Consider the following 56,226-nt stretch of genomic DNA (forward strand, 5'->3'; position numbering starts at 1 on the left):
AGCGCATGGCCATCGCGGCGGCATCCATGTTGGCACCGTAGGAGAAATACAGGGGCATGGATCGGCTGGCCGGAAGGGGATGACGAGCGCCTGCCGGGCCCGATTCGACGGTCGGACCCGCCCAGGAGGGCCCATTGGCGGGGTCCCGGTGAATGAGGGGGCTGTCGATCCCCTCGCTTCGAGATTGCGTCTGGCGTTCAGCGAGGGTGCGGGGCGGCCGTGATCGGCTACCCCGCACCTTTAATCGCTATGCGATCAGGCGAATTCCATGATGACCGCGTCGACTGCGAGGCTGTCACCTTCCTTCGCTTCGATCTTGGAGATGGTGGCGTCGCGCTCGGCGCGGAGCACGTTCTCCATCTTCATCGCCTCGACGATGGCGAGGGGTTCACCGTTCTTCACTTCCTGGCCTTCCTTCACCAGGATCGCCTTCACCAGGCCGGGCATCGGGCAGAGCACCTGCTTGCCGGACCCGGCATTCTCCTTGATCGGCATCAGGGCGGCGAGTTCGGCTTCGCGCCGGGTGAAGACCCGCGCCTCGGCCGCCGCGCCCGCATGCTGGAGCGCGACGCCGTTGAGAAGGGCGCGCACCTGGATGGCCACGCGGGTGCCGTTGATCTCTCCCGACCAGACCGGCTCACCCGGACGCCAGTCGCTCTCCACCGTCCAGGTCCGGCCGTCTTCGGCGGTGACGACGAGATGCTCGCCGAGATCGTCCACCGTGACCGGGTAGGATTGGCCGGCCAGGATCACGATGCGGTCGCGCTCGAAATGGAGCAGGGCCGGGTCGCGCATCTGGCCCGAGATGCCGCGCTTGCGGGTGTTGAGCTTGTGGTCGATGGCGGCGGCAGCGGCCGCTATGCGTTGGGCGACCTCGCCCTCGGGCTCGGGGGCGACGAAGCCTTCGGGGAATTCCTCCGCGATGAAGCCGGTGGAGATGTTGCCCGAGCGCCAGCGCGGATGCGCCATGAGGGCCGACAGGAACGGGATGTTGTGGCGGATGCCGTCGATGGCGAAGGCGTCCAGCGCCTGTCCCTGCGATTCGATGGCCTCGGCGCGGGTGGGCGCCCAGGTCACCAGCTTGGCGATCATCGGATCGTAGTGGATCGCAATCTCGCCGCCCTCCTCCACGCCGGTATCGTTACGCACGATGGCATTGCCGAACGGGCCTTCCTCCGGCGGCTGGTAGGTGGTGAGGCGGCCAATGGAGGGCAGGAAGTTGCGTGTCGGGTCCTCGGCGTAGACGCGGCTCTCCACGGCCCAGCCGTTGAGCTTCACCTGGTCCTGGCTAAGCGGCAGCGCCTCGCCATAGGCCGAACGGATCATCAGCTCGACGAGGTCGAGGCCGGTAATCATCTCGGTAACGGGATGCTCCACCTGGAGACGGGTGTTCATCTCGAGGAAGTAGAACGACTTGTCCTGGCCGGCGACGAACTCGACGGTACCGGCCGAATCGTAGGAGACGGCCTTGGCCAAGGCCACGGCTTGCTCGCCCATCTTCTTCCGGGTCGCCTCGTCGAGAAGCGGCGACGGCGCCTCCTCGATGACCTTCTGGTTGCGGCGCTGGATCGAGCATTCACGCTCGCCGAGATAGATGACGTTGCCGTGCTTGTCGCCGATCACCTGGATCTCGATGTGGCGCGGATCGGTGATGAACTTCTCCACGAACACGCGGTCGTCGCCGAAGGACGAGGCGGCCTCGGACTTGGCGCGGGCGAAGCCCTCCGCGACCTCGTCCGACGAATGGGCGATGCGCATGCCCTTGCCGCCACCGCCGGCGGAAGCCTTGATCATCACCGGATAGCCGATCTCGTCCGCGATGGTGACGGCGTGTTCGGGGCTCTCGATGACGCCGAGGAAGCCCGGCACGGTGGAGACGTTGGCAGCCGAGGCCGCCTTCTTCGATTCGATCTTGTCGCCCATGGCGGCGATGGCGCCGGGATTGGGGCCGATGAAGACGATGCCGGCCTCGGCCAGCGCGCGCGGGAATGCCTCACGCTCGGACAGGAAGCCATAACCGGGGTGGACCGCCTGGGCGCCCGTCTGTTTGCAGGCCTCGATGATCTTGTCGATGATCAGGTAGGACTGCGCGGCCGGAGCGGGGCCGATATGCACCGCCTCGTCCGCCATCGCCACATGAACCGCGTCCCGGTCGGCATCGGAATAGACGGCGACCGTCTTGATACCCATCCTGCGAGCGGTCTTGATGATGCGGCACGCAATCTCGCCGCGGTTCGCAATCAGGATTTTCTCGAACATCTGTCCAGGCACTCGGGTGAAGCGGGAAAGGTCACGAGCGCCATCGCGCTCAAGCTCGTTCCCGTTAAAGCAGTTGTGCGGCTTCGCAAAGCTGGACCAATGAAGGATTGTTCATACGCTGCGCCAAACCGGCTGTGTATTCAAAATCATGGTCGCTGGTATCCACGGGGCGGTGTAGCGATTGCGCCCTTCTTCCTTGGCCCGGTAAAGCGCATCAGCGGCCTGCCGGACCAGGAAGAGGAAGCCCGCCTCGTCACAATTTCCGACGTCGAGGGACAGGCCGATGCTGACCGTGACGCATTGCCCGTCGCCGAGGCCCGGATGAGGAAGCGCGGGTTGCTCCCCTTTTCCGCATGCCCACCCCGATCCATCTGACAGAGGATCGGCCGACGTTGATGTCAGCTGTCGTATCGAGCCGATGACGTGGCAGGCAGTGAATCCGGTGTGACCGACACCAGGGTGTCTTCAGCCTTTTCGGTCAACGATTTATCGACGTTGTTCAATTACTGCAGAAAGTGTTCGGTGAACTACATCCGCATATAGTGAGTGGTGTAGTAAATAATTATTATAAAAATATATGTGATTACTTGTTATTTTATTGGCATAATGGCGTGATACCAATGGTATTGCGCCGTAATTTCAATTTATGTGTGTTGATTGTCGTAGATCCGAATTTTTGCGATTGTTGGAAAATCTGAAGTTTTGAACCAAGACCGGTCGTGGTTGAGTGTGTCTCCAGGCCCCGTCTATTCGCCATTGTTCGCTGGCCAGTCCGGCGAACGCGATCCGAACTCGCTCGGATTCAGGCCGCGTCCAGCAGCTCGACCGGCGATACCGAGGTCGCTTCCTCGACATGCAGACGACGGTGGGCGGAGCCGATGGCGAAGGCGACGAGGATCTCGTGGCTCGTCTCGGCCTCGCGAACGATCTCGAAAGCGATGCGGGCGGCAAGTGGTGTAGGGCCGGCATCGCTGCGCAGGGAGCCGACGAGCCAGCGGGCGATCTCGACATCGACGTAGCCGGTGGGACGCTCGCCCCAGACGGCGAAATTCACCACCGCGGCGCTCACGAGATCGGCATACGACACGTCGCTCTGCGGCACGGCCCGGTCGAGGGCGATGAGCATGTCGGCCTCATCCGCATGCGAGATGCCGTCCGGGAGGATATCGCGACCGAGGACCTGAACGTCGGCGGTGGTGATGCGGCCGGCGGCGACGACACGGTTACAGAAGAGCTGAAGCGAATGGTTGATCATTGGTTGGTGCCTCCCCGGCTTTATTTGCGCCGGTCTGTGTTTCTGCATGTCGATGACTATGCAGGAGGCGCCCGTTCAAGAAGTTAACGGCCAAATCTGAATCAACGTTCAGGTTAAAGGCTGCTCACGAATGAGCCTTTCCGAATCGTATCTTTGGAGCCCGGCTCCGCCGCCTCGGCGACGGAGCGGGTTCCCACCTTCGCCTCAGCGCACCACCACCTTCGCGCCGATCGGAACGCGCTCGTAGAGATCAACCACGTCCGCGTTGAGCATCCGGATGCAGCCGGACGACACGGCCTGGCCGATCTTCTCCGGCTCGTTGGTGCCGTGGATGCGGAACAGCGTGTCCTTCTTGCCCTCAGCGAGGTAGAGCGCGCGGGCCCCGATGGGGCTGGTGGGGCCGCCCTCGAGGCGCTTGGGCAGTTCCGGGCGGCGGGCGATCATCTCGGGCGGCGGGTTCCAATCCGGCCATTCGCCCTTGCGGTCGACATTGGCGGTCCCGGCCCAGGCCATGCCGGCATGGCCCACGGCCACGGGATAGCGCACGGCCTTGCCGTCCGGCAGCACGTAATAGAGGCGGCGCTCCTTCGTCACGACGATGACGGTGCCCGCGGGCTCGTTCGTCTTGTAGTCGACGGTGGTGCGGGCGATCTTGGGATCGACATTGCCCTGCGGCGCCTGTTTCAGCCATTCCTTGTCACGGGCCTCACCGGTCAGCGCCGGGGGCTGGGCCAGGGCCGTATGCGCGGTGGGCGGGCTGAGCGGGGCTGTCGCCGTCTGCGTGTTGCAGGCGCCGAGAGCGAGGGCGGACAGGATCGTCGCGGCGCCGAGCGAGCGATGCAGGACGCCGTGACGGGATGGGATGGGCGACCGGGTCGTGGGCGACATGTGAGAGTGAGCCTGTCTCGAAGCCGGGGGGCTTCGAAGAATGTGGTTGATGGATTATGTCGCCATCTAACTCGCAGACTGATCGGCGCGTAATCTCGCTACCCTGAACCGTGGCGCATTTGCATCGTATGTTGTGCGTAAAGCACAATCGGGTCGGGTGGAACGACGAGGATCGTTCGGAGGGATGAGCGTGACGACCCTGTACGTAAGCCACCCCTCCGCGCTGGATCACCAGATGCCAGAGGGGCACCCGGAACGATCGGACCGGATCCGCGCCGTGGAGGCGGCCCTGGAGAAGGAGCGGTTCTCCGGTCTGCTGCGCGAATCGGCGCCCCGCGCGGAGACGGAGACGGTCGCCCTCGCCCATCCCGTTCCCTATGTGGAGGCGATCATCGCGGCCTCCCCGCGATCCGGCTATGTCCAGATCGATTCGGATACGCTGATGTCGCCCGGCACCCTCGACGCGGCCCTTCGCGGTGTCGGCGGCGCCGTCCATGCGGTGGATGCGGTGATGAGCGGGGCCTGTTCGAACGCCTTCGTCGCCATGCGGCCGCCGGGCCACCATGCCGAGCGCATGCAGGCGATGGGCTTCTGCCTGTTCAACTCCGCTGCCATTGCCGTCCGTCACGCGCGGGAACGCCACGGGGCCAGCCGGGTCGCCCTGGTGGATTGGGATGTCCATCACGGCAACGGCTCGCAGGACATCTTCTGGGACGATGCGGCGGTGATGTACGCCTCGACCCATGAGATGCCGCTGTTTCCCGGCACGGGCGCGGTGGGTGAGCGTGGCACCCACGACACCATCGTCAACGTGCCGTTACGGGCCGGCGACGACAGCGGGATCTTCCGCGAGAAGTTCGAGAAGGGGATCCTCGCTCGCCTCTCTGCTTTTGCCCCCGACCTGATCGTGATCTCGGCAGGCTTCGACGCCCACCGCCTCGATCCGCTGGCCAGCGTCGAACTCGACGAGGCCGATTTCGGCTGGGCCACCCGGAAGCTCATGGAGATCGCCGACAAGCATGCCGGCGGCCGGATCGTCTCGGTCCTGGAGGGCGGCTACAGCCTGGACGGTCTCGCCCGTTCTGTCGCCGCCCATATGGATGCGCTGATGGGACGGTGAGGAGGACTCACCCTTCCAGCGGCACCTCGCCCAGCAGATCGATGCCGAAGCCCGACAGGCCGACATAGGAGCGCGACGAGGTCGAGAGGTTGCGGATCGAGACGATGCCGAGGTCACGCAGGATCTGGGCGCCCAGACCGACCTCGCGCCACTGCCGCACGCGCTGGGCTTCCGCTCCTTCTTCTGCATAGGAGGAAAGCGGCACGCCGGCGGTGCCGTCGCGCAGGTAGACGAGGACGCCGCGTCCCTCCTTGGCGAAACGGCGTAGGACGCAGTCGATCGACTTGCCGCCGCCGATCACGTCGGCCACCACGTTGGAGCGATGCAGGCGGACGAGCACGTCGCGCCCGTCGCCGATATCGCCCTGGACGAAGGCGAATTGCTGCACCGTCTCGAACGGGGTCGTGTAGGCGAAGCCGGTGAGCTCGCCGAATTCCGACTTCACCGGGAAGGTACCGACCCGCTCGACCAGCTTCTCGCGCGCCTGCCGGTAGGCGATGAGGTCGGCCACCGAGACGCGCTTGAGGTTGTGCAACTCCGAGAAGGCCGTGATCTGCGGCCCCTTCATCACCGTGCCGTCATCGTTTGCCAGTTCGCAGATGACGCCCACCGGCGGCAGTCCGGCGAGCTTGCACAGGTCAACCGCCGCCTCCGTGTGACCGGAGCGCATGAGAACGCCGCCATCCTTGGCGATGAGCGGGAAGACGTGGCCGGGGCGGACGAAATCGGATTCGCCCATATTGCCGTTGGCGAGCGCCCGCACCGTGTTGCAGCGCTGCTCGGCCGAGATGCCGGTTGTGAGCCCGTGCTTCACATCCACCGTGACGGTGAAGGCGGTGCCCAGGGGCGCATCGTTGGAGGCGACCATCGGGTCGAGCCGCAGGCGCCGCGCTTCGGCGCGGGTGAGAGGCGCGCAGACGATGCCGCAGGTGTTGCGGACGATGAAGGCCATCTTCTCCGGCGTGCAGAGCGAGGCCGCGACGACGAGGTCGCCCTCGTTCTCACGATCGTCGTCATCGGTGACGACGACGATCTCGCCGCGGGCATAGGCCTCGATGGCCTGCGTGACGTGGGTATGGGGCACGGGATATCTCTTGGAATTCGCTGGGCGGATGGGCTGCGGCGCGCCGGGTCACCCCCGCGTCCCGACCTGCCCCCGGTGACGCAGATAGTGATCGGCCAGCACGCACGCCATCATCGCCTCGGCGACGGGGACGGCGCGAATACCGACGCAGGGGTCGTGGCGCCCCTTGGTGACGAGATCGACGTCGCGGTTGTTGGTTGTCACGCTCATGCGCGGCGTCAGGATGGAGGAGGTCGGTTTGACCGCGAAGCGGCAGATCAGCGGCTGGCCGGTGGAGATGCCACCGAGCACGCCGCCGGCATGGTTGGCGAGGAAGGTCGGCGCGCCGGCATTGCCCGAGCGCATCTCGTCGGCATTCTCCTCGCCGCGCAAAGCCGCCGAGGCGAAGCCGTCGCCGATCTCGACGCCCTTCACCGCGTTGATCGACATCATGGCGGCGGCGAGATCCGCATCGAGCTTGCCGTATATCGGTGCTCCGAGGCCCGGCGGCACGCCCTCGGCGACCACTTCGATGACGGCGCCGATGGACGAGCCGTCCTTGCGGATGCCGTCGAGATACTCTTCGTAGAATTTGGCCGTCTCGGCATCGGGGCAGAAGAACGGGTTGCGCGCCACCTCGTCCCAATCCCACCGCGACCGGTCGACCGCATGCGGTCCCATCTGCACCAGGGCGGCCCGGATGACGATGTCGGCCGGCAGGACCCGCCGCGCGATGGCCCCGGCCGCCACGCGGGCGGCGGTCTCACGGGCCGAGGAGCGGCCGCCTCCCCGATAATCGCGGATGCCGTATTTGGCGTCGTAGGCGTAATCGGCGTGACCCGGCCGATAGCTGTCGCGGATCTCGGAGTAATCCTTCGAGCGCTGGTCGGTGTTCTCGATCTCCAGGGCGATCGGCGTGCCGGTGGTCAGCTGGACGCCGCCGGTGCGGTCGTCGGCGAAGACGCCCGACAGGATGCGGACTTGGTCGGGCTCGCGGCGCTGGGTCGTGAAGCGCGACTGGCCGGGCTTGCGCCGGTCGAGCTCCGCCTGGATGTCCGCCGCCTCGATGGGAATCCCCGGCGGGCACCCGTCCACCACGCAGCCGAGCGCCACCCCGTGGCTCTCGCCGAAGGTGGTCACGCGGAAGAGATGGCCGAAAGTGTTGTGCGACATGGTGGGAGACGCTCTAGCGCGGGATGTGGCCGAGAGCAAAGCGCCGGGCTCATGCCAGAACTCGCTGAGCCTGACTCATCGAGCTCTGCCCGCGCGACGGCGCGGCGGCGGTCATCCGTCGGACCTTGCTGAACCCGACCTATGGGTCGGGTTCAGCGAGACTTGGTATCATGCGTCCGGCCGCGCCAGCACCCCGCCGGTCATCGCCTCCCGCACGCCCGTCGTCGACGGGAAGGTGATCGGCAGGCCCTTCAGCGAGCGCACGGCGAGATGCGCGAAGGCCTGGGCTTCGAGATAGGCCGAAGACCAGCCGATGGCGTCCGCCGTCGTGATCTCGGCGCGCAGGTGGTAGTTCAGGAGCCGCACCAGTTCGCCGTTGCGGGCGCCGCCGCCGGCGACGATCCAGCGCGTGGGGATTTCCGGCGCGTGGTCGAGGGCACGGGCAACGGACCGCGCGGTGAAGGCTGTGAGCGTCGCCGCCCCGTCCTCGGTGGACAGCTGGCCGGCGAGCTTGTGCGAGAACCAGTTGCGGTCCAGTGATTTCGGAGGCCTGCGGAAGAAGAACGGGTGAGTCAGGAGCCAGGCGAGGAGCGGCTCGTCCGGCCGTCCCCGCGCCGCCGTGCGCCCGCCATCGTCCAGCGGCCGGCCGGTGCGCTCTCGCATCCAGTCGTCGATAAGCGCGTTGCCGGGCCCGGTATCGAAGGCGATGACGTCGCCGTTGGAGGCGATGAGCGTGGCATTGGCGACCCCGCCGATGTTGAGGATGCCGAGCGCGCCGTCATAGCCCGCCGCCTTGGCGAGCGCCTTGTGGAAGACCGGCACCAGCGGCGCCCCCTGCCCTCCCGCAGCGATATCGGCATGGCGCATGTCCGACACGACCGGGATGCCGAGACGGCGGCTGAGTGCGGCCCCGTCGCCGATCTGCACGCTCATGCGCTGGTCGGGGCGATGGACCACGGTCTGCCCATGGAAGCCGATGACGTCGATATCCGCAGCGCTGAGGCCGTTATCCGCAAGGAAGGCTTCCACCGCCTCCGCATGGGCCGCGGTGACGAACGTCTCCGCCTCCGCGAGGCAGCCGGGCCGGTCCTCGCGCGCGACCACGGCCTCGGAATCGGACAGCGCCCGGCGGAGCAGCTCACGATCCTCGTCGGTATAGCCGCGATAGCCGGTGGGGCCGAGCGGCTCGAGGTAACCGTTATGGCTGCGGACCACCTTCACGTCCTCGCCGTCGGTCTCGATCAGCGCCACGTCGACGCCGTCGAGGGAGGTGCCGCTCATCAGGCCGATCGCCCGCATCATGGTCATGCCGTTTACGCCCCGTGCCTTCCGCGGTGAGCCCTGCTAAGAGCCGCGCATCACTTGACCTGCTGCTATCACGCCGGCGTTTCTTCTGTCCCGCGCCGCGACCCGTTGAATCCGGAACCCCGCATGTCCACCGCTACGCCGAACCAGCCTGAGACCTTCGCGCCGAAATCCGACTTCCTGCGGGTTCTGTCCGAGCGCGGCTACATCCACCAGGGATCGGACCTCGCCGGGATCGACGCGGCGGCCCTGGAAGGCCGCCTGACGACCTATGTCGGCTACGATTGCACGGCCGCCTCGCTGCATGTGGGGCATTTGCTGTCGATCATGATGCTGCACTGGCTGCAGAAGACCGGAGGCACGCCGATCACCCTGATGGGCGGCGGCACGACCCGCGTCGGCGACCCGTCCGGGCGGGACGAGTCGCGGAAAATCCTCACGCTGGAGCAGATCGAGGAGAACAAGGCCGGGATCCAGAAGACCTTTTCGCGGTTCCTGACCTTCGGGGGCGGCGGCAACGGCGCGACCATGGTCGACAACGCCGAGTGGCTGACCAAGCTCAACTACATCGAGATGCTGCGCGATATCGGACGCCACTTCTCGGTCAATCGCATGATGTCGATGGACAGCGTGCGGATGCGCCTAGAGCGCGACCAGGAGCTCTCGTTCCTCGAATTCAACTACATGATCTTGCAATCCTACGATTTCGTGGAGCTGAACCGCCGCTACGGCTGCATCCTGCAGATGGGCGGATCGGACCAGTGGGGGAACATCGTCAACGGCATCGATCTCGGCCGCCGCATGGGCACGCCGCAGCTCTACGGCCTGACCTGTCCGCTGCTTACCACGGCGTCCGGCGCGAAGATGGGTAAGACGGCGGCCGGAGCGGTCTGGCTCGATGCCGGGATGTTGAGCCCCTACGATTACTGGCAGTTCTGGCGCAACACCGAGGATGCCGACGTGGCTCGGTTCCTTAAGCTGTTCACCCTGCTGCCGATGGACGAGATCGCCCGGCTTCAGGCGCTTCAGGGCGCCGAGATCAACGAGGCCAAGAAGGTACTGGCCACCGAGGCGACGGCCCTGATGCACGGGCGCGAGGCGGCTGACGCTGCGACCGAGACCGCCCGCAAGACCTTCGTGGAAGGCGCCGTGGCGCAGGACCTGCCGAGCGTCACCGTCGCCCGCTCCGTTTTGGAAGCTGGTCTCGGCGTGCTCTCGGCCTTCGGTCCCGACCACGCCAAGCTCGTCCCCTCCACCAGCGAGGCGCGGCGCCAGATCAAGAGCGGCGGGCTGCGTGTCAACGATATCCAGATTACCGACGAGAAGGCGGTGCTCACGCTGGCCGATCTCGGTCAGGATGGCGTGGTGAAGCTCTCCTTCGGCCGCAAGAAGCACGTGCTTCTCCGGGTCGAGTGAGGCGACGGGGGGTGGAACCTCGATCGGCGGCTCGATCATGGGTTTCGAAAGTATGGTGCATCACCTTCCCCCCGCTGTGGGGGAAGGTGGCCCGCGAAGCGGGTCGGATGGGGGGAGCGCGTTGTTCGGAGAGTCGCCCCCTCTCCCACCGGCTCGGCGGGCACCCTCCCAAGCCGGCGGCGCTACGGCATTCACAGATTTCGAGAGCAGCGTTCCCACGGTCCTGTCGGCCCTGCGCGAGCGGGCGGTGGCGGCATGCCGGGGACGGCGTGTGGTGGCGGTGCAGGACACGACGGCGGTGAGCTTTGGCGAGGCAGGCGGGCGGCACGGTCTGGGGCCGGGCGGCGATGGCCGGCATCCGGGCTTCTTCCTGCGCAGATTTGGACGCGCGGGGCGGCGCCGGTGGCGCTGCGCTGGAACCGGGGCGTGAGCGAGAAGGAGAGCCGGCGCTGGCTGGTCGGGACGCAGGCGGCGGACACGGCGCTGGCGGGGGTGGCCGAGCAGGTGGTCTCGGTGGCCGATCAGGAGGCGGATCTCTACGAGCACTTTGCCGATCACGCCGGGCGGGCGATGCCGGGCAGCGCCCTGCTGGTGCGGGCGCGCCACGACCGTGTGCTGGTCGAGGACGGACGGATGCTGGCGGTGTCGCAGGACTGGCCGGTGCTGGCGCGGGAGGCCGTGCCCATCCCGGCCACGCCCGGCCGGGCGGCGCGCACGGCACAGGTGAAGCTGCGCGCGGGCCGGGTGGGCCTGCCGCGCCCCCGCAGTGCCGGGCCCGGAGCGCCGGCCGCTCTGACGTTGGGGCTGGTGCGGGTGGACGAGGTCGGGGGGCCCGCCGCGGGCGGACTGTGTTGGCATCTGCTGACGACGCTGCCGGTGGAGACGGCGGCGCAGGCCGCGGAGGTGGTGCGCCTCTACCGTCTGCGCTGGCGCATCGAAGAGGTGTTCCGCGCCCTCAAGAACGACGGCCTGCAACTGGAGGCGACGCAGATGCGGGTGCCCTCGAAACTGTTCCGGCTCAGTGTGCTGGCGCTGGGGGCGGCGGTGCGGATCCTGCAGCTGGTGGACGCCCGCGATGGCGGAATGCGGCCGATGAGCGACGTGCTCGACGCGAGCACGCGCCCGGTAGTGGCGGCCCTGGGACAGAGCCGGGAGCGGGCGACGGCGCGCCAGCGCAACCCTCACCGGGCCGGGTCCCTGGCCTGGCTGAGTTGGATCGTGGCCCGCTTCGGAGGCTGGAACTGCTACGGCAAGCCGCCAGGACCCAAGATCATGGCACGCGGCTGGGCAAGCTTCACCGCAGCCCTCACCGGAGCCCTCATCGCTCAGACAGAGCAAAACCTGTGTAGCCCGTAGCCACAAGGGGGAGAGGGACGCGCTCTGCCTGCAAAAGCAGATGGGTGAATCCTGTAGCCAGCAGAGGGAGGACGTGGCCGGCTACCTCAGCGTTCGGTCTCTCCGGCGGAGGTCGCGCCGGGAAAGCCGTCATTCCCTCCGGCGCTGAACAGACGGCGCAGGATTCCGGGAGCCAGGGCGGAGAGCGGGTTCACACTCACATCCGGTTTGGACAGGCGGCCCGAGACCCGGAAATTCAGGGCGAACAGGCCCTCGTTGTTCCCGCCGCCGAGAAGCTGTCCGAACAGCGGCAGGCGCGAGACGACGTTGTTCAGCCCGTAGAGCGGGACGAAGGTGCCGTTGATGTCGGCGCGTTCCTTGGCGGTGTCGAGATAGCCGCTCATGGTGAAGCCCATGGCGGCGTTGGAGATGGCGGCGTCAGTAAAGTCGACGCGGCTGCCGGTGCGGGTGAAGTTCGCCCGCAGGCGGTCGAAATTCACGTCGTTGCCGGCATTCTGGATGATCTGCTTGCGGCCCTTGGCATCGACGACTTCGCTCGTCGCCGGACCCTGGGCCATGATGCTCGACAGGGCCGGCTCGTTGCGCAGCATGAAATCGCGGATTTGGACCACGCCGGTCTGCGGCCCGTCTCCGAGGGTGCTGCCGAGGACGAGGCGCCCGCCATACATGCGCTTGTAGATATCGACGAAACGCAGGGTCGCCCCGGCATCGGTGGTCTCGATGTTGATCGAGGGATCGCTGCGGCCCGAGCGGGACACCACCGCAGAGAAGCCGGCTCCGTTGAAGCGGCCCTGCAGGCGGCCCGAGCGGAAATCCTTGCCCTTCATCGAGAGCTTCGCGCTGGCGCCGGTCAGCGCCTCGCCGTTGAAACCGGTGATGATGCCTAAGCTGATATCGGCCTCGATCTCCTTGGACTGGTCCCGGCCGCTTTCCTTCGCGGCCTTGCCCTCCGGTCCTCCGAGCGACTTCATGAAGGGCCGCGCATCGGCCACGGCCCCTTTCACGCTCACCTTGTAGAGGTTGCCGCTGCGGTCGATCTGAATGCGCATGTCGTCGCCAGGCGAGAGCTTGAAGCTCGAAAGGTCGGCCCGGTCGAACTGTCCGTCGCCGTTGATCGCGGCCGTGCCGCGCGCGCTGGCGCTGCCGGCATCGAGGACGATGTCGCGCAGGTCCATGGCCCCGCCCGGGCTGACCTCTGTCATGACGAAGCTGACGCGCCCCGGCTTGCCGGCCGGTTTGACGAAGCCCGGAATCAGGCCATCGATGGAGGCGCGGGACAGATCCGCTTCCATGCGGATGGGTGAGCGCGCCGGGCTCCCCTTTCCGATCGCGAGATTGATCTTTAGCGGGATCGGCCCGGCGAGTTGCGGGGCGACCGGCAGGCCTCGCCTCGCCCGCAGGGCTTCGTCGAGGAGGAGCGTCGCGTTGACCTCGCCCGGTGCGCCCGCCTTCGGTTGGCGCAGGTCGAGGGTGAGCGGCGAGCCGAGGACCCGGCCGTCGCCCTTCAGGGTGAAACCGCCCCGTTCGTAGGTAACGGCGAAGCGGCCGTTCTCCAGCTTCTCCTTACCGAAGGCCTTCTCGACGGCGAGGTCGTTCAGGGTTCCGGTGAGGCTCACGGGAAGGTCCGGCAATTCGGGGATGCGCTTGAGGTTGAGCGGGAAGTCGATGCGCAGATCGGCATTGCCCTTGACCGAAGCCGGGTCGATCTCGACCCCGGTGAGGTTCTTGAACATCTTGGTTTGGAGCAGGGCGACGAGGGCGTCCGCGCCGCCGCCGAGCTTGAGGCCGATCTGGGCGGTGACCGTGTCCGGCGTGATCTTCGGGATCACGAACGAGCCGTCCGTGATGTAGAGCGTCCGGTCGTCCGGCATCTTGATGTCGGCGGTGACGCCGCGGATGTTCGTGGTCAGGCCGGTGATGGTCCCCGTCACACGGCCGCGGCTCAGGGGGGGAGCGCCCTCGCTCACCGCCAGCGTGGCGTTAGAGACGGCGAAATCGATATGGATGGCGCTGTCCGGCATCGGCTCGCCACGCGTCGCGGCGGCAAGCTCACTGCCGCTCATGTCCACGGTGATGTCGACCTTGTCCACGAGGCCGCCCTGGAGGTTGTCCACCAGATATTCGCGGGCGGGCGGAGCGATATGTTCCGGCCACAGGCGCAGGGCCATGCGCCCATCGGTGTGGGCCGCATTGATCTTCAGTGTGAGGCCGCCCTCGTCAGCGCTGGTGTCCACCGTACCGGTGACCCGGCCGGTGGCTCCACCAGCTCCCGCCACGGTGAACTCGTCGATGGACATGCCGCCATCCCGCCCCGTGACATGGGCCGAGAGGGCATCGAGCTTGACCGGCTTGTCGGTCCTGGCGGCGCCGCGCAGGATCGCATCCTTGCCCGCGAGGGCCAGGGTCCAGGCCGTGGGGCCCCCCACCGGGCTCGCGGTCCAGACGCCGGCGAGATGCACCGCGTTGCCGGCTCCGAGATAATCGATGCTGTCGAGGTTCAGGACCCGCTTGGCCTCGTCCCAACTGACCGAGGCGGTCAGGCTCTCGATGGTGACCGGGTTGAAGTCCTTTTCCTCGATGAGGAAATTGCCATCGCTGGTCTTCACCGTCGCTTTCAGGGTTTCGATCCGGCCCTGGTCGAGGCCTACTTCCGCTTTGGCCGAGACCTTCAGGTCGGTCTCGATCGGCAGTTTCGATTGCCCCGAGAGGAGGAGGAGATCGGTGACCGGCAGATCGTCCAGGGTGATGATGCCGTTGCGCTTTCCTTCGCCGCCCTCGTGCAGGTCACCGCCGAAGCGCCATTCCCCGTGAGGGCCGTCGATGCGCAGCTCGAACACGCGGGAGTCCCGCACCGCGTCGCGCCGGAACAGACCGTTCACATGCTCGAACACCCCGCGCTGACGGGCGTCGTCGTCGATCAGCGTCAGGCGACCGTTCGTGATCCGCGCCCGGTCGAGGGCTCCGACGACGCCGGCCGGATCGAGGACGATGCCGAAGATCGAAGCGATGGCGGCCGAGATCGGCGACGAGGTTCCCCGGGTACTATCCACGCTGGGTAGCGTATGAGGCTCCGCCGCGGCATGGGCCGGATCGGAACCGGCAAAGGCGATGGACCCGTCGCGGTGGACCAGGGCCGTCATCTGCAGATCGCGGAACTCGATGGCCCTCGGCTGGACGGCGAGGCGCAGCAGACCCCAGGTATCTAGGCTCACCACCGCCATGGGAGCGCGCAGCACAAGGGCGCCGTCCGGGTTGTGGATGTCGAGGCCGGCGACCTGAAGCGCCAGGGAATTCTCGGAATCGAGCTCGACGGTGCTGTCGCGCAGGTCCACCCGCCAGCCGGGGCCGATGCTGCCCGCGATGGCCGAGGCCACGCGTTCGGACATGCCATCGATGCGCAGGGGACCGTTGGTCAGACGCCAGAACGCGCCGGTAACGGCGAGCGTCAGGGCGACCACGAGCACGACCGAGCACCATAGCAGCGGGCGCCGCCGGCGGCGCGACCTGCCCCGTCGCAAACCTGTGGCCGTGTCCTGGTTCATCGATCCTTGAGCCGCTGGATCGGACGGGCCGCTCACGCTATCGAGCGGGTGTCCGGGATTCGGGGTTGCCTTGACCCGGCAATCTTTCGGTCCTCAGCCGAGGGGTTACGTGCACCCCCCGATCAACGCCTCTTGTGGCACACTATCAATCGGCCGAAAGGAAGGCATCATGCCTCTCGACACCGGAGATCACGCTCCCGCCTTCACGTTGCCCGGAGCGGGCGGCGCGGAGATCAGTCTCGATGCGCTCTTGGGTCGCAAGGTCGTACTCTATTTCTACCCCAAGGACGATACCAGCGGATGCACCCTAGAGGCGCAGGGGTTCAACGCTCTTGGCGACGCCTTTGCAGAAGCCGGTGCCGTCGTGGTGGGCGTTTCACCCGATTCGGTGAAGAGCCATGACAAGTTCCGGGCCAAATACGACCTGACCTTCCCGCTCGCCTCAGACGAGAGCAAGGCGATGCTCGAAGCCTACGGGGTGTGGGTCGAGAAGAGCATGTACGGCCGTAAATATATGGGCGTCGAGCGCACCACGGTGCTGATCGACGCGCAGGGCCGCATCGCCCGGATCTGGCCGAAGGTGAAGGTTCCCGGCCATGCCGAGGAGGTCCTGGCGGCCGCGCGCGCCCTCGCCTGAAAGCTGTCCCCCTCCGGCATCATGGCTAATCCCCTGACGCGCGATTTTGCGCTTCTTTAACCCTGATCCCCTCCAATGGCGCGAGTTGGATTGGGGTTGCCCGTATGCGCCTGTCGTCACCTATCGCCGGAGGGTTGCGCTTGCCGAAAGCCAGGCGGCGCCTCGTGCCGGCTTTGGCTTGTGGGCTGGCGATCGCCACGCTCTGGGCCGGGGGCGCCACGTGGTACTTGGTGTTCCACGACGAGGTGCTGGCCCGGTTCGTGTCCCAGCAGACCGCCCTCCAATACGGGTACGAGGAGCGGATCGGAGCCCTCAGGCTTCAGCTCGACCGGGCGACGATGGAGCATCTGGCGACGCGTGAGGGCATCGCCGCGCGCATCGCCGATCTCTCGCAACGTCAGGCCGTGCTGGAGAAGCGTCAGGCCCAGCTCGCACTTCTCGCCGGCGAGGCGCAACGCCCAATCATTGCCGCCGACCAGATCGGCGTCGACGATCCAGTCGAGACCGGGGCCCTCGGCTATGCCGGTCCGGTGGCCGATCCCGTTGCCAAGTCGTTTGCTGCGCCATTGCCCAAGTCGGTGCCGAAGCCGTTTCCCACTCCGGATGCACTCGAACTGCGCTCGCGCGACACTGACGGACAGCCCGGCCGCCAATCCCTGCGGAAGAGCGAGCAGGTTCTGGCGGCGCTCGACCAGCGCCTCGATCGACTGGGAGCGGACCAGATCCGAACCCTGGACGGGTTGGGCGTGCGCGCGATCCGTGGGTCCCAGCGCCTGCGCGACATCGTGTTCCGGGCCGGCCTCGACCCGCAGCGTTTCGAGCGCCAGCGCGAGGCGGGCATTGGCGGGCCGCTCGTGCCGCTCTCTGTCGATCCGTTCGGCATCGCGGTCGGACAGGTTCAGCGGGCTCTCGGCGAGGAAGACCGCCTGCGCCGCACCGCATCCGCCCTCCCCGTCCGGCAGCCCCTGACCGGCAAGTACAGCCTGTCGAGCGGTTTCGGACCGCGTCTCGATCCGTTCACGCGCGGGCTCGCCCTGCATACCGGCCTCGACATGAAGGCCGAGTTCGGGGAAAGCGCGCGCGCGACAGCGGCCGGCCGGGTGACGGTCGCAGATTACAGCGGCGGCTATGGCAACATGGTCGAACTCGACCACGGCAACGGGCTCGTCACCCGCTACGCCCATCTCTCGTCGGTCTCGGTCGGGCCCGGAGAATGGGTCGAGGCCGAAGCCGCCATCGGCCGTGTTGGCTCCACCGGACGCTCGACGGGGAGCCACCTGCATTACGAGACGAGAATCGACGGCGAGCCCGTGGACCCGCTGCGTTTCCTGCGCGTCCTCAGCGGATCGGACGCGCAGTTCCTCGCCGCCCGCTAGGAGCGCACATCTGAAGGCAAGCGAGGATCAGTCGATGTCCTCGACCTCGCCGGCTCCGCCATAGACGCGCTGGGCCAGCGACGCTTCCATGAAGGGATCGAGCGCACCGTCCAGCACTTCATCGGGATCGGTCGACTGGGTACCTGTGCGCAGGTCCTTCACCAGCTGATACGGCTGCAGCACGTAGGACCGGATCTGGTGGCCCCAGCCGATATCGGTCTTGGCCGCGTTCTCGGCATTGGCCTTCTCTTCGCGCTTCTTGAGCTCGGCCTCGTACATCCGGGCGCGCAGCATGTTCCAGGCGGTGGCCCGGTTCTTGTGCTGGGACCGCTCCTGCTGGCACGCCACCACGATCCCGGTCGGGTTGTGGGTGATGCGCACGGCCGAATCGGTGGTGTTCACGTGCTGACCACCGGCGCCCGACGAACGATAAGTGTCGATCCGGCAATCCGATTCCTTGATCTCGATGACGATGCGGTCATCGATCACCGGATAGACCCGGACGCTGGCGAAGCTGGTATGCCGGCGCGCGCTGGAATCGTAGGGCGAGATCCGAACGAGGCGGTGAACGCCGGATTCCGTCTTGAGCCAGCCATAGGCGTTGTGGCCTTTGACCATGAGCGTGGCGCCCTTGATCCCGGCCTCGTCGCCATCCGACCATTCGACGATGTCGACCTTGTACTTCCGGCGCTCGGCCCAGCGGCCGTACATGCGCTGGAGCATGTTCGCCCAGTCCTGGCTCTCGGTGCCACCGGCCCCGGCATGGACCTCGACATAGGTGTCGAGGCCATCGGCTTCGCCGGACAGGAGGGTCTCGATCTGGCGGCGCGCAGCCTCCTTCTCGACGGCGCGAACGCCATTCTCGCCCTCGAGAATGGTGTCCTGGTCGCCTTCCATCTCGCCGAGCTCGATCAGCGTGACGGCATCGTCCAGATCTTGGGCGAGTTTTCTGATCGCAGCCACGGCCTCTTCGAGGGCGCCGCGCTCACGCATGACCTTTTGCGCCGCCTCCGCATCGTTCCAGAGGTCGGGGTCTTCGGAAGCCGCATTCAGCTCCGCGAGTCGTTTCTCGACGGTATCCCAGTCAAAGATGCCTCCTCAGCAGTCCGATCGACTGCTTGGCGGCATCCGAGAGTTGTTCGATCTCGGCGCGCATCTGGTGTTTCGGCTCGTGGTGAAGGTATGGGGCTCGGCGTGTGAGCGCGGGTGATACCGAGACGCCTGCCCGGTGTAAACGGCGGCGCCCGTCTTCCTTATCCGTCACGATCCGAGACGCTGCAAACGCATGGCGCCACACATCGCTTCCAGACCCACCGCCCGCATGCGGACACGCGCGCTCTATCTCGCGGCTGGCCTGGCCATCATCGGCGCGGGATTGACCCTCCGCTTCGTCCCTGTCGGACTGCCCTTGGCAATCGTGAAATACGGCGGCTCGGCCCTATGGGGCGCTATGGTCTATTGCCTGGTCGCGGTGCTGCTGCCGGGCCGGCGCACGAGGGCCATTCTCATCGTTGCCGGGACGATCGCCCTCTTGGTCGAACTCTCCCGCCTCATCCATACGCCAGCGCTCGACGCTTTCAGGCTGACGCTCGTCGGTACTCTTTTGCTCGGACGGGTCTTCTCGCCCTGGAACCTCGTCGCCTATGCGGCGGGCCTCGCCGCGTCGGCCCTCGTGGATCGTCTGGTCAGATCGCGGGCGGATGGGGAATAGAGGTCAGCGCCCGTAGGCGGGGGGCGCGACGCGCGCCGGGGCCAGGACGAATTCGTGCGGCCGCTTGCGTCCGTTCAGCGGACCTTCCGTCGGTGAATCCTCGAAATAGCTGTTGCCGCTGAGGCCGAACCCGCCGCCATTCATGACGCTCGGCACGGGAATCGCGCGCGCATCGTCAGGGACGGGACGGCCCGTCGCCCGGTCCGTCGGCAGGATGTAGGGGCCATGCGAGGCCGTATAGGAGGTCTGGGCGACCGCGCCGGTGGCGATGGACAGGCCGAGGCCGATCAGGCCGGCGGCGGCGAATGTCGAGAGATGCTGCACGGGTCGCTCCGTCGCGGTGTTCACATGCGGCCGCGGCCGCTCTTGCTCCTACCATGACTCAGGAGAGGTTGCCTGTCCGTGTCATTGGCGCGCCAAGCCGCAACTTTTTCACGTCCGCCCTCCGGGCTCGGGATGGGCGTCCGATCCCTGGGGCAACCGAGCCGGACGCGCCGCGTTGACCTCCCAAGCGCGATCTTCAAGCGCATCCAACAAGGAGCCCAACGTGACCGCCATCAAGATTTCTGCCGCCGCTGCCGCAATGGTCGTTGCCCTGTCCGGTGCCGCCTTCGCACAGACCGGCATGCCCGAGAGCCACGGCACCAACGCCGCCGGTTCGAAGTCGGGTGTCGTGGGCAAGGGGGACAGCCTCGAGGCCGGCCCGGCGACCACCGGAACCGCGACCGCACCGGGTGCCCGCACGGCACCGGGCAATGCCATGCCGGCCACTCCCGGTATGACGACCAACGATCCGAGCGCGGCACCGCGCCCCGTGAGCCCAGCGCCGGCCGCCCGCTGAGGCAAGGTTCGACCGGTGTAGGAAAGGGCTGATCGCCCTTTGAAAAGAAAAGGCCGGAGCCTGCTCCGGCCTTTTTCATGAAAGGGTGCTCCGTCCGGGCGGATCAGCCCTTGGAACGAAGCACGACCTGCGGCTCGCGATGAACCGGTTCGCAATTGCTGACGACCGCATTCAGAACGAAGGGCCGGGAATCGCAGACATAGCTTAGGCCCGGCTCGGGCGCGGGAACGGGGTCACGCGCGACGATCGGGTTCGGCGCGCAAGCACCGGCCGATCCGGCCAGCAGCAGCGCGACGGTCAGGGTCAATCCGCGCATACGATCCTCGGTGGCAGGCGACATTCCGCGACCCTGCTCACCGGGACGGCATGTGACAAGCACATGAGAGGGGCACTGGCCGCTTTGGCGCGACCTGTCTCCTCCCCGCAACATCGTCTCCGATGCGTCAGCCCGCTTTGGTCAGCGGCACGACGTTGTGCAGCGTGCGGTCGGACGTCTCGAAGAAACGGCGAATATTGCGGGCCGCCTGACGGATGCGCTGCTCGTTCTCGACCAGCGCGATACGGACGTAATTGTCGCCGTGTTCGCCAAAACCGATACCCGGCGCCACCGCGACGTCCGACTTCTCGAGAAGCAGCTTGGAGAATTCCAGGCTGCCGAGGCTCTGATACTTTTCCGGAATCGGCACCCAGGCGAACATCGAGGCCGACGGGCTCGGGATCTTCCAGCCGGTCTTGTCGAACGACTCGATCAGCGCGTCCCGGCGCTTCTTGTAGATCCCGCGCATCTCGACGATGCAATCTTCCGGGCCGTTCAGGGCGGCCGTCGCCGCGACCTGGATCGGCGTGAAGGCGCCGTAATCGAGGTAGGATTTCACGCGTGTCAGCGCCGCGAGTAGGCGCTCGTTGCCGACAGCGAAGCCCATGCGCCAGCCGGCCATGGAGAAGGTTTTCGAGAGCGAGGTGAACTCCACCGTGCAGTCGATCGCGCCCGGCACTTCCAGAACGGAGGGCGGCGGCTCGCCGTCGAAATAGACCTCCGCATAGGCGAGGTCCGACAGGATGATGATTTCGTGGCGCTTGGCGAAGGCGACGAGGTCCCGGTAGAAATCGAGGCTCGCGACGTAGGCCGTGGGGTTCGAGGGGTAGCAGACCACGATCGCCACCGGCTTCGGGATCGAGTGCTGCATGGCCTTTTCCACGGCCGGGAAGAAGGCCGGGGTCGGCTCGGCCGGCACGGAGCGGATCACGCCGCCCGCCATCAGGAAGCCGAAGGCGTGGATCGGGTAGCTCGGATTCGGCACCAGCACGACGTCGCCCGGCGCGGTGATCGCCTGCGCCATGTTGGCGAAGCCCTCCTTCGAGCCGAGCGTCGCCACCACCTGCGTGTCGGGGTTCAGGCTCACGCCGAAGCGGCGCTTGTAATAATTCGCCTGGGCGCGGCGCAGACCGGCGATGCCCTTCGAGGACGAGTAGCGGTCCGTGCGCGGCCTGCCCGCCGTCTCCACCAGCTTGGCGATGACATGACGCGGGGCGTCGAGATCGGGATTGCCCATGCCGAGATCGATGATGTCGGCGCCATTGGCGCGCGCCTGGGCCTTGATCCGGTTGACCTGCTCGAACACGTAGGGGGGCAGGCGCTTGATGCGGTGAAAATCGGTCATGGGCTTCACGGGGTCCGATGCGCGAATCGCATGATTCGCGCGTTCAAAACTGTCATCACTCTGACGTGGTCGGCCTGTCTACCATTTCGGCGGCCCGGAGCCGACCGTTATTGTGCAGGCTGGATCTGGCCGGTGGCGCGGGCGGCGCTCTCGGCGGCGCGGCCCTTGGCCTCGTTACGCCCACGAGCGCCCATCAGATCGTTCTCCAGACTCTTGGTCCCCTCGGCGGTGCGGGCGCTGATGGGTCTGGCGGGTGCTGCGACGCCGACGGGCAGGTAATCGGCGTCGGTCTTGCGAGATTGCACCACGAAGTCGGGCGCCTTCACATCCTTCGGGCCCCCACCGGCGAGCGTATAGGCGCCGCGCATGGCGTTGAGGTCGCCGGAGCATCCTCCTGCGGCGAGAAGTCCGCCGAGGACGAGGGCGAAGCGCGGAGCAAAGCCGCACCGCCTGTGATTCCGTGATGAAGGCTCTGACATAATGACCTGAAACGTAAGCCGCGCCCTGGCGGAAAGTCGAGGTGCCGCGTTAATTTGTCGAGAACGAGGACGGTTCGGCCGGGCCGTCCCACGGAATAGAGGGGAAATCCACGCGTGACGACCGACAGGACGACACCGCTTCCCGATATCGACGCCTTGTCCCGCAACGCGACGTTGCTGATCGAGGAGTTCACCCGGACGGCCGGCGCCTACATGAAGCCGATCAGCCAGGCCGACCCGCTTGACCCCGAACTGGCCAAGCCCCCGGAAGAGGTCAACGACGTCGTCAAGACCCTCGGCACCGTCGCCGAGCGTTGGATGGTCGACCCGCAGAAGTCCCTCGAAGCGCAGAAGAAGCTCAGCGACGCGTTCATCACCCTGTGGGGCTCGACCTGGCATCGCCTCCAGGGCGAGGAAGCCCCGCCCGTGGCTTTGCCCGAGGCGAAGGACAACCGCTTCAAACATGCCGAATGGTCCACCAACCCGATCTTCGACTTCATCAAGCAGAGCTACCTCATCACCTCCCGCTGGGCCGAGGAGCTCGTCGACGAGGCCGATGGGATCGACGAGCATACGCGCCACAAGGCCCAGTTCTACCTCCGGCAGATCGTCGGCGCGCTCTCGCCGTCCAATTTCGTGATGACCAATCCCGAACTGATTCGGCATACGCTGCAGGAGAACGGCGCCAATCTCGTGCGCGGCATGAAGATGCTCGCGGAGGATATCGAAGCTGGCAAAGGTCAGCTGCGCGTCCGCCAGACCGATCCGTCCGGGTTCGAGGTCGGCGTCAACGTCGCCGTGTCCCCCGGCGAGGTGGTGTTCCGCAACGACCTGATGGAACTGATCCAGTATTCGCCGACCACCGAGACGGTGCTGAAGCGCCCGTTCCTGATCGTGCCGCCCTGGATCAACAAGTTCTACATCCTCGATCTCAACCCGTCGAAAAGCCTGATCGGCTGGATGGTGTCGCAGGGCCTCACGGTCTTCTGCATCTCGTGGGTGAACCCCGACGAGCGCCATGCCGACAAGGATTTCGAGAGCTACATGCGCGAGGGCATCGAGGCGGCCATCGACGCGATCGGTGTCGCCACCGGCGAGAGCGAGGTCGCGGCGGCAGGATATTGCGTCGGCGGCACTCTGCTGGCGGTGACCCTGGCCATGCAGGCGGCCACCGGCAACAAGCGGATCAAGAGCGCCACCTTCCTGACGACGCAGGTGGATTTCACACATGCCGGCGATCTGAAGGTCTTCGCCGACGAGGAGCAGATTCGCGGCATCGAAGCCCGCATGAAGAAACGCGGCTACCTCGAAGGCTCCGGCATGGCGGCCGCCTTCAACATGCTGCGCCCGAACGACCTGATCTGGTCCTACGTGGTCAACAACTACGTGAAGGGGCAGACGCCCTCGGCCTTCGACCTCCTCTACTGGAACGCGGACGCCACGCGGATGCCGGCGGCCAACCATTCGTTCTACCTGCGCAATTGCTACCTCGATAACACCCTCGCTCAAGGCCGCATGATCCTCGGGAACGTGCGTCTCGACCTGAAGAAGGTGAAGGTGCCGATCTTCAACCTCGCCACCCGCGAGGATCACATCGCCCCCGCCATCTCGGTGTTCGAAGGGTCGTCGAAGTTCGGCGGGCCGGTCGACTACGTGCTGGCTGGGTCGGGTCACATCGCCGGCGTGGTCAACCCGCCTTCCAAGCCGAAATACGGGTACTGGACCGGCGGGGCGGCCAAAGGACGCCTGGAGGATTGGATCTCGGCGGCGACCGAGCACAAGGGGTCGTGGTGGCCCTATTGGTTCGAATGGCTGGAAAAGCAGGCGCCCGCCCGCGTGCCTGCCCGGATTCCGGGAGAAGGAGGCCTCGCCTCCCTCGGGCCGGCGCCCGGGACCTATGTCCGCATGAAGGCGTGATCGGATCGAATGGCCGAGTCGAGAACGCGACCGTCGGTGGCTCGTGCGGCCGGCTGACAGGTGTTCGACTGCCTTTTTTCGAATTCCCGTCACCTCATTCTGAGGTGACGGAGCGTAGGCTTCGAGGGAGCCCTCCAGTTCGCGCAACGGTGTCTGGAGGGCTCCTTCGGGGCGGCTATCGCTGCACCTCAGGATGAGGTCGAGGGGGAAGATCTCCTCAAAGCCGCGGTGTTCCGGTCGAGGACCCTCAGAACTTCCGCACCAGCGGCGCAGGAGCGATCGGAGCGGCAGGCGTTCCGAAGACGTAGCGGAAGCCCACCGAAACGATGTCCGCGCTGCCGCTGGTATCGGCCGCGAAGGGGATGTCGCGGAAGTTGTAGTCGCGGCCCGGCCCGGCCAGGAGCTTCGAATCGCCCACGAGGAAGAGGTGGGAATAGGCGATGTTCAGGGTCAGCTTCTCGCTCCAGCGATAGCTGCCACCGAGTGAGACGTTGAAGCGGTCGCTGTCGGGCAGCCGCACCGAGCGGTTCGAGAAATCGATGGGCGATTGCTCATAGGCGAGACCGCCCCGGACGGTCAGGGCCGGCGACCAATCGTACTCGCCGCCGACGGAATAGGTGTAGCCGTCCTTGTAGTTCAGGGGCAGCGTGGTCGCGATGCCGCCGGTGGTGCGGCCGACGATGCCGACATCGCCGAGCCTCGACCAATTGTCCCACTCGAAACCGAGATTGACACGGGCGACCGGGCTGACGGCCTGGGTCAGGCCGACGCTCAGCTTTTCCGGGGTGTTGAGGTTGGCGGTCACCTGCTGGCTCAGGAAGGCCGCCGGCCCCGGCAATATGAAGGCGCCCTCGATGTCGTGATGCACGGAGGAGCGATAGCCGACGCCCAAAGCCGTCCCCGCCCAGGGGGTGATGAGTACGCCCGCCGTGAAGCCGACGCCCCAGGATTCTCCCTTGAGCGACGCGTTGGGGGCGATGAGCGGGCTGAACGAGAGCGGGAAGGCTTGGCGAAGGGTCAGGCGGAAATACTCGATGTTCGGCCCGGCGGCGATCGAGAGCCACTCGTTGACCTTGAAGCCGATGGTCGGGTTGAACGAGAGCGAGAAGATTCGGCTCGACCGTCCATAGACTTCACCGGCCCAGTCATCGCGGGGCTTGGTCACGAGGCCAAACGGAGCGCCGGTCTGGATGCCGATCCAGAGCCTGTCGGTGAGCTGATAGGAGGTGGCGCCGGCCGGGATCACGGCTCCCTGGCCGATATCGCCGCTGCCGCCCAGTGGCGCGAATAACGGCGAGGTGCCGTCGGTCGGGGTGATCTTGGAGGAGAGGTTGATGAAGCTGAGATTCTGCTCGCTGACCCAGCCGGGGTTCATAGTGATCGTGGCCGGGTTCCAGAACATCGACGAGACGCCGCCGGAGCCGGATGCCGCACCGGCGAAAGCCTGACCTTGGGCAAGGGTGCTCTGTTCGCGGATACCGAACGCGCCGGCCAGGGCTCCCCCCGCCGTCAGGGTCAGGAGCGCGGTAGAAATTCCCGCCAGAGCCGCGTTGCGAATCGTCATGGCCATGTCCTCTTCCCGACCCTTGCTTACGATGCTCGGATTTACCGTAGAGTGATCCCCGGCCCGCATCTTGAGCAGAAGAGTGCCGTTCTTGGTCGGTCTATGCAATCCATGTTAGTTGAGGTGTTAATCGTTTCCTAATCTGGAATTTACTTTGAGGATGCATCTGATGACATCATCGGCTTGTGTCACCGAAAAGCATCGCGGTAGATGGTTCACATCTAAACTGTCGGATTTACGTATCGGCGTTCATGCAAGAAAATGCGTATTCTGGCGGGTTTCCCGAGCAGTGTATGAATTATGCAACATGCGCCTGTCCGGCCTCGACACCTTGCCAGGGACGGTGGTGGGACCGATCTCAGTGCCAGTCCATCGATCGAAGGGGAGTGAGAGCCGATGAAACTGGTGCGTCATGGTGATGTGGGCGACGAGAAGCCGGGTCTGATCGATGCTCAGGGCGGATTGCGGGATCTGTCCGGTGTCCTGCGCGATATTTCCGGTTCCGCCCTCGCGACGACGTCGCTGGAGCGGCTGCGGTCCATCGATCCCGAAACCTTGCCGCTCTTGTCGCCGGAGACACGCCTCGGTCCCTGTGTCGGCGGAACGCGCAACTTCATCGCCATCGGGCTGAACTATACCGATCACGCGGCGGAGATCGGCGCGGATATCCCGGCCGAGCCGATCGTCTTCAACAAGGCGCCGTCCTGCATCTCCGGTCCCAACGACCGGGTCATTCTGCCGAAAGGGTCGGCCAAGACGGATTGGGAGGCGGAGCTCGCCATCGTCATCGGCGCACGTGCATCCTACGTCCATGCCAACGAGGCTTTGTCCTATGTGGCCGGCCTCTGCCTCTGCAACGACGTCTCCGAGCGGGAGTACCAGTTCGATCGCGGCGGGACATGGAGCAAGGGCAAGGGCTGCCCGACTTTCGGCCCCCTCGGGCCCTGGCTGGTGACGCTGGACGAGATCCCCGACCCGGCGGCCCTCGACATCTGGCTCGACGTGAACGGCGAGCGGATGCAGACCGGGTCGACATCGAGGATGATCTTCGACCTCGCCCAGATCGTCGCCTATCTCTCGCATTTCATGATGCTGGAGCCAGGCGACGTGATCACCACGGGAACGCCCCCTGGCGTCGGCATGGCGCGCAAGCCTCCGCGTTTCCTCAAGAGCGGGGACGTGATGACCCTCGGCATCACCGGCCTCGGTGAGCAGCGGCAGGAAATCGTCGCCTTCGACGATTGGACCGCGAAGGTCGCGGCCGGCGAACCGACTCATTGAAACGGGGCGGGGATCGAAATCCCCGCTCGCTCGTCTCCTCTGCTAGAGGCAGCTTGGCCGGTAACCTGCGTCGCGCGGCCCGGCCCATGGCAGTTGGAAGGACCTAACCTTGAGCATCGGACTGATCGCCCTCCTCGACGACATCGCGGGGCTCGCCAAGGTCGCGGCCGCTTCCCTCGACGACGTCGCCGGGCAAGCCGCCAAGGCCGGTGCGAAGGCGGCGGGGGTCGTCATCGACGACGCCGCCGTGACGCCGCGCTACGTCGTGGGCTTCGCGGCCGAGCGCGAATTGCCGATCGTGGGCAAGATCGCCATCGGTTCGCTGCGCAACAAAATGCTGTTCCTGCTGCCGGCGGCCCTGTTGCTGCAGGCCTTCGCCCCCTGGGCCATCACCCCGCTGCTCATGCTCGGCGGGGCCTACCTCTGCTACGAGGGCACCGAGAAGGTCTACGAGGCGCTGTTCCCGCACAAGGCCCATGCGCATGAGGCCAAGCTCGACGCCGATGCCGGGGACGGCCAGGCTCTGGAAGCGCGCAAGGTCTCCAGCGCGATCAAGACGGATTTCATCCTGTCGGCCGAGATCATGGCGATCTCCCTGGCCTCTCTTCCCGAAGGCAGCATCTGGACGAAGGCGATCGTGCTCGCGGTCGTCGCCATCGGCATCACGGTCTTCGTCTATGGCGGCGTGGCGCTCATCGTGAAGGCGGACGATGCCGGGGTCGCGATGGCGAAGAACAATTCGGCGTCCGTGTTCGGCAGCGCGATCCGCGGCTTCGGCCGTGCCCTGGTCAAGGGTATGCCGGTCTTCCTGCAGCTTCTGGCCATCATCGGTACAGCCGCGATGATCTGGGTCGGCGGCGGCATCCTCGTCCATGGTCTCGAAGGTTACGGCCTGCCCCAGGTCGCCCACGTGATCCACGAAGCCGCTGCCGGCAGCGCGAAGATGGTGCCGCCGGTCGGACCCGTCGTCGAATGGATCGTCACCGCCATCGGCTCCGGCATCGTGGGCCTCGTGGTCGGGGCTGCGCTGATTCCGATCACCAGTTACCTCATCGCCCCCCTCTGGTCGGGCCTGTCGGGATTGCGCGGCAAGACGGCGTGAGGGGGCTATCCTGGCCGGCCTGAAGCCAAATGCATCGGGGCATGCGGCCGGCCCGGCTTGATTTTCCGGCGAAGATTCGCCTCATGGGGCCATGACTGACACCGTGGCCCCCCTCGCCCCCTTCCCCGCCACCGAGATCCCTGCGATCCGGCACGATTGGACCGTGGCGGAGATCCAGACGATCCACGACCTGCCGCTCCTCGACCTCGTGTTCCGGGCGGCACAGGTCCACCGCGCGCATAACGACCCGGCCGATATCCAGCGCGCCGCCCTGCTGTCGATCAAGACCGGCGCCTGTCCGGAGGATTGCGCCTATTGTCCACAATCGGCGCATCACAAGGGCACCGGCCTGCCGCGTGAGCGCCTGATGGCGGTGGACAAGGTGCTGAAGGAGGCCGCCGCCGCGAAAGCCGCCGGGGCCCATCGTTTCTGCATGGGTGCCGCCTGGCGCCAGCCCAAGGACGGGCCGGAATTCGATGCGGTCCTCTCCATGGTGCGCGGTGTCCGCGGCCTCGGAATGGAAGCCTGCGTCACGCTCGGCATGCTCACCCCGTCCCAGGCCGGGCGCCTCGCCGAGGCCGGGCTGACCTCCTACAACCACAACCTCGATACCGGCCCGGATTTCTACGGCGACATCATCTCGACGCGGACCTACGAGGATCGCCTCAACACCCTTCAGAACGTGCGCGATGCCGGGATCGGCGTCTGCTGCGGCGGCATCGTCGGCATGGGCGAGGGCGTGAAGGACCGCGCGGCGATGCTCCAGGTGCTCGCCAACCACGCCCCCCATCCCGAGAGCGTTCCGATCAACGCCCTGGTGGCCGTCGAGGGGACACCTCTCGAGGACCGTCCGCCCGTGGACCCGCTCGATCTCGTCCGGATGTGCGCCACCGCCCGCATCGTCATGCCGAAGGCGCGTGTGCGTCTCAGCGCCGGCCGCAAGGGGCTCACCCGCGAAGCGCAGATCCTATGCTTCCTCGCCGGCGCGAACTCGATCTTCTACGGTGAGCGTCTTCTCACCACGGCCAATAACGAGACCGACGCCGATGCGGAACTGCTTCGCGACATCGGCATCACCGTGCCGGGCCTGACCCTGGCGGCGGCGGAATAAGCTCAGAGCGAAATTTGCGCGCGGTCCGGGATCACGATCCGGAAGCGCGCACCCACTCCCTCCTGCGTTTGATCCAGGGTGAGACGTCCGCCCTGAAGCTGGATCAACTCGGCGGCGATCGGCAGGCCGAGCCCCGTCCCCCCCGCGCGCATCGACCCCTCGAAGGGCGCGAACAGGTTCGCTCGCGCCCGTTCGGGAAGCCCGGGTCCGTTATCCGAGACGACAACGGTCAGGTTTCCCGAACCCGGCTTACCGTGGCGGCTGGCCTCGATCTCGATGACCGGATCGGGCGCTCCGGCTTTCTCGGCGCCCATGGCCTGCACGGCGTTGCGCACGATGTTGGTGAGCGCGCGCGAGAACTGATCCGGATCGATCTCCACCTCGATATCCGGCTCGCATACGACGCGGATCGTCACGCGTGACGCGTCGTCGAGCCTCGCCAGATCGGACAGTTCGGCCAGCAGCGGTGCGAGCTGGATTGTGCGCCGCTGCGGCATTGCCTCGGTCGCCCGACCATAGGCCAAGGTCTCCTCGCAGAAACGGATCGCCCGGCCGAGCGTGGCGAGGAGGCGGGGGGCGATACGCTCCACCGCCGGGTCGGACACCGTCTCAAGACGGTCTCCGAGCAGCTGGGCGGTGGTGAGGAGGTTGCGCAGCTCGTGGTTGATCTTGCTCACCGACAGGCCAAGCTCGGCGAGGCGGCGCTTCTGGCGTAGCTCGCCCGCGAGCGCCGTCTCCATGCGGGCCAGGGCCACCTCTGCATGGCCGATCTCGTCGGTCCTGCGCGAGGGCGTGATGATGCGGTCGCTCCCCTGGGGATCGTCCGCGAATTCCGTGATGTTGCGGGCGAGGCGCCGAACCGGCCGCACGATGATCCGCTGCAGCATCAGAAAGACGAGGCCGGCCACCGTGGCGGCGATCGCCAGCGACGAGAGCAGCAGACGATCGGCGAAGTCGATCAGCGCCTCGCGCAGGGGCGCCTCGTCGAGCAGGATCTCCACGAGGTCGAACCCGTCCCGCCCATGGCCAATGACCCGGATCGGACCCTGATTCTCGCAGAAGACGGTCCGCCATGCCCCCCCGATGGAGGTGATCCAGTCATGCGAGCGCAGGTCGACATGGCCGGTGACCTCCGACGGCACGGCGTCCACCGCAAGCAGGCGGCGTGTGCCGTCGCCGCGAACCGCGATGGCGCTGGCGCCGACACCCTTCAGAAGATGCCGGGCCAGTTCATCCGAGACATGCTGATCCGGCGAGGCATCGAGGACGAGGGCGGCGATCTGCGCGGCGGCGATCCGGTCCGACAGCCACATGCGCCGGTAATTCGCGACGGTGGGCACGTAGATCAGGATTTCGACGAGGGCGACGAAGGCGATGGTCACGAGGAACAGCCGGCCCGACAGGCCGAGATGTCGGCCGATCCCCGCCCGAGCCTCCGCTGCGACGGGGACAGGTGATTCCATGTCGGCGCGTGGCGTCGCGTCCATCACGGGGTCCCGATCATCCCTGCTCCCGGGTTTCTTTGCTCGTCCCGGTTGCTCTGGCGCGGCACCGGGCCAGCACCGGTATTCCGTTCCCTCGGCGTCGAACGACACATGTCGATCTTGTTGTTTGCATGACGGTTACGCTTCGCGCGCGGCCCCGTCGAGTACCCCCGCAATGGGGATCTGGCGTGAGGGGCTAGGACGGACCCGCGCGTCTGCGGGCGAAGCGGCGTCTCAACGCGATGGAGAGGAGCGCGAAGGCGGCGATCCCGCCGAGGCCCGCGGCTGTCTTGACGGTGACCAGCGACCGCAGGGACAGGGCCTCGTCGCACGCGACGGCGCCGCTCTCCAGGCAGGCCGCTTTGGCGGCTTCGTTGGCCGCGATGACGTCCTCGATCGCCGCTCCGGCCGCCGCATAGACGAAGGCGCCGGGGGCCAGGCCAAGAAACGTGGCGAGCACGAAGGTGCGCAGGGATACGCCGAAGGCCGCCGGGGCGAGGTTGGTCATCCAGAACGGAAAGATCGGCAGGAGCCGCAGGACGAGGATGTAGCCGAACGCGTCGTCGCGAAATCCGGCGGCCAGACGTCCGAGGCGCGGTCCGGCGCGGGTGACGAGAAACTCGGACATCGGACCACGGCCGATGGAGAAGACGATGGCCGCCCCGGTCGTCGCCGAGACGAGAGCGATCCCCGCCCCGGTAGTCGTCCCGAACAGAAAGCCCGACAGGATGGTCAGCACCAGCGAGGCGGGCACGGACACGATCACGCAGCCGATATAGACGAGGCAGGCGATCCCGATGGACCGCAACCGGTCCTCGGCCACCGCCTCCATGAGCGCTGCGCGATAGGACAGCAGGCGGTCCAGGCTGAAGAGATGCGGCGCTCCGGAGACGAGCACACCCAGCGACAGGGCCACCAGGGCGAGGACGGGCAGCCACCGCATGGCGCGTCGGAGCGCGCCGCTCGAGTTGCGTGTCATGTCCCCGCTTCGCCGCGCCGGATCAGCCGGCCTTCCGCATCCTCAGGATCTTGAAGAATCCACCGGGAAAGGTCGGTGAGACGCCGATGAACTCGACGCCGTTGCGCTGAGCCCAGGCCTCGATCCGGGTCGATTTGAACGCCGAGGACCAGCCGATCTTGGTGCAGAGCGGCGCCACGATTTCCTCGACCTTGGCCACGGCCCCCTTGGTCTGGCCGAAATGGTTGGCGAGCACGATCTCTCCGCCCGGCCGCACCACCCGGAGGAATTCCGACAAGGCGGCCTCCGGGTCGGGCACCAGGGTGATCAGGAACTGCGCGACCACGGCATCGAAGCTGGCATCGGCATAGCCGAGACGGCACACATCCATCACTTGAAGACCGCGGACATGGGTGAGCCGGCGGCGGAGTACCTTGGCGCGGGCGCGCTTCAGCATGTCTTCGGAGAGATCGACGCCACAGACGAAACTGCCCGGCGGATAATAGCCGAGCGACAAGCCGGTGCCGACGCCGGCCTCCAGGATGCGCGGCCCGCAGGCGGTGGCGGCCATCACCGCATCGCGCGCGGCAGGCTCGGTCAGCTTGTCGTAGACGACATCGTAGACCGGTGCCCAACGGGCATAGGCCTTGCGCATCAGGGCCGTGCTCGGACCGGCCTGCGGCTCGCTCAGCATATCGTCTCTAGATCCTGCGGATGGGAAGGTTTTGGCTCGGGTCTGCGGGTCGGCGTCAGGCGGCTTGCGCCGCTCCGGCTGCCAACGCGTCGATGCGACGAATGGTGCCGCCGCCGAGCACACGCGAGCGTGGGCCGTCATCGGCATAAATGACGCAGGCCTGGCCCGGAGAGACGCCGTCTTCCGGTGTGGCCAGAACGACCTCGGCGGCTGCCCCGTCCCGATCGACCGTCAGATGCGCGGCGCGTGGCTCCCGGGTCGAGCGGACCCGCACGGCCACAGGCATGTCGACGACCCCGCCAGGGGGCATGCCGCCGAGCCAGTTCAAGTCGTCGAGCCGGATGCGGCTGGTGGCCAGGGCGGAACGCGGACCCACCACCACGCGGGCGGAACCCGGCTCCAGGCGGATCACGTAGAGCGGCTCTCCGACGGCGAGGCGAAGGCCCTTCCGCTGCCCGATCGTGTAATGGATGATGCCCTCATGCTGGCCGAGCACGCGGCCTTCGAGATCGACGATGTCGCCGGCGCGCGCCGCATCCGGCCGCAGCTTGGCGATGACGTCGGCGTAGCGCCCCTGGGGCACGAAGCAGATGTCCTGGCTGTCGGCCTTCTCGGCAATGGCGAGGCCGAGTTCACGGGCGAGGCGACGGGTCTCGTCCTTCGGCATTTCGCCCAGGGGGAAACGTAGGAAATCGAGCTGCTCGGCTGTGGTGGCGTAAAGGAAGTAGCTCTGGTCGCGGGCCGGATCCAGGGCGCGGTAGAGGCCGCGCCCGCCGGCTTCGAGGGGGCGACTGGCCACGTAATGGCCGGTCGCCAGCACGTCGGCATCGAGGTCGCGGGCGGTGGCCAGAAGATCGCGGAACTTGATCGAGCGGTTGCACTCGACGCAGGGGATCGGCGTCTCGCCGGCCAGATAGCTCTCGGCGAAACGGTCGATCACCGATTCCCGGAAGCGGTCCTCGTAATCGAGGACGTAGTGCGGGATGCCGAGCGTCTCGGCGACCCGGCGCGCATCGTGGATGTCCTGGCCCGCGCAGCAGGCACCCTTGCGATGGACCGCCGCCCCATGGTCGTAGAGCTGCAGCGTGATCCCAACGACATCGTAGCCCTGTTGGCTGAGCAGGCCTGCCACCACGGAGGAATCCACGCCGCCGGACATGGCGACGACGACGCGTGTCTCGTGCGGGGCCTTGGGGAGGTCGAGGGAGTTCATCACGTCACGGGTTCGCCGGCAGGCCGCAGCGCCCGCATATGCGAAGTCTATAGCGATCCTGAGGTCGAACTTCCAGGCACGCGCGAGGCGGGGCTCGCATACCGGAGCACTGAACCCGGCAAATCCTGCCGGGACGGGGACGATTTCGCCGGGTCGCGTCGGTAAGATTCAAAAGCGGGAAAAAATTTGGTTGTTAGAACAACGGGTTGTGGTGTGTAAATCGTGGCTCGAAGTTTGCGCGGTGGGGGCGAGGAGATGACGCCCCATGGCCACCACGTCGATCAGCGGAGAAAAGGGCGTGCGGTTGGCGAGCGCGGTCGCCGCGCGTCCCGCCGCGCTTCATTCGACCGCTTCGGATGGCCTCGAACGCTTTAGCATTCCCGTGGAAGGGCCCGCCCCGTCCGCGATACCGGTCTTACGCGGAGCGGCAGAGCCGAAGGCGGCGACCCGCGACGGTGGAGCAGCCAAACCTGTCGCTACGGCGTCGCTGGGTTCGGCGATCGCGCAATCCGCCTTGCCGATCTCGGATCTGGTCCGGTTGGCAAAGGCTACGATCCCGTCGTCACAGCCTTCGACAGACAGTGCCGCAGGACAGATGGCGGATGCGGCCGAGACAGGACTGCCGCGAGCCCGAGAGGACGAGGATCCGGCGACGCCGCCGAGCGAGGCCGGCCTTGGCGGTTTCCCGTGGCTGAGCGAGCAGCAGACCAATGTTGTCGCCAAGCCAGCTCAAATGCCGCAGCAAGGTGGCAAGGCAGGCTTGCCGATCATCGACGGCGCCGAACCTTCGCCCGTGCAGGCTCGTCAGGGGCAGGTCCCGGACGCTCCGCCGGGTCAAGCCTTGCTGCCCATTGCGGGAAACGGTCGTCTGTCCGCCTCCCGGGTTCAGACCGGAAGTGCCTTACCTTCCTCGACCTTGCCTCCCTCGACAATGGTACAGGCGGCCGCGACCGCTCCGGTTCAGGCCATCGTCTCTGAGCCTGCGGAGGCCAACCCGATCACGACGGCGGATGAGCCGAGCGAGGACGTGGCGGTCCCAGCGGACGGTATGGTGCCCAATGCGACCGGCATGATGACTCTCGCCTTCGCTCCGCCCGAATCCGTCGCGCCTCCGCCCGCGGCGAACGCCCCCGCGATGGCGACACAGGCCGGTGCCGCGCCCCCTCCGAACACTGGCGAAATCGTTTCACACGGCATCGGTGCTGCGAGAGCCCCCGATGGTCGCCTTGCCGCCCTCCCCGCACTCGGAACCGACCGCTCGGCTTCTTCCGAGCGCGAGACCATATCGGTCAAGGCTTTCGATGAGTTCGCCTCCGGTTCGGCAATGGCCTCCGGCGATCTCGCTTCAGCCCCAGCCACGCCGTTCGGCCCTGCGCCGGCGGCCCCGCTTCCCGCGCCCGCGCTTGATCCCGCCGCCATCCTCCCCCAGGCCCAAGCTGTGCCGGTGCCCCTCGGCGCGGTGGCGATGACCATTGGGCTGCGGTCGTTGGCCGGGTCCAACCGTTTCGAGATCAGCCTCGATCCCAAGGATCTCGGACGGATCGACGTGAATCTCGACATCGACAAGGACAACGGCACGGTCACTGCGCATCTCACGGTCGATCGGCCGGAGACCCTGGCCCTGCTGCAACGCGATGTCGGCAACCTGCAACAGGCCCTGTCACAGGCGGGTTTCGACGCGGGTGAGGTCGGCATCAATCTGTCCCTGCGCAGCGACACCGGCTCCACCGGGGGCAACGGCGCCGAGCGGGATGGCGGGGGCAGCCGTGACGGCCGTTCCGGCAACGGCGGCTCCGACCTGAAAGAACAACGCCTTCCCAACGACGCCGTGCCGCTGCGAATGCTGCGCGGTCTCGGCGGTCTCGACATCCGAATCTGAGGACACTGCCATGACATCGGGCATCACCGGAGCTTCGAGCAGCTCCTCCATCACGAACCCGAATACCGCCACCGGCGCTTCGCAGGAGATCGCCGGTAATTTCCAGCAGTTCCTGACCCTGCTGACGACACAGCTGAAGAACCAGAATCCGATGGACCCGCTGGACACCAACCAGTTCACGCAGCAGCTCGTGCAATATGCCGGCGTCGAGCAACAGCTGAAGTCGAACGACCGGTTGGACTCGATCCTCAACAATGCGAAGGCGTCCAGCGCCGCCGCAGCGACCGGTTTCATCGGTCAGAGCGTGACGGCGGACGGGCGGGTCGCCAACCTGAAGGATGGTTCGGCGGTCTGGACGCTGACCCCGGCGCGGGCCGCCAAACAGGCGACGATGACGATCAGCGATGCCAAGGGCAACGTGGTGGCGACACAGTCGAAGGCGCTGACCGCGGGTGCGCAGACTTTCGCCTGGGACGGTCGATCCACCTCGGGTTTCACCTCCGCAAACGGCAGCTACTCGATCAAGATCGATGCCTTCGACGCCACTGGTGCACAGGTTAGCGTCGATACGCAGGTTGCCGGAAAAGTCGATGGCGTCGATCTCAGCGGTACAGAACCGGTGCTGCTGATTGGCAATTCGCGGCTGCCGATATCGAGCGTTCAGAACATCGGAGCCGGGTTGTCCACATGATCGTGGAAAAAACGAATCAGATGCAATCGATCCGCTTCAACATATCTTAAGCGGGCGCAAGTACCTTCCTGGCTCGACAGGTCAGTCGAGTTGTAGAGCGTATCATGACCGAACCAAGCCGCCCGAGAGTCAAATACGTCATCGGGCCAGATGGCAGTCCGTTGACCATTGCCGATCTTCCGCCGACCACGACCAGACGGTGGGTTATCCGCCGGAAGGCGGAAGTCGTCGCAGCCGTACGTGGCGGACTTCTCAGTCTCGAGGAAGCCTGCCAGCGCTATACCCTTACCACCGAGGAATTCCTGAGCTGGCAGTTCTCCATCGACCAGCACGGTCTCGCCGGATTGCGTACAACCCGCATCCAGCATTACCGCCACTGAGGTCAATGGAGTTCGGCGTCCGCTCCGGATGCCGAGACAATGCCTCGGACCACCGTCGATCCACGAAAGAACCGCGCCCCCTCAAGGGCGCGGTTCTTTCGTTACAGGGACCGCCGCGGCAGGACCGAGCCACACCCTTTTTTCATTCGTTAAGACAATCGTTAACCGAACGCTAACCACGGCCTGGGCAAATTTTGCCGAGTGAGCGCGGCCCTTCCGTCGCTCCGGTTCGGGTGGGTACGTCGCGTCGTGAAGTCGGTTCTCGAACTGGTGACGAAGTTGGGACCGGCACGGCTCGCGGCCATGGCGGCCGTGACGCTGACGTTGATCGGCTTCTTCGCCTTCGTCATCCTGCGCGTCTCGAAGCCCGATATGGGTGTCCTTTTCGCCGACCTGTCGATGCAGGATTCGGGCGCCGTGATCCGCGACCTCGATGCGCGCGGCATCAAATACGAAACACGGGGCGATGCCGGCCAGACCATCATGGCGCCTCGGGCCGACCTGCCGCGCCTGCGGATGGACCTTGCCGGCAAGGGTCTGCCCAGCGCCTCCGGCGTCGGCTACGAGATCTTCGACAAGGGCGATGCGTTCTCGTCGACCAATTTCGTTCAGAACGTCAATCATTTGCGCGCGCTCGAGGGCGAGCTCGCACGCTCGATCCGGGCCATCGGCCGGGTCCAGGCGGCGCGCGTGCACCTCGTCATACCGGAGCGCCGCCTGTTCGAGCGCGACCGCGAATTGCCGAGCGCCGCCATCGTGCTCAAGCTCGTCGGCGACATGGACCCGTCCCAGGTCCGCGCCATCCGTCACCTCGCCGCCTCGGCGGTGGAAGGCCTGAAGCCGGAGCGGATCTCCATCGTCGACGAGCGCGGCCGCCTGCTGGCGGACGGGGCACGGGGTGCTGAGGCCGAGACCGGCGCCGGTATGGAGGAGAAGCAGGTCGGCCTCGAGCGCCGTCTGCGGTCCCAGATCGAAGAGATCGTGGCCGGTATCGTCGGCACGGGTCGCTCGCGGGTGCAGGTCACCGCGGAGCTCGACCGGAACCGCATAGAGAGCCGTTCGGAGACCTTCGATCCAGAGAGCAAAGTCATCCGTTCGACCCAGACCCGCAGCGAAAGCGCGCTCACCGGGGGGACAGAGGGCGCCGTGACGGTCGGCAACGAATTGCCGGGCGCCAACCAGCCGACACCGAATCCCAACTCGAAGGATTCCACGAAGAAGGACGAGGAGACCACGAATTACGAGATCTCCCGCGTCACCAAGACGGTGGTCGAGGAAGGCGGACGTCTGAAGCGCCTGTCCGTGGCGGTCCTCGTCGACGGCGCCTACGTGCCGGGGGCCGATGGACGGCCCGTCTATCAGCCGCGCCCCGCCAACGACATCGAGCGGATTGCCACCCTGGTCCGCACCGCCATCGGATACGACAAGGACCGGGGTGACCAGGTCGAGGTGGTCAACCTGCGTTTTGCCGAAACGCCCGCTCCCGTCGAGTTCACCGAGCCGTCGCTGATCCAGTCGTTCCTGGCGCCGTCCAAGGAAGACGTCATGCGGATGGTCGAACTCTCCGTGCTTCTGATCCTGACCGTGATCGTCCTCATGGCCGTGGTCCGTCCCCTTCTACGCCGCGTCCTCGCCTCGGAGCCCGCCCAGGCCATCCTGATGGCGGGTCCGGCACTGGCCGGCGGCGAGCCGGGCCCCGACCAGGTCCTGGTGGCACGCGACAACCCCACCGCCCGCCTCGTCGACTTCGCGCAGCTGAACGGCAAGGTCCAGGCGGAGACCGTCCAACGGGTGGTGGACATGGTCCGCGGCAGTCCGAGCGAGACGGTAGAGGTCCTGCGCAACTGGATCCACGACAGTTGAGCGGGTGGGCGATGGTCTTCGAAACGGCAGCCACAACGGTGAAGAGGAGTGAGGCATGTCCTCGGGGTTGAGCGTCATCCCGGATCAGGAACTCGGCAAGGCGGGCTTGAACGCCATGACCGGCGCCCAGCGCGCGGCTGCGCTCCTCCTGCTCCTCGGCGAGACGGAGGGCGCGCCGATCTGGCAGATGCTCGACGAGGAAGAGGTCAAGATGGTCTCGCACGCCATGGTCCAGCTCGGATCATTAGAGGCGGAGACCGTCGAGAGGCTGATCGTGGATTTCGTCTCGCGGCTCTCCTCGGGCGGCGGCATCACCTCGAACTACGAGCGCACCGAATCGCTGCTTCTCAAGATCTTTCCCACCGAGCAGGTCTCGGCGATCATGGCGGAGATCAAAGGCGCTTCGGGCAAGCGGGTCTGGGCGAGCCTGACGCAGATCGACCCCGAGATCCTCGCCTCGTTCCTGCGCAACGAATACCCGCAGACGGTGTCCGTCGTGCTGTCGAAGGTGCGGCCGGATTACGCCGCCAAGGTCCTGACGATCCTGCCCGAGGATTTCGCCATCGACGTCCTCAACCGCATGCTGCGGATGGAGACCGTGCAGAAGGAAGCCCTGCGCCATATCGAGGAGACCTTGCGCGTCGAGTTCGTCTCGACCATCGCGCAGACCACGCGGCGCGACGCCCATGAACTGATGGCGGACGTGTTCAACGCCTTCGACCGCCAGACCGAGGGCCGGTTCCTCGCGGCCCTGGACCAGGCCAATCGCGGCTCGGCCAAGAAGATCCGCCAGCTCATGTTCACCTTCGAGGATCTGCTGAAGCTCGATGCGGGCAGCGTGCAGACGCTGTTGCGCAAGGTCGACACCGATACCCTGTGCCGCGCGCTCAAGGGCGCCGACGAGCGCGTGCGCAACTTCTTCCTCAAGAACATGTCCACCCGCGCGGCCAAGAACATCAACGACGAGATGGGCTCGCTGGGGCCGATTCGGCTCAAGGACGTCGATGAGGCGCAAGCCAAGATGACCGAGCTCGCCAAGGAACTGGCCGAGAAGGGTGAGATCATGATCGCCAAGTCCAGTGGCGAAGAGGAGCTGGTCTATTGAACGCCCGCCGGTTCCTGTTCGACACCGATTTCCGGCCGCGCGAGGGCGCGACCGTCTCGCCGAAGGAAGCGGCGGCCCTGGCCGAGGCCGTGGCACAGGCCCATGCGAGGGGTGTCCAGGAAGGGCGCGCCCAGGCCGAGGCCCAGGCCCAGGCTCGCATGGCGGATGCCCTCACCCGCGTCGGCCTCGCCGCCGCCGGCCTCATCGGCCAGGCGGATTCGCGGGACGCGGCGCGCGAGGAGGAGGCCATGGCCTTCGCCGTATCCCTGGCGCGTCGTATCGCCGGCGATGCCCTCGATGCCCATCCGCTGGCGGCGATCGGCGACGCGGCGCGGGCCGCCATGCAGCACCTGCGCGGCGTGCCGCATCTCGTCGTGCGCGTGAACGACAGGCTGGTGGACGAAGTCGAAGCGCTGGTGAAGAGCCTCGCCCGCGAGCGCGGCTTCGAAGGGCGTCTGATCGTCCTCGGGGAGCCCGATCTCGCCCCCGGCGATGCCCGCATGGAATGGGCCGATGGCGGGGTGGTGCGTGACCGTGCCCGTATCGAGGCCGCCGTGCTCGAAGCCATCGGCCATCCTCTCGAATCCTGATCCGTCGACGACCCCCCCTGTAACGCGCGACTTTGAAAGATCCTGATGGCCGACGATTTCAGCCTGCCGCTTCTCAATGGCGGCGACGCGTCCTTCGACGGGCTCGGCTCCGAATCGATTCGTGAGGCGCCCACCACCCCGAAAAGCGCCGCCGATCTCGAACAGGTCTTCGATGTCCCGGTCATGGTCTCGGCCGTGCTGGGGTCGTCCCGCATGCCCATCGGCGACCTGCTGCGGCTGCAGCCCGGCGCGGTGCTGGAACTCGACCGCAAGGTCGGCGAGGCCATCGACATCTTCGTCAACAACCGCCTCGTCGCGCGCGGGGAGGTCGTCCTCGTGGAGGAGCGCCTCGGCGTGACGATGACCGAGATCATCAAGAGCGACCACTGATCCCGCCCGCCGCGCTGCTGCGCGAGGCTCCACCGACACAGGATACTAGACCATGCGGCTCCTCATCATCGGACGCTTGAGCGGCGAACTCGTCACCGCCTCGAAGATCGCCATGAGTCGCGGCGCGGCCGTGACCCATGCGGACGGGGTGGCGCAGGGTCTCGCCGTGCTGCGCGCCAAGGGCGCCGACCTCGTCATGATCGATGTGGGCCAGCCGATCCGCGAACTCGTGACCGCGCTCGCCGACGAGCGCATCCGCACCCCGGTGGTCGCCTGCGGCGTCGCCACCGATGCCAAGGCGGCCGTGGCCGCGATCCAGGCGGGTGCCCGCGAATACATTCCCCTGCCGCCCGATCCGGAATTGATCGCCGCCGTGTTGCAGGCGGTCTCCGAGGACGGACGCGCTTTCGTCTGGCGTGACGCCTCCATGGAGCGGGTGGTGAAGCTCGCCGAGCAGGTCGCACGGTCGGAAGCCTCGGTGCTGATCACCGGCGAGAGCGGCACCGGTAAGGAGGTGCTCGCCCGGCACGTCCATATGAAGTCGACCCGTTCGAGCCGGCCCTTCGTCTCGGTCAACTGCGCCGCGATCCCGGAAGCTCTGCTCGAATCCGAACTGTTCGGCCACGAGAAGGGCGCCTTCACCGGCGCCGTCGCCCGCCGGATCGGCCGGTTCGAGGAAGCCAATGGCGGCACGCTGCTGCTCGACGAAATCTCCGAGATGGATGTCCGCCTGCAATCGAAACTGCTGCGCGCGCTGCAGGAGCGAGTGATCGATCGGGTCGGCGGCACGCCCCCCGTGAAGGTCGATATCCGGGTGCTCGCCACCTCCAACCGCAACCTCATCGACGAGGTCCGCAAGGGCACGTTCCGCGAGGATCTGTTCTACCGCCTCAACGTCGTGCACCTGCGCCTGCCGCCGCTGCGCGAGCGCCCGGCCGACATCCTCGAGCTGGCCTCCCACTTCGCCAAGAAATACGCCGAGGTGAACGGCGTGCCGGTCCGTGTCCTGAGCCGCGAGGCGCAGGCGATCATTCGTGAGAATCCGTGGCGCGGGAACGTGCGCGAACTCGAGAACACCCTCCACAGGGCGGTCCTGCTGGCGACGGGCCCAGAGATCGACGCCGACGCGATCTCCACCCCGGAGGGCGAATCCTTCGCCCGTTCTGCCGGGCCGGTGGAACGCGCCGCCCAGGTCGCCGAGGCCGCCACCCGTGGCCTCGTGGGGCGGACGGTGGCTCAGGTGGAATGCGAGCTGATCCTCGACACGCTCGACCATTGCCTCGGCAACCGTACCCATGCCGCCAAGATTCTCGGCATCTCGATCCGCACCCTGCGCAACAAACTCAATGAATATGTCGATGCCGGCATCAGCGTCGCCGAGCCCGGCAGTGTCCGGGCCGTGGCGGCCTACGGCTGAACGGCGCGGAGCCGGCGAGGCGACACGCCCCGTTGCCGCCCCTCCCCCCCATGGTTAGGTGTGGCGGCGGCGGCGCCCACTCCCCTCGGCGCGCCGGATGTGGAACGGGCACCCGGATTTGGCAAAGCACGACAAGGACACAACCGTGCGGACGGCGAAGTCGGGTTATTCCGACATTGTCCTGGTCTGCGCGAAATGCACCAAGCGCGTCGGCCTGAAGAAGGACGAGATCCGGGGGCGGCTCAAGCGGGAGGCGAAAAGGCGCGGCCTCGGCGGGATGACCCGCGTGGTGTCCACGGGCTGCCTCGGCCCCTGCCCGAAGCGGTTCGTGGCGGTGGCGACCTCCTTCAGCCTCTCGCGCAACCGCATCGTGCTGATTGATCCCGAGGGTAATGCCGAGCAGGCCCTCGATACGGTCTATCCGCCCGCCCGCCGGTCCGAATGAAGCGATCTCCGATTTCGGCCCCAATGCCGCTTTAGGGCGGATCCGGGATCAATTTGGGTGGCAGACTTTGCGCCGGATGCGGTGCCCGCCGAGCAGAAGAGGATCGTCGCCCTTGGCGCTCGTCCATTCCACAGAGTTGTACCGGTGACGCGCCGGGTCGTGGCGCCTCCTCCCGCCCGTACGGGCGCCGTGAGGCACGTCCTGCGATACCTGCCCGTCCTGGGGACGGTACTCGGCCTCGTCCTGGCGATCTGGCTGGTGGCGACCCACGATATCGCCTCGGTGACGGATGCCTTCGGGCGGATCGGGATCGTCGGGCTCGCCGGCATCGTGCTGATGCGCGTCGTCATCCTGTCGCTCTGCGGTCTTGCCTGGGAGCGGGTGCTGCACCGGCTCGCTGCCACCGCCGAGGCGGGAGCGTTCCTCATCCTCCGTTTCGTGCGGGACGGGATCAACGTGCTCCTTCCGGTGGCCTCCGTCGGCGGTGACGTCGTCGGCGGGCGCCTCCTCACCTTCTGGGGGGTCCCGGGCAAACTCGCCGCGGCCTCGATCCTGGTGGACATGCTGATCCAAGTCGGCACGCAGGCCCTCTTCGTGCTCATCGGCGTCGCGCTACTGATGCAGATGGAAGGCGAGTCCGCCGCGTCCCTCGCGGCTTGGGCCCTGCGGGCGCTCGGCGTCACCGCCATCGTGCTCACAGCCTTCTTCGTCTCTCAGCGCAGTCCGCTCATCCGGGGTGTCGAGCGCCGCATCGCCGAGCTCGCCCGTCGCTTCCTGCGCGACCAAGAGGAGGCCGTCCCCGGCTCGGCGCCTGCCGATGCGGGCGTGCATGGCGCTCTCGACACGGTCTGGGCCCCGAAGCGCTGGCCCCTGCTACTCCAAGGCGTCGTCCTGCACCTCCTCGCCTGGATGCTCGGTGCCACTGAGATCTGGATCGCGCTGACGTGTATGGGCGTGGGGGGCGTGGGGGGCGTGGGCCTCGCCGAAGTCATCATCATCGAGGCCTTGAGCCAGGCCATTAAATCGGCGGCCTTCCCGGTGCCCAGCGGATTAGGGGTTCAGGAAGGCGGGTTCGTTCTGGTTGGCGGCCTGTTCGGCATCGACCCCGGCACCGCCATCGCCCTGTCGCTTGCCAAGCGCGTGCCGGACGTGGTGCTCGGCCTGCCCTCCCTGATCCTGTGGCAGACCCTCGAGGCCCGCCGCGCCACGATCCTGCCGCCGCGCGGCTGAACCCTTTTCAGGTCGAGATCGTCGCGACCGATCCGCCATCGACGCGCAGATTGGCGCCGGTGACGAAGCTCGCCTGTTCGGAGCAAAGGAAGGCCACGGCCGCCGCCACCTCCTCCGCCCGTCCCCGGCGCTTGGCCACCATGCCGGGGCGCTCCTCGTGGAGGAAGCTCGCGATCGCCTCATCGAAGGAGGTCCCCTTCTCCTCGGCGCGCTTCTTCATCATAGCGTCGGTCATCGGTGTGGCGATGAAGGCAGGGGAGACGGTGTTCACCAGAACGCCTTCCGGCCCGTAGGCCTTAGAGAGACCCTTGGCGAGGCTGAGGATTCCGGCCTTCGCTGCGCAATAGGGCAGTTCCTCGACATAGGGCTGCACCGCGTCTTCGGAGGCGAACAGGACGATCCGCCCCCACCCGGCCTCGCGCATGCTGGGGATGAAAGCGCGTGTCACCCGCACCGCCGCCATCAGGTCGGTCTGGATCGTCTCCAGCCAATCCTCGTCGGTCAGGTCGAGGAAGTCGCCCGTAGCCCCGGTGATGCCGGCGGCATTCACCAGGATGGTCGGGGCCGCACCGAAGGCCTCGCGCGCCTTAATCGCCAGCGCTTCGACATCGGCCGGCTGTGTCAGATCGGCGACCACCGCCACAATGGTACCGAGGCCGGACAGTGCGGTGGCCGCTTTCTCCAAGGCCTCCGCGACCTTATCGCTGAGGATGACCTTTGCTCCCTCCTTCAGGAGCAGCTCGGCCGTGGCGTAGCCGATGCCGGAATCGCCCCCGGTGACGACGGCGACCCGTCCCTCGATCCCGAAATCCATTGCTCGCTCCGCTGGCCACGTGGGTCCGACCGGGGCGACACGTTTTCCGGCCGGTCATGTGCGGGCCAACCCTGACCGGGCCGGGGGTGTTCCGGGCTACGCGACTGTGACGGATCGGGCGAGCGTCCGGCGACCGCGGTGACCTACGGCTCCGCAGGATCTTCGCAGAAACGCAGGGTGTTGCCGAAAGGGTCGGTCACCGTCATCACCAGCCCCCAGGGCAGGTTCTCGACGCCCGGCTTGGCATGGACGTAGTTCCGAGCGCTGAGTTCCGCCTGGAAGGCGTGAATGCCCGCCATCCGCACGAAGGTCGTGGAGCCCGGCGTCGCATCGCCGTGATGGCCGCTGAGATGCAGGATGAGACCGGCGCGCGAGACCTGGGCGTAGAGCGGAAAGTCGTCGCTGAAGCGATGCTCCCAATCGAGGCCGAAGCCGAGGAAGTCGACATAGAACTCGCGCGCCTTCGCCTCGTCGAAGATGCGCAGGATCGGGCAGGTCTGGTCGAAGCGGATGGTCCGGTCGGGTGTCGACATCGGGCTCGGCTCCTCAGGCGATCCTGTCGGGCTCGGCCAGAAGCCCGTCGACGAAATCCGACAGGCCGGTGTTGCGGGCGCGCTTGAGGCGCTCGGCGGTAAGGATGCCTTTCAGCGAGTGGAAAGCATCGTCGAGGTCGTCGTTCACGAGGACGTAATCGTACTCGTTCCAGCGCTGGATCTCGACGCGGGAATTGGCGAGGCGCTTCTCGATGGTCTCCGGCGAATCCTCGGCCCGGCGCTCGAGGCGGTGTCGCAACTCTGCGAGGCTCGGCGGCAGGATGAACACCGTCACCACGTCGTCCGCGAGCTTCGCCCTCACCTGCCGCGTGCCTTGGTAGTCGATGTCGAAGATCATGTCTCGGCCGGCGCCGAGCACCTTCTCCACCGGGCGGCGCGGCGTGCCGTAGAAATTGCCGTGGACCTCGGCCCATTCGAGCAGGTTGTCGGCGCCGCGCAGGGCGTCGAAGGCCTCACGGTCGATGAAATTGTAGTGCTTGCCGTCGATCTCGGAGGGTCGGCGCTGTCGCGTCGTCACCGAAATCGAGAGATCGAGCCCCCATTTCGGGTCGCTGGCGACCGCGCGCGTCAGCGTGGTCTTCCCCGCTCCCGAGGGCGAGGACAGGATGAGGATGAACCCGCGCCGCCCGATCGTCGTGGCCTGCATGTCCGAAAAACCTACTCGACGTTCTGAACCTGTTCGCGGAATTGCTCCACCACGGCCTTCAAGTCGAGTCCGATCCGCGACAACGCGATGTCTCCGGCCTTCGCGCAGAGGGTATTCGCCTCGCGGCCGAGCTCCTGGGCCAGGAAATCGAGCTTGCGGCCGATGGCGCCGCCCTTAGCCAGCAACTCGCCGACACTGTCGAGATGGGCGCTCAGACGGTCGAGTTCTTCGCGTACGTCGGCTTTCGCGGCGATGAGGACGGCCTCCTGGTGCAGACGGCCGGGATCGAGCCCGCCGGCCTCCATCAAGGCGGCGATGCTCGCGGACAGCCGCGCCTTCACCGCCTCGGGCTGGCGCCCGGGGCAGGCCTCGGCGGCTTGGCGGAGGCGGGACATGGCGACGAGCTGCCCCTCGATGATGGCGCGCAGCTGGCGCCCCTCGGCGCGGCGCGCTTCCACGAGGTCGGCGACGAGCCGGACCACGCCCTCGGCGAGGTCATGGGCGAGGCTGTCCGCTTCCACCGCCGGCTCTTCGTCGGATTCGATGACGCCGCGGATGCCGAGCAATCCGTCGAGGGAGGCCGGGGCGAGCCCTTCCGGGCGCGGCACGCGCGCCGTGGCGGCGGCGAGCTCGGCCAGCAGGGTTTCGTTGATCCGCACCCGCGCCTTGGCCTCGGGCCGGGTGAGGTTGAGCGAAAGCTGGCACTGACCCCGCGTCAGGGTCTTCTGCAGGGCGGTACGGGCAACCTCGCCCACCGCCTCCAGGCCGTTGGGCACGCGCAGGCGCACGTCGAGGCCGCGCCCGTTCACGCTGCGGACCTCCCAGGCCCATTGCACCGGGCCGGTGGTGCCGGTGGTGCGGGCAAAGCCCGTCATGCTGGAGAGGATCATGGTCGAGAGCCGTGGTCGAGAAAGGCGGTCGGTCGCCGAGTTTCCCCTCTCCCCGCCGGGCGGGGAGAGGCCTGTCGGCACCTCGTCGTGCCGACAGGAAGCGCAGGCGAAGCCGGAGCGGCGGTGAGGGGGTACATCCGGACGAGCCTCTTCCGGCTCCGTCCCCTCACTTTCGGCTGCCGCCTCGCCGCGCCGACAACGGGGTCGTCGCGGCCCTCTTCCCGCGAGCGGGGAGAGGGTATGCGCGCGGCGGGCGTGCGCCTCATTGCGGCTTCAGCGCCGGGACGCTTTTGGCCGAGTTGAGGTCGAAGGTCTTGTTGCGCAGCGGGTCGAGCTTGGTGCCCTCCGACGCGTCGAAGGCTTTCGGCCGCGGAGCCGACGGGTCGGGGGCGCCGCCGGCGAAGTTCGTGCCCTCCGGCGCATAGGCGGAGGCCCGGCCCGGCACGCTCGACGGATCGGCCGGAGGATCGGCTTTGTCCACGGGGGCGGCGTCGGTGGGCACCTCCTTGCGGGCGCGCTCCACCTGGCGCCAGCGGGCGACGTTGCGCGAATGGCCTTCCAGGCTGTCCGCGAAGGCGTGGCCGCCGGTGCCGTCGGCGACGAAGTAGAGGTCCTTGGTGCGCGACGGGTTGGCGACGGCTTCGAGCGCGGCGCGGCCCGGATTGGCGATCGGCCCCGGCGGCAGCCCTTCGATGACGTAGGTGTTGTAGGGCGTGGCCCGGTCGATCTCCGAGCGCTGGATGCCACGGCCGAGCGTGCCGCGTCCGCCTACCAGACCGTACACGATGGTGGGGTCCGATTGCAGCTTCATCCGCTTGTTGAGGCGGTTCACGAACACCCCGGCGACGCGAGGGCGCTCGTCGGCCCGGCCGGTCTCCTTCTCGACGATGGAGGCCAGGGTCACCATCTCGGCCGGGGTCTTCACCGGGATCTCGGCCGAGCGGCGCAGCCAGATCTGGTTGAGCACCTCGCGCTGCTTGGCGCGCATCAGGTTGACGATCTGCTGACGGGTGGCGCCGCGCTCGAACTTGTAGGTGTCGGGCAGGAGCGAGCCCTCGGGCGGGATCTCGTTGATGTCGCCGGTGAGGATGTCGTTCTCGTTGAGACGCACCACGATCTGTTCGGAGGTCAGCCCCTCGGGGAAGGTGATGGCGTGCTGCACTTGCCGGCCGGTGGACAGGGTTTCGATCGTGTCGCCGATGCTGGCATGAGCCTTGAACGTGTACTCGCCGGCCTTCAGCGCCTTGCCGGAGAAGCGGGAGGCCCATTCGAACAGGGCGGTGTGGCTTATGACGCCCTCCCGGCTCAGAGCCTCGGCGATCTCGGAGGTGCCGCTGCGCGGCGGGATGACCACGACCTTGTCGGCGGCGAGCGGGCCGGGCTCGCGGATCTGCCGGTCGAACAGCGTCACGCCGATCATCGCCGCGATGGCCAGGATGACGGCGGCGGTGAGCAGGCCGCTGATTGTGCTGAGCAACCCGCCGCGCTCGCGCACCGGACGGTCCGGCGGGGGCGGCGCGGCCGTGGGCTTGATCGCCTCGCTGGGGCTGCGCGGCGACGCGCGGTTCAGCTGTGCCGGCTCTTCGGAGGGGACCGGAAACGGCGCCGGGTCCGGATTTTTGCGCTTGCGGAAGAACATGGACATCCTGTTCGGGCCTCGCCTCTCGCCAACCTCTTCTCGGCCCGACGATGCGGTCGTCGTGTTGTCATGTCCGACCGGGGGCCATGCGTGCCACGAGTCTCAGGCAATGAGGTGCCGGTGCATGGGTGGACCTCCCGGATGGAGACCACAGGTTCCGTGCGTCAAACCTGACTACACCCGGGCGGCCGGGTTATACGAGACGGAGTGAACCGGTTTTGTGGCAAAAAGGCGTATTACCGCTCCATCGTCACGGCCCCGCCCCCGTTGCCAACAGCCCTTTTGCGTGAACCTCACGAGGCGTTCGAGGAAGGCCCCCGCCTGCCGCTCGAGCAGGCGATACGAGGCCGGGGCGATCAGGATCTTCGCCGTGAGCGAGATGACGAGGTTAGGGAGCAGGTGGAGCGAGGAGGATGCATCACCGCTGATCTAGGACGCGCGCAATAACGAAAGCTACCATGCGGGAGTAGACTTTCGCCCACGGGCGACTGGTTTCGGCTTTGCCGTCCGTTTCCGACGAATGTCGCTATCGATGGAAAACAAGACTTTCGGCTGGGGACCAACGGGTCAAACTGCATTGGCCCTTACTGGGTCCGCCGTCCCTCTTCCCGATCTTGCCGGTGACAGCCTTCCGCCGTCAGACCCGCCGCATCACCAGCGACGCATTCGTCCCGCCAAATCCAAAAGAATTCGACAGCACGACATCCACCTGCTTGCGCTTGGCTTCATGCGGCACGAGGTCGATGGCCGTTTCCACCGACGGTGTGTCGAGGTTCAGCGTCGGCGGCATCACGCCATCGCGGATGGTGAGGATCGAGAAGATCGCCTCGATGGCGCCAGCCGCGCCCAAGAGATGCCCTACAGCCGATTTGGTGGAGGACATGGCGGCTTTGGACGCGTTGTCGCCGAGCAGACGCTCGACGGCCTTGAGCTCGAGCTCGTCGCCCATCGGCGTCGAGGTGCCGTGCGCGTTGATGTAGTCGATGTCGCCAGCCGAGATGCCGGCGCGTTTCACGGCGGCGCTCATGCAGCGGAAGGCGCCGTCGCCGTCCGGGGCCGGCGACGTGATGTGGTAGGCGTCGCCCGTGAGGCCGTAGCCGACCACCTCGGCATAGATCCGAGCGCCGCGCGCCTTGGCGTGCTCGTATTCCTCCAACACCACCACGCCGGCGCCTTCGCCCATGACGAAGCCGTCGCGGTCCTTGTCATAGGGGCGCGAAGCTTTGGTTGGCTGGTCGTTGAAACCTGTGGAGAGGGCGCGGCAGGCGGCGAAGCCCGCGAGCGCGAGGCGGTTCACCGGAGATTCGGCACCACCCGCCACCATGACGTCGGCATCGCCGAACTGGATCAGCCGGGCCGCGTCGCCGATGGCATGGGCGCCGGTGGAACAGGCGGTAACCACCGCGTGATTCGGCCCCTTGAGCCCGTGCGCGATCGAGACCTGGCCCGAGGCGAGGTTGATGATGCGGCCGGGAATGAAGAACGGCGAGATCCGCCGGGGCCCCTTGTCGTGCAGGGTCACGGAGGCGTCGTAGATGCCACCGATCCCGCCGATGCCGGAGCCGATCATCACGCCGGTGGCGCATTGATCCTCGTGGGACTTCGGATGCCATCCGGCATCGTCGAGCGCCTGGCCGGCGGCGGCCATGGCGTAGACGATGAACGGATCGACCTTGCGCTGCTCCTTCGCCTCCATCCACCGGTCGGGATTGAAGGTGCCGTCGCTGCCGTCTCCGAACGGGACCGAACAGGCGATGCGGCAGGCGAGATCGGACACGTCGAAGGCTGTCACCTGCGACGCTCCGCTATCTCCCGCGATCAACCGGCTCCAGGTGGTCTCGACGTCGCTTCCCAGCGGCGTCACCATGCCTAAGCCCGTCACCACAACCCGACGCATCGCGTTATCCCGAACCGGTCCCGTCATCATCATTCCAAACGGCGCACGGGGCGATCGAGCCCCGCTTGTCGATGCGCCTTTTGCCCCTCGCGCTTAGGCGGAGTTCTTCTCAAGGAACTTCACGGCGTCGCCGACCGTCTGGATGGTCTCGGCGGCATCGTCGGGGATCTCGACGTTGAACTCTTCCTCGAACGCCATCACGAGCTCGACGGTGTCGAGGCTGTCGGCGCCGAGATCATCGATGAAGTTTGCGCCCTCGACTACCTTTTCCGGCTCAACGCCGAGGTGCTCGACAACGATCTTCTTCACGCGCTCAGCGATATCGCTCATCGTTCTTGGTCCTTAGCTATTCGATCGTGATGGTGAAGGCGCCGTGGCCGCCATCCCGCTTGTGAGGATTTTGAAGGCGGCCGGTGTCCGATCGCGCGTGGCCTTGAGAACCCGCAACACGCAGAACCGTCAACCCCCCTCGCACGGCAGCCGGGGTGGTAGCACAGGGTTTTCGTGCTGGCGAGGGGCGGTTCACAAACCGTTCATCGCTGTGGCTTTTTCGAGCGAAGGAACACTTATTTTTCGTGTGCAGTGCAGCAAAGTGCTCTGTGTCAAGGCAATAAAAGACGCCTCAATACATCGCCATGCCGCCATTCACGTGCAAGGTCTGGCCGGTGACATAGCCGGCCTCGGCGGAGGCGAGATAGACGGCTGCCGCGCCGATCTCGTCCCCGGTGCCCAGGCGGTTCATGGGCACGCGGGTGAGAATTCCCTCACGTTGCTTCTCGTTGAGCACATCCGTCATCGGCGAGGTGATGAAGCCCGGCGCGATGCAGTTGACGGTGAGGTTGCGGGTGGCGACCTCGGCGGCCAGGGCCTTGGTCATGCCGACGAGGCCGGCCTTGGCGGCGGCATAGTTCACCTGGCCGGGATTGCCGGTGGCGCCCACGACGGACCCCACATTGATGATACGGCCGTTCCGCCGCTTCATCATGCCTTTCACCGCCGCCCGAGAGAGCCGGAACGCCGCGGTGAGGTTCACGGCGATCACCGCATCCCACTCGTCGTCCTTCATCCGCAGCATGAGGTTGTCGCGGGTGATGCCGGCATTGTTGACGAGGATGTCGAGGCCGCCCATCGCGGCCTCGGCCGCCGGCACCAGGGCCTCGACGGCATCCTTGTCCGACAGGTTGCCGGGCACGAGGTGGACGCGCTCGCCGCCGAGTTCGGCGGACAGGGCTTCCAGCGCCTCGGGGCGGGTGCCGGAAATGGCGACGATGGCACCCTGCGCGTGGAGCGCCTTGGCGATGGCGCCGCCGAGGCCGCCGGTCGCGCCGGTGACGAGAGCCTTGCGGCCGGTCAGGTCGAACATGGGCAATCCTGTTGTCAGCTGAGCGTCGGGAAGGCGGCGACGTCGTCGGGCGTGCCGACGGGAGCCGCGGTGGAGCCGGAAGCGATCCGCTTGACGAGGCCGGTGAGCACCTTGCCGCTGCCGATCTCGTAGAACTGGTCGATGCCGGCGGCCGCCATGGCCTCGACGCATTCGCGCCAGCGCACGGTGCCGGTCACCTGCGCGACGAGGGCCTGCCGGATGGCGGCGGGCTCGACGACCGGCGAGGCCAGCACGTTGGAATAGACCGGGACCAGGGGGGCCTTCATGGCCACGCGGGTCAAGGCATCCTGCATGGCCTCGGCGGCCGGCGACATCATCGAACAGTGGAACGGGGCGGAGACGTTGAGCATCACCACACGCTTGATGCCGCGCGCCTGGGCAATCGCCACCGCGCGCTCCACCGCGGCCTTCCCGCCCGAGAGCACCACCTGCCCGGCGCCGTTGTCGTTGGCGACGTCGCAGACATCTCCTTCGGCGGCTTCCGAGGCGATGGACAGGGCCAGCTCGGCATCGGCGCCGATCAGGGCGGCCATGGCCCCTGCCCCCGGCGCGACCGCGCCCTGCATCGCCTCGCCGCGAATGCGCAGGAGCCGGGCGGTATCGGAGATCGTGAACGTCCCGGCGGCGGCGAGCGCTGTGTATTCGCCGAGCGAGTGGCCGGCTACCGCCGCCACGTCGCGAACGAGATCGAGGCCGCGTGTCGCCTGGAGCACGCGCACGACCGCGAGGCTCGCCGCCATCAGGGCGGGCTGCGCGTTGGCGGTGAGGGTCAGTTCCTCCGTCGGTCCCTCGAACATCAGCGTCGAGAGGGACTGGCCCAGGGCCTCGTCCACCTCATCGAAGACGGCTTTCGCCTGGGGGAAGGATTCCGCCAGGGCCCGGCCCATGCCGACGGCCTGACTGCCCTGGCCGGGAAAGATGAATGCGCGCGCCATGTTCGTCGAAATCCTTTGCCACGTCGTCGCACGGGAAAGGGCGGCGCAGTCGCACCGTGTGCAGCAAGTGTCAACACGAGCGGAGACGAAGCGACGGACGAATACCGGTCTCGACCGGGGTTGAGACCGCGATGTCGGTAATAAAGCCGCGCTTTTTCTCTCGCGCCGCCATCGCCGGACGCCCATCACCGAAATGCGGGCGTCCGATGATGGGCGCGTGCCGGTTTCCGATAAATCCGTCTCAGGCCTCGTTGAAGAAATCCACCGTGCCGGTGTCGAGGCTGTAGGATGCCCCGACGATGCGCAGCTTGCCCGCCTTCAACGGGTCGAGCAGCGCCGGCTCCGAGGCGGTGCGCATGCGGTTCACCACGCGGTCGACATTGGCGCGTACGCAATTCTCCAGGAAATCGCCGGGCTTGCCGCGTACCGAGAGCACCGCCGGAACGATCGGTTCAATCATCCGGCCGATGGAGCCCGGATAGACGGTGTTGTTCTCGACCACATCCGCCGCGGCCTGCACAGCGCCGCAGCGGCTATGTCCCATGACCAGGATAAGCGGCACGCCGAGCTGGGAGACGGCGTATTCCACCGATCCGAGGGCGGCGGTGTCGGCGGTGTTGCCGGCATTGCGGACGATGAAGAGTTCGCCGAGACCCCGCCCGAACAGGATCTCCGGGGAGACGCGGGAATCGGAACAGCTCACCAGCACGCAGAACGGGGTCTGGCCGAGGGCGATCTCGATCCGGCGCTCACGCCCTTGCACCGCGCGGACGGGGCTGTCGGTCTTGTAGAGCCGGTTGCCCTCCTTCATCAGCTCCAGCGCCTGATCGGCCGTCAGGTCCGTCCTCTTGGTGGACGGGCTGGCCGCCAGACCGAGATTCGGCATGGCGGTGGCGGCGAAGGCCGCTGCGCCGAGATGGCAGGCACAGCTGAACAGGCCGCGGCGGCTGAGCGTCTTCGTCATGAGGTTTGGGCCCTCTTCAATTCCCATGCGAAGGCTCGCACGAGCTTAACCGTGCCACGCATAACCGGGGGGCAGGGCGCTGTCGCCCGGGCGATAAGCAGCGGCCTCGGGCGGGAATGGAACGCCGGTCCCGAACGTGCTGCCCGTGGAGGCGTCGGGGGCAATATGCCGGTCGCGCTTGTTGCGCCACGCGAGGCGGTGTAAGAGGCGCGTTCAATCATACTATTCCCGGTCCTATGGAAGGAGCCTCTGCGCATGGCTCGCGTCACCGTTGAAGACTGCATCGACAAGGTCGAGAACCGCTTCGAGCTCGTCCTGCTCGCGAGCCACCGTGCCCGCCTGTTGGCCGCCGGGGCGCCGCTGACGATCGACCGCGACCGCGACAAGAACCCCGTCTGCGCCCTGCGCGAAATCGGCGACGAGACCATCACCGCCGACGACCTCAAGGAACAGCTGATCCATTCGATGCAGAAATACGTCGAGGTGGATGAGCCCGAGGCCGAGACGGTGCCGCTGCTGTCGAGCTCGCCGGCCGCCGCCGCCGTCGCACCGCAATCCTCCAGCGATGACGGCGCCGTCCAGTTCGACCGGATGAGCGAAGAAGATCTTCTGCGCGGTCTCGAGAACCTCGCTCCTCCGACCGAGACGGACGAAGAGGCCGAGTGATCGGACGACGCGTTTATTACTGACGATCCCGCGAAGACCCGGCCCAGCGCCGGGTTTTTCGTTTTTCGGGGCGAGAAACCGGTGTCATGCGGCGCCATGGGTCTGGCGTGCCCGGCCGCGATGCGGGACAACATGAGACAGAGGCGGGCAGTGACGATGTGTGAAGGGTGTTGCGGCGGATGATGCGCCAGTACGAGCTCGTCGAGCGGGTGAGGCGTTACAACCCCGCCACCAACGAGGCCCTTCTCAACCGCGCCTATGTCTATGCCATGCGGGCTCATGGGACGCAGAAGCGGGCCTCGGGCGATCCGTTCTTCGCCCATCCGCTGGAAGTCGCCGCGATCCTCACCGATCTCCGGCTCGACGACGCCACCATCGTCGCCGCCGTGCTGCACGATACGGTCGAGGACACGGCAGCCACCCTCGACGAGATCAGCGAGATCTTCAGCCCCGAGATCGGCGCCCTGGTGGATGGGCTGACCAAGCTCAAGCGCCTCGACCTCGTCTCGAAACGTGCGGCGCAGGGGGAGAACTTCCGCAAGCTGCTGTTGGCCGTCGCGGCGGATGTGCGCGTGCTGCTGGTCAAGCTCGCCGACCGCCTGCACAACATGCGCACGCTTCATCACATGAAGCCGGAGAAGCGTGAGCGGATCGCCCAGGAGACGCTGGATATCTACGCGCCGCTGGCCGGACGCATGGGTATGCAGGAACTGCGCGAAGAGCTCGAAGACCTCGCGCTGCGCAACCTCAAGCCCGAGATCTACGCGACGATCACCCAGCGGCTCGCCGACCTCGCCGTGAAATCCGAACGGCTGGTCGAGAGTATCGAACGGGACCTGACCGCCAAGCTCGCGGCCCAGGGCATCAACGCCGTCGTCACCGGACGGCAGAAGCGGCCCTTCTCCATTTCCGCCAAGATGGAGCGTAAATCCGTCGCCTTCGAGCAGCTCTCGGACATCTTCGGCTTCCGCATCATCGTGGAATCCCTGTCCGAATGTTACGGGGCGCTGGGTGTCGTGCACACCACCTGGCCGATGGTGCCGGGTCGTTACAAGGACTACATCTCCACCCCGAAACAGAACGATTACCGCTCGATCCACACCACCGTGATCGGGCCGAAGAGCCAGCGCGTCGAGCTGCAGATCCGCACCGCGGCCATGGACGAGATCGCCGAATACGGCATCGCCGCGCATGCCCATTACAAGGAATCCGGCGGAAAAGACGAGATCGGCGGCGTCCATCCGCGCCTCGCCACGGAAAGCGGCGCCTATCAATGGCTGCGGCGGACCATCGAGCTCCTGGCCGAGGGCGACAGCCCGGAGGAATTCCTCGAACACACCAAGCTCGAACTGTTTCAGGACCAGGTGTTCTGCTTCACGCCGAAGGGGCGCCTCATCGCTTTGCCACGCGGCGCGACGCCGATCGATTTCGCCTATGCGGTCCATACCGACGTGGGCAACACGGCGGTGGGGGCCAAGATCAACGGCCGCATGGCGCCGCTGCTGATCGAGCTCGTCAACGGCGACGAGGTCGAGATCGCCCGGGCCGATGGACAATCGCCTCCGGCCGCCTGGGAATCCCTCGTGGTCACCGGCAAGGCCCGCGCCGCGATCCGGCGCGCGACCCGCTCGGCCGTGCGCCGCCAATATGCCGGCCTCGGCCGCCAGATCCTCGATCGTGCCTTCGAGCGGGCGGCCAAGAACTTCTCCGAGGACAAGCTGCGCGGGGCGCTTCCTCGCCTCGCCCGGCAGAGCACCGAAGACGTGTTCGCGGCGGTGGGCCGGGGCGAGATGTTCTCGGGCGACGTGGTCCGCGCGGTCTATCCCGACCACAAGGACGAGCGCCGGACGGCGCCGGCAGCCCTGCAGCAGCCAATGGACGGGGGCGCCGGGCGCCTCAGCCTCGCCAAGGGGCAGGCCATGCGCCTCACCTTCCCCGAGGGCACCGCCGATATGGGCCGGCCGGACGCCATCCCGATCCGCGGCCTCGACAACGACCTGCCGGTGAGCTTCGCGCCGAATGGCGGCGCGGTGCCGGGGGATCGCATCGTCGGTATCCTCACCCCCGGTGTCGGGGTCACGATCTATCCGATCCAGTCGGCGGCGCTCGCGGATTTCGACAACGAACCCGCGCGTTGGCTCGATGTACGCTGGGATGTCGAGGCGGGTGGGAGCGAGCGTTTTCCCGCGCGCCTCGCCCTGCAATCGATCAACGAGCCCGGCGTTCTGGCCCAGATCGCGCAGGTCATCGCCGACCACGACGGCAATATCGACAATGTCTCGATGAAGCGACGCACCCAGGACTTCACCGAAATCTTGATCGATCTTTCGGTCTGGGACCTGAAGCACCTCAACGCCATCGTCGCCGAGCTGCGCGGTAAGCGCACTGTGAGCAGGGTCGACCGCGTCAACGGCTGAGCGTCCGTACCCCTCTGGGCGCGT

52 protein-coding genes (1 of these 52 only partly in view) are annotated in these 56,226 nt (G+C 66.8%); 24 read left to right on the forward strand and 28 right to left on the reverse strand.

The window, feature by feature from the left end; all coding sequences use genetic code 11:
- Window positions 1–58, reverse strand: the beginning of a protein-coding gene (locus AC0IXR_RS19505; RefSeq protein WP_311274693.1) for a gamma-glutamylcyclotransferase. Its footprint begins 374 nt before the window's first position; only the first 58 of its 432 coding nucleotides appear in the window; the start codon lies at window positions 56–58; its stop codon lies off the left edge, out of view.
- Between the two features lie 197 nt (window positions 59–255).
- Window positions 256–2,247: an acetyl-CoA carboxylase biotin carboxylase subunit gene (locus tag AC0IXR_RS19510; RefSeq protein ID WP_471761905.1), complete on the reverse strand. Its 1,992-nt coding sequence runs from the start codon at window positions 2,245–2,247 to the stop codon at window positions 256–258.
- Here AC0IXR_RS19510 and AC0IXR_RS19515 point away from each other — a divergent pair.
- Window positions 2,137–2,634 (forward strand): hypothetical protein, encoded by a 498-nt coding sequence (locus AC0IXR_RS19515; protein WP_471761910.1) that lies wholly within the window; start codon window positions 2,137–2,139, stop codon window positions 2,632–2,634. The genes AC0IXR_RS19510 and AC0IXR_RS19515 overlap by 111 nt on opposite strands.
- Before the next feature lie 427 nt (window positions 2,635–3,061).
- Here AC0IXR_RS19515 and AC0IXR_RS19520 read toward each other — a convergent pair whose 3' ends face one another.
- Together AC0IXR_RS19520 and AC0IXR_RS19525 are read right to left on the reverse strand one after the other, a co-directional pair.
- Window positions 3,062–3,514 (reverse strand): hypothetical protein, encoded by a 453-nt coding sequence (locus AC0IXR_RS19520; protein ID WP_471761861.1) that lies wholly within the window; start codon window positions 3,512–3,514, stop codon window positions 3,062–3,064.
- 204 nt (window positions 3,515–3,718) lie between these two features.
- Window positions 3,719–4,402 (reverse strand): L,D-transpeptidase, encoded by a 684-nt coding sequence (locus tag AC0IXR_RS19525; RefSeq protein WP_056423831.1) that lies wholly within the window; start codon window positions 4,400–4,402, stop codon window positions 3,719–3,721.
- Window positions 4,403–4,586: 184 nt separating this feature from the next.
- Here AC0IXR_RS19525 and AC0IXR_RS19530 point away from each other — a divergent pair, with 184 nt between their 5' ends.
- Entirely contained in the window at window positions 4,587–5,522 is a 936-nt protein-coding gene (locus AC0IXR_RS19530; RefSeq protein ID WP_424753485.1) for a histone deacetylase family protein, read from the forward strand.
- A gap of 7 nt (window positions 5,523–5,529) precedes the next feature.
- On the opposite strand, the gene ribB is transcribed toward AC0IXR_RS19530, so the two are convergent.
- The 3 genes from ribB to AC0IXR_RS19545 all read right to left on the reverse strand — a co-directional run bounded on the left by ribB (window position 5,530) and on the right by AC0IXR_RS19545 (window position 9,066).
- Window positions 5,530–6,606 carry a 3,4-dihydroxy-2-butanone-4-phosphate synthase gene (gene ribB, locus AC0IXR_RS19535; RefSeq protein WP_311274696.1) on the reverse strand — a complete coding sequence of 359 codons (1,077 nt, stop codon included), beginning with the start codon at window positions 6,604–6,606 and terminating at the stop codon, window positions 5,530–5,532.
- 48 nt (window positions 6,607–6,654) lie between these two features.
- Complete coding sequence (aroC, locus tag AC0IXR_RS19540) at window positions 6,655–7,758, reverse strand: chorismate synthase (protein ID WP_207410480.1); 1,104 nt, start codon at window positions 7,756–7,758, stop codon at window positions 6,655–6,657.
- A 168-nt stretch (window positions 7,759–7,926) separates the two neighbouring features.
- Window positions 7,927–9,066, reverse strand: coding sequence for an anhydro-N-acetylmuramic acid kinase (locus tag AC0IXR_RS19545; protein ID WP_200919039.1), 1,140 nt, complete (start codon window positions 9,064–9,066; stop codon window positions 7,927–7,929).
- 123 nt (window positions 9,067–9,189) lie between these two features.
- Between AC0IXR_RS19545 and tyrS the strand changes: the two genes are divergently transcribed.
- Window positions 9,190–10,479: a tyrosine--tRNA ligase gene (gene tyrS, locus AC0IXR_RS19550; RefSeq protein WP_056423823.1), complete on the forward strand. Its 1,290-nt coding sequence runs from the start codon at window positions 9,190–9,192 to the stop codon at window positions 10,477–10,479.
- A gap of 255 nt (window positions 10,480–10,734) precedes the next feature.
- Window positions 10,735–11,835 (forward strand): IS4 family transposase, encoded by a 1,101-nt coding sequence (locus AC0IXR_RS19555; RefSeq protein WP_471761862.1) that lies wholly within the window; start codon window positions 10,735–10,737, stop codon window positions 11,833–11,835.
- An 86-nt stretch (window positions 11,836–11,921) separates the two neighbouring features.
- Here AC0IXR_RS19555 and AC0IXR_RS19560 read toward each other — a convergent pair whose 3' ends face one another.
- A complete protein-coding gene (locus AC0IXR_RS19560) occupies window positions 11,922–15,377 on the reverse strand; it encodes a YhdP family protein (RefSeq protein ID WP_471761863.1) in 3,456 nt (1,151 codons plus the stop codon).
- Window positions 15,378–15,546: 169 nt separating this feature from the next.
- Between AC0IXR_RS19560 and AC0IXR_RS19565 the strand changes: the two genes are divergently transcribed.
- Together AC0IXR_RS19565 and AC0IXR_RS19570 are read left to right on the forward strand one after the other, a co-directional pair.
- Window positions 15,547–16,014: a peroxiredoxin gene (locus AC0IXR_RS19565; RefSeq protein ID WP_056423820.1), complete on the forward strand. Its 468-nt coding sequence runs from the start codon at window positions 15,547–15,549 to the stop codon at window positions 16,012–16,014.
- A gap of 104 nt (window positions 16,015–16,118) precedes the next feature.
- Window positions 16,119–17,390 carry a M23 family metallopeptidase gene (locus AC0IXR_RS19570; protein ID WP_471761864.1) on the forward strand — a complete coding sequence of 424 codons (1,272 nt, stop codon included), beginning with the start codon at window positions 16,119–16,121 and terminating at the stop codon, window positions 17,388–17,390.
- Window positions 17,391–17,417: 27 nt separating this feature from the next.
- On the opposite strand, the gene prfB is transcribed toward AC0IXR_RS19570, so the two are convergent.
- Window positions 17,418–18,546, reverse strand: a protein-coding gene (gene prfB / locus AC0IXR_RS19575) for a peptide chain release factor 2 (protein ID WP_461226523.1) whose coding sequence is annotated in 2 segments (ribosomal slippage) — window positions 17,418–18,476 and window positions 18,478–18,546 — 1,128 coding nt in all. Because the reading frame shifts where the segments join, the coding sequence is not laid out codon by codon here.
- A gap of 129 nt (window positions 18,547–18,675) precedes the next feature.
- Between prfB and AC0IXR_RS19580 the strand changes: the two genes are divergently transcribed.
- On the forward strand, window positions 18,676–19,101 hold the full coding sequence (locus AC0IXR_RS19580) for a ribosomal maturation YjgA family protein (RefSeq protein ID WP_471761865.1): 426 nt from the start codon (window positions 18,676–18,678) through the stop codon (window positions 19,099–19,101).
- A gap of 3 nt (window positions 19,102–19,104) precedes the next feature.
- Here AC0IXR_RS19580 and AC0IXR_RS19585 read toward each other — a convergent pair whose 3' ends face one another.
- Window positions 19,105–19,425, reverse strand: coding sequence for a hypothetical protein (locus tag AC0IXR_RS19585; protein ID WP_461226519.1), 321 nt, complete (start codon window positions 19,423–19,425; stop codon window positions 19,105–19,107).
- Between the two features lie 223 nt (window positions 19,426–19,648).
- Between AC0IXR_RS19585 and AC0IXR_RS19590 the strand changes: the two genes are divergently transcribed.
- A complete protein-coding gene (locus AC0IXR_RS19590; protein WP_056423812.1) occupies window positions 19,649–19,942 on the forward strand; it encodes a hypothetical protein in 294 nt (97 codons plus the stop codon).
- Window positions 19,943–20,045: 103 nt separating this feature from the next.
- On the opposite strand, the gene AC0IXR_RS19595 is transcribed toward AC0IXR_RS19590, so the two are convergent.
- From AC0IXR_RS19595 to AC0IXR_RS19605, 3 genes are all read right to left on the reverse strand, one after another.
- A complete protein-coding gene (locus tag AC0IXR_RS19595; protein WP_056423810.1) occupies window positions 20,046–20,258 on the reverse strand; it encodes a hypothetical protein in 213 nt (70 codons plus the stop codon).
- 127 nt (window positions 20,259–20,385) lie between these two features.
- Window positions 20,386–21,603 carry an LL-diaminopimelate aminotransferase gene (locus tag AC0IXR_RS19600; RefSeq protein WP_311274703.1) on the reverse strand — a complete coding sequence of 406 codons (1,218 nt, stop codon included), beginning with the start codon at window positions 21,601–21,603 and terminating at the stop codon, window positions 20,386–20,388.
- Window positions 21,604–21,710: 107 nt separating this feature from the next.
- The gene (locus tag AC0IXR_RS19605) at window positions 21,711–22,082 is read right to left on the reverse strand and encodes a hypothetical protein (protein ID WP_056423807.1); all 372 of its coding nucleotides are present in this window, start codon (window positions 22,080–22,082) and stop codon (window positions 21,711–21,713) included.
- A 114-nt stretch (window positions 22,083–22,196) separates the two neighbouring features.
- On the opposite strand from AC0IXR_RS19605, the gene AC0IXR_RS19610 reads away from it, so the two are divergent.
- Complete coding sequence (locus tag AC0IXR_RS19610; RefSeq protein WP_056423804.1) at window positions 22,197–23,999, forward strand: PHA/PHB synthase family protein; 1,803 nt, start codon at window positions 22,197–22,199, stop codon at window positions 23,997–23,999.
- 247 nt (window positions 24,000–24,246) lie between these two features.
- Here AC0IXR_RS19610 and AC0IXR_RS19615 read toward each other — a convergent pair whose 3' ends face one another.
- A complete protein-coding gene (locus tag AC0IXR_RS19615) occupies window positions 24,247–25,569 on the reverse strand; it encodes an OmpP1/FadL family transporter (RefSeq protein WP_471761866.1) in 1,323 nt (440 codons plus the stop codon).
- Between the two features lie 390 nt (window positions 25,570–25,959).
- Here AC0IXR_RS19615 and AC0IXR_RS19620 point away from each other — a divergent pair, with 390 nt between their 5' ends.
- From AC0IXR_RS19620 to bioB, 3 genes are all read left to right on the forward strand, one after another.
- Complete coding sequence (locus tag AC0IXR_RS19620) at window positions 25,960–26,844, forward strand: fumarylacetoacetate hydrolase family protein (protein WP_471761867.1); 885 nt, start codon at window positions 25,960–25,962, stop codon at window positions 26,842–26,844.
- 109 nt (window positions 26,845–26,953) lie between these two features.
- On the forward strand, window positions 26,954–27,946 hold the full coding sequence (locus tag AC0IXR_RS19625; RefSeq protein WP_311274706.1) for a DUF808 domain-containing protein: 993 nt from the start codon (window positions 26,954–26,956) through the stop codon (window positions 27,944–27,946).
- A gap of 91 nt (window positions 27,947–28,037) precedes the next feature.
- On the forward strand, window positions 28,038–29,057 hold the full coding sequence (gene bioB / locus AC0IXR_RS19630; protein ID WP_056423798.1) for a biotin synthase BioB: 1,020 nt from the start codon (window positions 28,038–28,040) through the stop codon (window positions 29,055–29,057).
- A gap of 2 nt (window positions 29,058–29,059) precedes the next feature.
- Here the strand turns inward: bioB and AC0IXR_RS19635 are convergent, their stop codons facing one another.
- From AC0IXR_RS19635 to mnmA, 4 genes are all read right to left on the reverse strand, one after another.
- Window positions 29,060–30,544, reverse strand: a complete 1,485-nt coding sequence (locus AC0IXR_RS19635) for a sensor histidine kinase (RefSeq protein WP_471761868.1) — start codon at window positions 30,542–30,544, stop codon at window positions 29,060–29,062.
- Window positions 30,545–30,737: 193 nt separating this feature from the next.
- The gene (locus AC0IXR_RS19640) at window positions 30,738–31,520 is read right to left on the reverse strand and encodes a TVP38/TMEM64 family protein (RefSeq protein WP_056423796.1); all 783 of its coding nucleotides are present in this window, start codon (window positions 31,518–31,520) and stop codon (window positions 30,738–30,740) included.
- 22 nt (window positions 31,521–31,542) lie between these two features.
- Window positions 31,543–32,193, reverse strand: a complete 651-nt coding sequence (locus AC0IXR_RS19645; protein ID WP_461233062.1) for a class I SAM-dependent methyltransferase — start codon at window positions 32,191–32,193, stop codon at window positions 31,543–31,545.
- 55 nt (window positions 32,194–32,248) lie between these two features.
- Window positions 32,249–33,406, reverse strand: a complete 1,158-nt coding sequence (gene mnmA / locus AC0IXR_RS19650) for a tRNA 2-thiouridine(34) synthase MnmA (protein WP_056423793.1) — start codon at window positions 33,404–33,406, stop codon at window positions 32,249–32,251.
- Between the two features lie 265 nt (window positions 33,407–33,671).
- Here mnmA and AC0IXR_RS19655 point away from each other — a divergent pair, with 265 nt between their 5' ends.
- The 10 genes from AC0IXR_RS19655 to AC0IXR_RS19700 all read left to right on the forward strand — a co-directional run bounded on the left by AC0IXR_RS19655 (window position 33,672) and on the right by AC0IXR_RS19700 (window position 43,396).
- Window positions 33,672–35,285, forward strand: coding sequence for a flagellar hook-length control protein FliK (locus AC0IXR_RS19655; protein ID WP_471761869.1), 1,614 nt, complete (start codon window positions 33,672–33,674; stop codon window positions 35,283–35,285).
- Window positions 35,286–35,295: 10 nt separating this feature from the next.
- Window positions 35,296–35,976, forward strand: coding sequence for a flagellar hook assembly protein FlgD (locus AC0IXR_RS19660; RefSeq protein ID WP_056423787.1), 681 nt, complete (start codon window positions 35,296–35,298; stop codon window positions 35,974–35,976).
- Window positions 35,977–36,080: 104 nt separating this feature from the next.
- Window positions 36,081–36,356, forward strand: coding sequence for a CtrA inhibitor SciP (sciP, locus tag AC0IXR_RS19665; protein WP_018044452.1), 276 nt, complete (start codon window positions 36,081–36,083; stop codon window positions 36,354–36,356).
- 249 nt (window positions 36,357–36,605) lie between these two features.
- A complete protein-coding gene (gene fliF / locus AC0IXR_RS19670; RefSeq protein WP_056424440.1) occupies window positions 36,606–38,219 on the forward strand; it encodes a flagellar basal-body MS-ring/collar protein FliF in 1,614 nt (537 codons plus the stop codon).
- Window positions 38,220–38,274: 55 nt separating this feature from the next.
- Window positions 38,275–39,324, forward strand: coding sequence for a flagellar motor switch protein FliG (gene fliG / locus AC0IXR_RS19675; protein ID WP_056423785.1), 1,050 nt, complete (start codon window positions 38,275–38,277; stop codon window positions 39,322–39,324).
- Complete coding sequence (locus AC0IXR_RS19680) at window positions 39,321–39,914, forward strand: FliH/SctL family protein (RefSeq protein ID WP_471761870.1); 594 nt, start codon at window positions 39,321–39,323, stop codon at window positions 39,912–39,914. Before fliG ends, AC0IXR_RS19680 begins: the two co-directional genes overlap by 4 nt.
- A 45-nt stretch (window positions 39,915–39,959) precedes the next feature.
- Window positions 39,960–40,304, forward strand: coding sequence for a flagellar motor switch protein FliN (gene fliN, locus AC0IXR_RS19685; protein ID WP_056423780.1), 345 nt, complete (start codon window positions 39,960–39,962; stop codon window positions 40,302–40,304).
- 52 nt (window positions 40,305–40,356) lie between these two features.
- Window positions 40,357–41,721, forward strand: a complete 1,365-nt coding sequence (gene flbD / locus AC0IXR_RS19690) for a sigma-54-dependent transcriptional regulator FlbD (RefSeq protein WP_471761871.1) — start codon at window positions 40,357–40,359, stop codon at window positions 41,719–41,721.
- Window positions 41,722–41,866: 145 nt separating this feature from the next.
- Entirely contained in the window at window positions 41,867–42,166 is a 300-nt protein-coding gene (locus tag AC0IXR_RS19695) for a (2Fe-2S) ferredoxin domain-containing protein (RefSeq protein ID WP_244478134.1), read from the forward strand.
- A 144-nt stretch (window positions 42,167–42,310) separates the two neighbouring features.
- Window positions 42,311–43,396, forward strand: coding sequence for a lysylphosphatidylglycerol synthase domain-containing protein (locus tag AC0IXR_RS19700; protein WP_471761906.1), 1,086 nt, complete (start codon window positions 42,311–42,313; stop codon window positions 43,394–43,396).
- Window positions 43,397–43,403: 7 nt separating this feature from the next.
- On the opposite strand, the gene AC0IXR_RS19705 is transcribed toward AC0IXR_RS19700, so the two are convergent.
- The 10 genes from AC0IXR_RS19705 to AC0IXR_RS19750 all read right to left on the reverse strand — a co-directional run bounded on the left by AC0IXR_RS19705 (window position 43,404) and on the right by AC0IXR_RS19750 (window position 53,119).
- Window positions 43,404–44,210: an SDR family NAD(P)-dependent oxidoreductase gene (locus AC0IXR_RS19705; protein WP_471761872.1), complete on the reverse strand. Its 807-nt coding sequence runs from the start codon at window positions 44,208–44,210 to the stop codon at window positions 43,404–43,406.
- Window positions 44,211–44,353: 143 nt separating this feature from the next.
- The gene (locus AC0IXR_RS19710; RefSeq protein WP_471761873.1) at window positions 44,354–44,743 is read right to left on the reverse strand and encodes a glyoxalase superfamily protein; all 390 of its coding nucleotides are present in this window, start codon (window positions 44,741–44,743) and stop codon (window positions 44,354–44,356) included.
- Between the two features lie 13 nt (window positions 44,744–44,756).
- A complete protein-coding gene (gmk, locus tag AC0IXR_RS19715) occupies window positions 44,757–45,410 on the reverse strand; it encodes a guanylate kinase (protein WP_461233056.1) in 654 nt (217 codons plus the stop codon).
- A gap of 11 nt (window positions 45,411–45,421) precedes the next feature.
- Window positions 45,422–46,300 carry a YicC/YloC family endoribonuclease gene (locus AC0IXR_RS19720; RefSeq protein WP_471761874.1) on the reverse strand — a complete coding sequence of 293 codons (879 nt, stop codon included), beginning with the start codon at window positions 46,298–46,300 and terminating at the stop codon, window positions 45,422–45,424.
- Between the two features lie 262 nt (window positions 46,301–46,562).
- Window positions 46,563–47,939: an endolytic transglycosylase MltG gene (mltG, locus tag AC0IXR_RS19725; RefSeq protein WP_419952880.1), complete on the reverse strand. Its 1,377-nt coding sequence runs from the start codon at window positions 47,937–47,939 to the stop codon at window positions 46,563–46,565.
- Between the two features lie 637 nt (window positions 47,940–48,576).
- Complete coding sequence (fabF, locus tag AC0IXR_RS19730) at window positions 48,577–49,836, reverse strand: beta-ketoacyl-ACP synthase II (protein WP_471761875.1); 1,260 nt, start codon at window positions 49,834–49,836, stop codon at window positions 48,577–48,579.
- Window positions 49,837–49,929: 93 nt separating this feature from the next.
- Window positions 49,930–50,166 carry an acyl carrier protein gene (locus AC0IXR_RS19735; protein WP_018044468.1) on the reverse strand — a complete coding sequence of 79 codons (237 nt, stop codon included), beginning with the start codon at window positions 50,164–50,166 and terminating at the stop codon, window positions 49,930–49,932.
- A gap of 292 nt (window positions 50,167–50,458) precedes the next feature.
- Entirely contained in the window at window positions 50,459–51,199 is a 741-nt protein-coding gene (gene fabG / locus AC0IXR_RS19740; RefSeq protein WP_056423767.1) for a 3-oxoacyl-[acyl-carrier-protein] reductase, read from the reverse strand.
- Between the two features lie 14 nt (window positions 51,200–51,213).
- A complete protein-coding gene (gene fabD, locus AC0IXR_RS19745) occupies window positions 51,214–52,155 on the reverse strand; it encodes an ACP S-malonyltransferase (RefSeq protein ID WP_471761876.1) in 942 nt (313 codons plus the stop codon).
- Window positions 52,156–52,396: 241 nt separating this feature from the next.
- Window positions 52,397–53,119, reverse strand: coding sequence for a carbonic anhydrase (locus AC0IXR_RS19750; protein WP_056423763.1), 723 nt, complete (start codon window positions 53,117–53,119; stop codon window positions 52,397–52,399).
- Window positions 53,120–53,374: 255 nt separating this feature from the next.
- Here AC0IXR_RS19750 and rpoZ point away from each other — a divergent pair, with 255 nt between their 5' ends.
- The gene (rpoZ, locus tag AC0IXR_RS19755; RefSeq protein WP_019904660.1) at window positions 53,375–53,785 is read left to right on the forward strand and encodes a DNA-directed RNA polymerase subunit omega; all 411 of its coding nucleotides are present in this window, start codon (window positions 53,375–53,377) and stop codon (window positions 53,783–53,785) included.
- 179 nt (window positions 53,786–53,964) lie between these two features.
- Complete coding sequence (locus tag AC0IXR_RS19760; protein ID WP_419952690.1) at window positions 53,965–56,202, forward strand: RelA/SpoT family protein; 2,238 nt, start codon at window positions 53,965–53,967, stop codon at window positions 56,200–56,202.
- Window positions 56,203–56,226: the final 24 nt, after the last annotated feature.

It is taken from the genome of Methylobacterium sp. AC832, assembly GCF_979256025.1.

What these genes read in the sequence shown, in the direction of transcription:
- AC0IXR_RS19515 (WP_471761910.1), top strand. Translation starts at nt 2,137, where the DNA reads ATGAACCGCGTCCCGGTCGGCATCGGAATAGACGGCGACCGTCTTGAT.
- AC0IXR_RS19520 (WP_471761861.1), bottom strand. Translation starts at nt 3,514, where the DNA reads ATGATCAACCATTCGCTTCAGCTCTTCTGTAACCGTGTCGTCGCCGCC.
- AC0IXR_RS19525 (WP_056423831.1), bottom strand. Translation starts at nt 4,402, where the DNA reads ATGTCGCCCACGACCCGGTCGCCCATCCCATCCCGTCACGGCGTCCTG.
- AC0IXR_RS19530 (WP_424753485.1), top strand. Translation starts at nt 4,587, where the DNA reads ATGAGCGTGACGACCCTGTACGTAAGCCACCCCTCCGCGCTGGATCAC.
- aroC (WP_207410480.1), bottom strand. Translation starts at nt 7,758, where the DNA reads ATGTCGCACAACACTTTCGGCCATCTCTTCCGCGTGACCACCTTCGGC.
- AC0IXR_RS19545 (WP_200919039.1), bottom strand. Translation starts at nt 9,066, where the DNA reads ATGACCATGATGCGGGCGATCGGCCTGATGAGCGGCACCTCCCTCGAC.
- tyrS (WP_056423823.1), top strand. Translation starts at nt 9,190, where the DNA reads ATGTCCACCGCTACGCCGAACCAGCCTGAGACCTTCGCGCCGAAATCC.
- AC0IXR_RS19555 (WP_471761862.1), top strand. Translation starts at nt 10,735, where the DNA reads ATGCCGGGGACGGCGTGTGGTGGCGGTGCAGGACACGACGGCGGTGAG.
- AC0IXR_RS19560 (WP_471761863.1), bottom strand. Translation starts at nt 15,377, where the DNA reads ATGAACCAGGACACGGCCACAGGTTTGCGACGGGGCAGGTCGCGCCGC.
- AC0IXR_RS19565 (WP_056423820.1), top strand. Translation starts at nt 15,547, where the DNA reads ATGCCTCTCGACACCGGAGATCACGCTCCCGCCTTCACGTTGCCCGGA.
- AC0IXR_RS19570 (WP_471761864.1), top strand. Translation starts at nt 16,119, where the DNA reads ATGCGCCTGTCGTCACCTATCGCCGGAGGGTTGCGCTTGCCGAAAGCC.
- AC0IXR_RS19580 (WP_471761865.1), top strand. Translation starts at nt 18,676, where the DNA reads ATGGCGCCACACATCGCTTCCAGACCCACCGCCCGCATGCGGACACGC.
- AC0IXR_RS19595 (WP_056423810.1), bottom strand. Translation starts at nt 20,258, where the DNA reads ATGCGCGGATTGACCCTGACCGTCGCGCTGCTGCTGGCCGGATCGGCC.
- AC0IXR_RS19600 (WP_311274703.1), bottom strand. Translation starts at nt 21,603, where the DNA reads ATGACCGATTTTCACCGCATCAAGCGCCTGCCCCCCTACGTGTTCGAG.
- AC0IXR_RS19605 (WP_056423807.1), bottom strand. Translation starts at nt 22,082, where the DNA reads ATGTCAGAGCCTTCATCACGGAATCACAGGCGGTGCGGCTTTGCTCCG.
- AC0IXR_RS19615 (WP_471761866.1), bottom strand. Translation starts at nt 25,569, where the DNA reads ATGGCCATGACGATTCGCAACGCGGCTCTGGCGGGAATTTCTACCGCG.
- AC0IXR_RS19620 (WP_471761867.1), top strand. Translation starts at nt 25,960, where the DNA reads ATGAAACTGGTGCGTCATGGTGATGTGGGCGACGAGAAGCCGGGTCTG.
- bioB (WP_056423798.1), top strand. Translation starts at nt 28,038, where the DNA reads ATGACTGACACCGTGGCCCCCCTCGCCCCCTTCCCCGCCACCGAGATC.
- AC0IXR_RS19635 (WP_471761868.1), bottom strand. Translation starts at nt 30,544, where the DNA reads ATGGACGCGACGCCACGCGCCGACATGGAATCACCTGTCCCCGTCGCA.
- AC0IXR_RS19640 (WP_056423796.1), bottom strand. Translation starts at nt 31,520, where the DNA reads ATGACACGCAACTCGAGCGGCGCGCTCCGACGCGCCATGCGGTGGCTG.
- AC0IXR_RS19645 (WP_461233062.1), bottom strand. Translation starts at nt 32,193, where the DNA reads ATGCTGAGCGAGCCGCAGGCCGGTCCGAGCACGGCCCTGATGCGCAAG.
- mnmA (WP_056423793.1), bottom strand. Translation starts at nt 33,406, where the DNA reads ATGAACTCCCTCGACCTCCCCAAGGCCCCGCACGAGACACGCGTCGTC.
- AC0IXR_RS19655 (WP_471761869.1), top strand. Translation starts at nt 33,672, where the DNA reads ATGGCCACCACGTCGATCAGCGGAGAAAAGGGCGTGCGGTTGGCGAGC.
- AC0IXR_RS19660 (WP_056423787.1), top strand. Translation starts at nt 35,296, where the DNA reads ATGACATCGGGCATCACCGGAGCTTCGAGCAGCTCCTCCATCACGAAC.
- sciP (WP_018044452.1), top strand. Translation starts at nt 36,081, where the DNA reads ATGACCGAACCAAGCCGCCCGAGAGTCAAATACGTCATCGGGCCAGAT.
- fliG (WP_056423785.1), top strand. Translation starts at nt 38,275, where the DNA reads ATGTCCTCGGGGTTGAGCGTCATCCCGGATCAGGAACTCGGCAAGGCG.
- fliN (WP_056423780.1), top strand. Translation starts at nt 39,960, where the DNA reads ATGGCCGACGATTTCAGCCTGCCGCTTCTCAATGGCGGCGACGCGTCC.
- flbD (WP_471761871.1), top strand. Translation starts at nt 40,357, where the DNA reads ATGCGGCTCCTCATCATCGGACGCTTGAGCGGCGAACTCGTCACCGCC.
- AC0IXR_RS19705 (WP_471761872.1), bottom strand. Translation starts at nt 44,210, where the DNA reads ATGGATTTCGGGATCGAGGGACGGGTCGCCGTCGTCACCGGGGGCGAT.
- AC0IXR_RS19710 (WP_471761873.1), bottom strand. Translation starts at nt 44,743, where the DNA reads ATGTCGACACCCGACCGGACCATCCGCTTCGACCAGACCTGCCCGATC.
- gmk (WP_461233056.1), bottom strand. Translation starts at nt 45,410, where the DNA reads ATGCAGGCCACGACGATCGGGCGGCGCGGGTTCATCCTCATCCTGTCC.
- AC0IXR_RS19720 (WP_471761874.1), bottom strand. Translation starts at nt 46,300, where the DNA reads ATGATCCTCTCCAGCATGACGGGCTTTGCCCGCACCACCGGCACCACC.
- mltG (WP_419952880.1), bottom strand. Translation starts at nt 47,939, where the DNA reads ATGTTCTTCCGCAAGCGCAAAAATCCGGACCCGGCGCCGTTTCCGGTC.
- fabF (WP_471761875.1), bottom strand. Translation starts at nt 49,836, where the DNA reads ATGCGTCGGGTTGTGGTGACGGGCTTAGGCATGGTGACGCCGCTGGGA.
- AC0IXR_RS19735 (WP_018044468.1), bottom strand. Translation starts at nt 50,166, where the DNA reads ATGAGCGATATCGCTGAGCGCGTGAAGAAGATCGTTGTCGAGCACCTC.
- fabG (WP_056423767.1), bottom strand. Translation starts at nt 51,199, where the DNA reads ATGTTCGACCTGACCGGCCGCAAGGCTCTCGTCACCGGCGCGACCGGC.
- fabD (WP_471761876.1), bottom strand. Translation starts at nt 52,155, where the DNA reads ATGGCGCGCGCATTCATCTTTCCCGGCCAGGGCAGTCAGGCCGTCGGC.
- AC0IXR_RS19750 (WP_056423763.1), bottom strand. Translation starts at nt 53,119, where the DNA reads ATGACGAAGACGCTCAGCCGCCGCGGCCTGTTCAGCTGTGCCTGCCAT.
- rpoZ (WP_019904660.1), top strand. Translation starts at nt 53,375, where the DNA reads ATGGCTCGCGTCACCGTTGAAGACTGCATCGACAAGGTCGAGAACCGC.
- AC0IXR_RS19760 (WP_419952690.1), top strand. Translation starts at nt 53,965, where the DNA reads ATGATGCGCCAGTACGAGCTCGTCGAGCGGGTGAGGCGTTACAACCCC.